This window comes from Roseburia sp. OM02-15 (genome assembly GCF_003481835.1).
Lineage (GTDB): Bacteria > Bacillota > Clostridia > Lachnospirales > Lachnospiraceae > Eubacterium_I > Eubacterium_I ramulus_A.
Genome location: NZ_QULX01000002.1, coordinates 230686 through 288356, shown reverse-complemented (window position 1 = coordinate 288356; position 57671 = coordinate 230686). Strand labels below are relative to the sequence as shown.

Annotated in this window: 54 protein-coding genes (2 of these 54 only partly in view); 8 read left to right on the top strand and 46 right to left on the bottom strand. The window is 43.0% G+C overall.

Annotated elements, in window-relative coordinates; translation table 11 throughout:
* The 9 genes in view from DXB15_RS03445 to mtaB are tightly spaced (at most 39 nt apart) and all read right to left on the bottom strand, a layout consistent with a single transcriptional unit that may run on beyond the window.
* Positions 1-617: the 5' portion of a lactonase family protein gene (locus tag DXB15_RS03445; protein WP_109215651.1), read on the bottom strand. 442 nt of this gene lie to the left of the window's left edge; only the first 617 of its 1059 coding nucleotides appear in the window; its start codon is at positions 615-617; its stop codon lies beyond the left edge, outside the window.
* 2 nt (positions 618-619) lie between these two features.
* On the bottom strand, positions 620-1900 hold the full coding sequence (locus tag DXB15_RS03440; RefSeq protein ID WP_109215652.1) for a peptidase U32 family protein: 1281 nt from the start codon (positions 1898-1900) through the stop codon (positions 620-622).
* A gap of 10 nt (positions 1901-1910) precedes the next feature.
* Positions 1911-2570 (bottom strand): O-methyltransferase, encoded by a 660-nt coding sequence (locus tag DXB15_RS03435; RefSeq protein WP_109215653.1) that lies wholly within the window; start codon positions 2568-2570, stop codon positions 1911-1913.
* 21 nt (positions 2571-2591) lie between these two features.
* Positions 2592-2933 (bottom strand): YlbF family regulator, encoded by a 342-nt coding sequence (locus DXB15_RS03430; RefSeq protein WP_118702023.1) that lies wholly within the window; start codon positions 2931-2933, stop codon positions 2592-2594.
* 6 nt (positions 2934-2939) lie between these two features.
* Positions 2940-4604 (bottom strand): ribonuclease J, encoded by a 1665-nt coding sequence (locus DXB15_RS03425; RefSeq protein WP_256385901.1) that lies wholly within the window; start codon positions 4602-4604, stop codon positions 2940-2942.
* A 39-nt stretch (positions 4605-4643) separates the two neighbouring features.
* A complete protein-coding gene (locus DXB15_RS03420; protein ID WP_109215655.1) occupies positions 4644-4901 on the bottom strand; it encodes a DUF1292 domain-containing protein in 258 nt (85 codons plus the stop codon).
* A 7-nt stretch (positions 4902-4908) separates the two neighbouring features.
* The gene (gene ruvX, locus DXB15_RS03415) at positions 4909-5346 is read right to left on the bottom strand and encodes a Holliday junction resolvase RuvX (protein ID WP_109215656.1); all 438 of its coding nucleotides are present in this window, start codon (positions 5344-5346) and stop codon (positions 4909-4911) included.
* Positions 5347-5355: 9 nt separating this feature from the next.
* Positions 5356-5619, bottom strand: coding sequence for an IreB family regulatory phosphoprotein (locus tag DXB15_RS03410; RefSeq protein ID WP_109215657.1), 264 nt, complete (start codon positions 5617-5619; stop codon positions 5356-5358).
* A gap of 39 nt (positions 5620-5658) precedes the next feature.
* On the bottom strand, positions 5659-6942 hold the full coding sequence (mtaB, locus tag DXB15_RS03405) for a tRNA (N(6)-L-threonylcarbamoyladenosine(37)-C(2))-methylthiotransferase MtaB (protein ID WP_118702022.1): 1284 nt from the start codon (positions 6940-6942) through the stop codon (positions 5659-5661).
* 152 nt (positions 6943-7094) lie between these two features.
* Here mtaB and DXB15_RS03400 point away from each other — a divergent pair, with 152 nt between their 5' ends.
* A complete protein-coding gene (locus tag DXB15_RS03400) occupies positions 7095-7328 on the top strand; it encodes an HPr family phosphocarrier protein (protein WP_109215659.1) in 234 nt (77 codons plus the stop codon).
* Positions 7329-7543: 215 nt separating this feature from the next.
* Here the strand turns inward: DXB15_RS03400 and thiI are convergent, their stop codons facing one another.
* From thiI to lepA, 11 genes are all read right to left on the bottom strand, one after another.
* Positions 7544-8731: a tRNA uracil 4-sulfurtransferase ThiI gene (thiI, locus tag DXB15_RS03395; RefSeq protein ID WP_109215661.1), complete on the bottom strand. Its 1188-nt coding sequence runs from the start codon at positions 8729-8731 to the stop codon at positions 7544-7546.
* A 347-nt stretch (positions 8732-9078) separates the two neighbouring features.
* Complete coding sequence (locus DXB15_RS03385; protein WP_118702046.1) at positions 9079-10233, bottom strand: cysteine desulfurase family protein; 1155 nt, start codon at positions 10231-10233, stop codon at positions 9079-9081.
* Between the two features lie 2 nt (positions 10234-10235).
* Complete coding sequence (locus tag DXB15_RS03380) at positions 10236-10985, bottom strand: RsmE family RNA methyltransferase (RefSeq protein WP_118702020.1); 750 nt, start codon at positions 10983-10985, stop codon at positions 10236-10238.
* A 2-nt stretch (positions 10986-10987) separates the two neighbouring features.
* Positions 10988-11938: a 50S ribosomal protein L11 methyltransferase gene (prmA, locus tag DXB15_RS03375; protein ID WP_109215890.1), complete on the bottom strand. Its 951-nt coding sequence runs from the start codon at positions 11936-11938 to the stop codon at positions 10988-10990.
* 321 nt (positions 11939-12259) lie between these two features.
* The gene (locus DXB15_RS03370) at positions 12260-13969 is read right to left on the bottom strand and encodes an ABC-ATPase domain-containing protein (RefSeq protein WP_118702019.1); all 1710 of its coding nucleotides are present in this window, start codon (positions 13967-13969) and stop codon (positions 12260-12262) included.
* A gap of 120 nt (positions 13970-14089) precedes the next feature.
* Positions 14090-15262 carry a molecular chaperone DnaJ gene (gene dnaJ, locus DXB15_RS03365; RefSeq protein WP_109215892.1) on the bottom strand — a complete coding sequence of 391 codons (1173 nt, stop codon included), beginning with the start codon at positions 15260-15262 and terminating at the stop codon, positions 14090-14092.
* Positions 15263-15433: 171 nt separating this feature from the next.
* Positions 15434-17311, bottom strand: coding sequence for a molecular chaperone DnaK (dnaK, locus tag DXB15_RS03360; protein WP_109215893.1), 1878 nt, complete (start codon positions 17309-17311; stop codon positions 15434-15436).
* Between the two features lie 75 nt (positions 17312-17386).
* Positions 17387-17998 (bottom strand): nucleotide exchange factor GrpE, encoded by a 612-nt coding sequence (gene grpE / locus DXB15_RS03355; protein WP_118702018.1) that lies wholly within the window; start codon positions 17996-17998, stop codon positions 17387-17389.
* Positions 17999-18036: 38 nt separating this feature from the next.
* Positions 18037-19080 carry a heat-inducible transcriptional repressor HrcA gene (hrcA, locus tag DXB15_RS03350; RefSeq protein WP_330427456.1) on the bottom strand — a complete coding sequence of 348 codons (1044 nt, stop codon included), beginning with the start codon at positions 19078-19080 and terminating at the stop codon, positions 18037-18039.
* 288 nt (positions 19081-19368) lie between these two features.
* Entirely contained in the window at positions 19369-20652 is a 1284-nt protein-coding gene (hemW, locus tag DXB15_RS03345) for a radical SAM family heme chaperone HemW (protein ID WP_118702017.1), read from the bottom strand.
* 83 nt (positions 20653-20735) lie between these two features.
* A complete protein-coding gene (gene lepA / locus DXB15_RS03340; RefSeq protein ID WP_109215897.1) occupies positions 20736-22550 on the bottom strand; it encodes a translation elongation factor 4 in 1815 nt (604 codons plus the stop codon).
* Positions 22551-22782: 232 nt separating this feature from the next.
* Between lepA and DXB15_RS03335 the strand changes: the two genes are divergently transcribed.
* Genes DXB15_RS03335 through DXB15_RS03325 form a run of 3 tightly spaced genes read left to right on the top strand, consistent with a single transcriptional unit; the run spans position 22783 to position 25389 of the window.
* Positions 22783-23937 carry an NAD(P)-dependent malic enzyme gene (locus DXB15_RS03335; protein ID WP_109215898.1) on the top strand — a complete coding sequence of 385 codons (1155 nt, stop codon included), beginning with the start codon at positions 22783-22785 and terminating at the stop codon, positions 23935-23937.
* 4 nt (positions 23938-23941) lie between these two features.
* Complete coding sequence (locus DXB15_RS03330; protein WP_118702016.1) at positions 23942-24856, top strand: TIGR01212 family radical SAM protein; 915 nt, start codon at positions 23942-23944, stop codon at positions 24854-24856.
* A 17-nt stretch (positions 24857-24873) separates the two neighbouring features.
* On the top strand, positions 24874-25389 hold the full coding sequence (locus DXB15_RS03325; protein ID WP_118702015.1) for a DUF4364 family protein: 516 nt from the start codon (positions 24874-24876) through the stop codon (positions 25387-25389).
* A gap of 129 nt (positions 25390-25518) precedes the next feature.
* On the opposite strand, the gene DXB15_RS03320 is transcribed toward DXB15_RS03325, so the two are convergent.
* From DXB15_RS03320 to nifJ, 11 genes are all read right to left on the bottom strand, one after another.
* Positions 25519-26085 carry a flavin reductase family protein gene (locus DXB15_RS03320; protein WP_118702014.1) on the bottom strand — a complete coding sequence of 189 codons (567 nt, stop codon included), beginning with the start codon at positions 26083-26085 and terminating at the stop codon, positions 25519-25521.
* 85 nt (positions 26086-26170) lie between these two features.
* Positions 26171-27826 carry a putative manganese-dependent inorganic diphosphatase gene (locus DXB15_RS03315; RefSeq protein WP_109215902.1) on the bottom strand — a complete coding sequence of 552 codons (1656 nt, stop codon included), beginning with the start codon at positions 27824-27826 and terminating at the stop codon, positions 26171-26173.
* A 119-nt stretch (positions 27827-27945) separates the two neighbouring features.
* The gene (locus DXB15_RS03310; protein ID WP_109215903.1) at positions 27946-29064 is read right to left on the bottom strand and encodes a PucR family transcriptional regulator; all 1119 of its coding nucleotides are present in this window, start codon (positions 29062-29064) and stop codon (positions 27946-27948) included.
* 117 nt (positions 29065-29181) lie between these two features.
* Positions 29182-30294, bottom strand: coding sequence for an ABC transporter ATP-binding protein (locus DXB15_RS03305; RefSeq protein ID WP_109215904.1), 1113 nt, complete (start codon positions 30292-30294; stop codon positions 29182-29184).
* A gap of 221 nt (positions 30295-30515) precedes the next feature.
* Positions 30516-30950 carry a dUTP diphosphatase gene (locus DXB15_RS03300; protein WP_118702013.1) on the bottom strand — a complete coding sequence of 145 codons (435 nt, stop codon included), beginning with the start codon at positions 30948-30950 and terminating at the stop codon, positions 30516-30518.
* Positions 30951-31185: 235 nt separating this feature from the next.
* Complete coding sequence (locus DXB15_RS03295; RefSeq protein WP_118702012.1) at positions 31186-32085, bottom strand: hypothetical protein; 900 nt, start codon at positions 32083-32085, stop codon at positions 31186-31188.
* 47 nt (positions 32086-32132) lie between these two features.
* Positions 32133-33140, bottom strand: a complete 1008-nt coding sequence (locus tag DXB15_RS03290; RefSeq protein WP_118702011.1) for an NAD(P)H-dependent glycerol-3-phosphate dehydrogenase — start codon at positions 33138-33140, stop codon at positions 32133-32135.
* Between the two features lie 43 nt (positions 33141-33183).
* The gene (gene plsY, locus DXB15_RS03285; RefSeq protein WP_118702010.1) at positions 33184-33834 is read right to left on the bottom strand and encodes a glycerol-3-phosphate 1-O-acyltransferase PlsY; all 651 of its coding nucleotides are present in this window, start codon (positions 33832-33834) and stop codon (positions 33184-33186) included.
* The gene (der, locus tag DXB15_RS03280) at positions 33835-35160 is read right to left on the bottom strand and encodes a ribosome biogenesis GTPase Der (RefSeq protein ID WP_118702009.1); all 1326 of its coding nucleotides are present in this window, start codon (positions 35158-35160) and stop codon (positions 33835-33837) included.
* A 128-nt stretch (positions 35161-35288) separates the two neighbouring features.
* Complete coding sequence (locus tag DXB15_RS03275) at positions 35289-36773, bottom strand: DUF512 domain-containing protein (RefSeq protein WP_118702008.1); 1485 nt, start codon at positions 36771-36773, stop codon at positions 35289-35291.
* A 217-nt stretch (positions 36774-36990) separates the two neighbouring features.
* Positions 36991-40527 carry a pyruvate:ferredoxin (flavodoxin) oxidoreductase gene (gene nifJ / locus DXB15_RS03270; RefSeq protein WP_109215910.1) on the bottom strand — a complete coding sequence of 1179 codons (3537 nt, stop codon included), beginning with the start codon at positions 40525-40527 and terminating at the stop codon, positions 36991-36993.
* A 437-nt stretch (positions 40528-40964) separates the two neighbouring features.
* On the opposite strand from nifJ, the gene DXB15_RS03265 reads away from it, so the two are divergent.
* A complete protein-coding gene (locus DXB15_RS03265; RefSeq protein ID WP_109215911.1) occupies positions 40965-42605 on the top strand; it encodes an ABC-F family ATP-binding cassette domain-containing protein in 1641 nt (546 codons plus the stop codon).
* A 295-nt stretch (positions 42606-42900) separates the two neighbouring features.
* Here the strand turns inward: DXB15_RS03265 and DXB15_RS03260 are convergent, their stop codons facing one another.
* The 14 genes from DXB15_RS03260 to ylxM form a co-directional block, all read right to left on the bottom strand.
* Positions 42901-44307 (bottom strand): MATE family efflux transporter, encoded by a 1407-nt coding sequence (locus DXB15_RS03260; protein ID WP_243115591.1) that lies wholly within the window; start codon positions 44305-44307, stop codon positions 42901-42903.
* 149 nt (positions 44308-44456) lie between these two features.
* On the bottom strand, positions 44457-45125 hold the full coding sequence (locus tag DXB15_RS03255; RefSeq protein ID WP_118702007.1) for a sugar O-acetyltransferase: 669 nt from the start codon (positions 45123-45125) through the stop codon (positions 44457-44459).
* A gap of 137 nt (positions 45126-45262) precedes the next feature.
* Entirely contained in the window at positions 45263-46099 is an 837-nt protein-coding gene (gene pgeF, locus DXB15_RS03250; protein WP_118702044.1) for a peptidoglycan editing factor PgeF, read from the bottom strand.
* Positions 46100-46283: 184 nt separating this feature from the next.
* Positions 46284-46646 (bottom strand): YraN family protein, encoded by a 363-nt coding sequence (locus DXB15_RS03245; protein ID WP_109215913.1) that lies wholly within the window; start codon positions 46644-46646, stop codon positions 46284-46286.
* A 174-nt stretch (positions 46647-46820) separates the two neighbouring features.
* Complete coding sequence (locus tag DXB15_RS03240; protein WP_118702006.1) at positions 46821-47582, bottom strand: ribonuclease HII; 762 nt, start codon at positions 47580-47582, stop codon at positions 46821-46823.
* Between the two features lies 1 nt (position 47583).
* Entirely contained in the window at positions 47584-48435 is an 852-nt protein-coding gene (ylqF, locus tag DXB15_RS03235) for a ribosome biogenesis GTPase YlqF (protein ID WP_109217033.1), read from the bottom strand.
* Positions 48436-48467: 32 nt separating this feature from the next.
* Entirely contained in the window at positions 48468-49052 is a 585-nt protein-coding gene (gene lepB / locus DXB15_RS03230; protein WP_118702005.1) for a signal peptidase I, read from the bottom strand.
* A 388-nt stretch (positions 49053-49440) separates the two neighbouring features.
* Positions 49441-49794, bottom strand: coding sequence for a 50S ribosomal protein L19 (gene rplS / locus DXB15_RS03225; RefSeq protein ID WP_109217035.1), 354 nt, complete (start codon positions 49792-49794; stop codon positions 49441-49443).
* Between the two features lie 280 nt (positions 49795-50074).
* Positions 50075-50809: a tRNA (guanosine(37)-N1)-methyltransferase TrmD gene (gene trmD, locus DXB15_RS03220; RefSeq protein WP_118702004.1), complete on the bottom strand. Its 735-nt coding sequence runs from the start codon at positions 50807-50809 to the stop codon at positions 50075-50077.
* Positions 50810-50812: 3 nt separating this feature from the next.
* The gene (gene rimM, locus DXB15_RS03215; RefSeq protein ID WP_118702003.1) at positions 50813-51322 is read right to left on the bottom strand and encodes a ribosome maturation factor RimM; all 510 of its coding nucleotides are present in this window, start codon (positions 51320-51322) and stop codon (positions 50813-50815) included.
* A 54-nt stretch (positions 51323-51376) separates the two neighbouring features.
* Positions 51377-51607 (bottom strand): KH domain-containing protein, encoded by a 231-nt coding sequence (locus DXB15_RS03210; protein WP_109216125.1) that lies wholly within the window; start codon positions 51605-51607, stop codon positions 51377-51379.
* 21 nt (positions 51608-51628) lie between these two features.
* The gene (gene rpsP / locus DXB15_RS03205; protein WP_109216124.1) at positions 51629-51874 is read right to left on the bottom strand and encodes a 30S ribosomal protein S16; all 246 of its coding nucleotides are present in this window, start codon (positions 51872-51874) and stop codon (positions 51629-51631) included.
* A 50-nt stretch (positions 51875-51924) separates the two neighbouring features.
* Positions 51925-53280: a signal recognition particle protein gene (gene ffh, locus DXB15_RS03200; protein ID WP_109216123.1), complete on the bottom strand. Its 1356-nt coding sequence runs from the start codon at positions 53278-53280 to the stop codon at positions 51925-51927.
* A 2-nt stretch (positions 53281-53282) separates the two neighbouring features.
* Positions 53283-53627 carry a YlxM family DNA-binding protein gene (ylxM, locus tag DXB15_RS03195; RefSeq protein ID WP_118702002.1) on the bottom strand — a complete coding sequence of 115 codons (345 nt, stop codon included), beginning with the start codon at positions 53625-53627 and terminating at the stop codon, positions 53283-53285.
* Between the two features lie 441 nt (positions 53628-54068).
* On the opposite strand from ylxM, the gene DXB15_RS03185 reads away from it, so the two are divergent.
* The 3 genes from DXB15_RS03185 to DXB15_RS03175 all read left to right on the top strand — a co-directional run bounded on the left by DXB15_RS03185 (position 54069) and on the right by DXB15_RS03175 (position 56693).
* Entirely contained in the window at positions 54069-54914 is an 846-nt protein-coding gene (locus DXB15_RS03185) for a transporter substrate-binding domain-containing protein (protein WP_118702001.1), read from the top strand.
* A 291-nt stretch (positions 54915-55205) separates the two neighbouring features.
* Positions 55206-55889, top strand: coding sequence for an amino acid ABC transporter permease (locus DXB15_RS03180; RefSeq protein WP_109216119.1), 684 nt, complete (start codon positions 55206-55208; stop codon positions 55887-55889).
* Between the two features lie 15 nt (positions 55890-55904).
* Entirely contained in the window at positions 55905-56693 is a 789-nt protein-coding gene (locus DXB15_RS03175; protein WP_109216118.1) for an amino acid ABC transporter ATP-binding protein, read from the top strand.
* A 334-nt stretch (positions 56694-57027) separates the two neighbouring features.
* Here DXB15_RS03175 and ilvA read toward each other — a convergent pair whose 3' ends face one another.
* On the bottom strand, positions 57028-57671 hold the 3' portion of the coding sequence (ilvA, locus tag DXB15_RS03170) for a threonine ammonia-lyase (protein ID WP_109216129.1). 568 nt of this gene lie beyond the right edge of the window; the window shows 644 of its 1212 coding nt (coding positions 569-1212); its start codon lies beyond the right edge, outside the window — the gene reads right to left on this strand; the stop codon is at positions 57028-57030.

The following is a 57671-nucleotide window of genomic DNA, read 5'->3' as shown; positions in this document are numbered from 1 at the left end:
GCATATTTATGCTGACGGTCATAACGAAGCATCTTTGGACCACTGTCCAGTTCACAACGAAGAATATCTTCCAGCTCCAATTTATTGTGTTCTCTGTCGATCCGGTAAATTTTTACCTGATCCAGACCACTGTCTACTGCGCAGACACACTGCTGATCCGGTGTCACCTTTACACAGGTAACATGTGGCATAGAGCTGCGGTCTGTAATATTTACACCAATGCCTTTATGGAAAATTCCATCTGCGATCTCACCGATAGAACCATCCTCATTCAGGTTCATCATGGTAATACGTCCGTCATGGTAGCCTGCCACAAACAGGTAACGATCCTGCTCATCCACTTCCAGATAGCATCCTCTCATGCCACCTGTCCACACAGAATTGATCGGTTCCAGATCTCCATCTTCCAGAATACGGAAGGACTGTACACCTTCATCTGCAATAGAATAAAGAAACTTTCCGCTGGTAGAAACAATTAAATCAGATGGATTATTAATCGGAACCACCTTGCGTTCTGTCATTTTTCCTTTCTCGGCATCCACATCAAAAATATGGATTCCCACACTGCTTCCGTGTGTGTAAGTGCCGACATATGCCACATAACGATCTTTTGCCATGACTATTCCTCCTCTTTCCTACGCAATATGTCATAAAGTTCTGCTGCATGGTTGTCCTGCTCCGAAACCTCTGCCCCGGAAAGAGCACCATTTTCTGCCGCTGCAAGTTCGATATATAAAACCTGCTTCGGATGCGGCGCAGATTGCATCTCCTGCCCTTCTTCGTCCACGATTCTGCGAACGACTACCGGAATGTTTCTTCCATCCGGCTTCATGATTTCAATCTGTTCCCCTACAGAAAATTTATTGCGCTGTTCGATACGGTATAATCCGTCTGCAGTGCATTCCCCTATAATGCCCAGATAGGTATACTCTTTTACATAAGTATTGTTGTCATAAATCTGAGCACTTTCATCCGGTTTTCCGAAGAAAAATCCGGTTGTAAACTGACGATACGTGCAATTGGAAATCTGATCCAGATACCAGTCCATGTTTTTCCGGTATAATTCCGGAGACTCCAGATAATCATCAATTGCCTTACGATACGTACGGGCTACGGTAGCCACGTACAATGCGGTCTTCATACGACCTTCAATTTTAAAACTGTCAATTCCACTGTCGATCAACTCCGGAATGTGCTCGATCATGCACAGGTCCTTGGAGTTAAAAATATAGGTGCCACGTTCATTCTCGTAAACCGGCATATATTCTCCCGGTCTGGTCTCTTCCACGATGGCATATTTCCATCGGCATGGGTGAGTGCAAGCCCCACGATTTGCATCACGGCCGGTAAAATAATTGGACAGCAGACATCGTCCGGAATAGGAAATACACATAGCACCATGGATAAATGTCTCCATTTCCAAATCTGCCGGTGCTTTCTCCCTGATTTCCTTTAACTCTGCCATAGACAGTTCTCTGGCAGTTACCACACGGCGTGCGCCAAGCTGATGCCAGAACTGATATGTTCCATAGTTTGTATTGTTTGCCTGGGTACTGATATGGATATCAATCTCCGGACATACTTCTCTGGCGATCATAAAGACACCCGGATCTGAAATGATCAGTGCATCCGGTTTGATTTCTTTTAATTCTTCAAAATAAGCTCTCACTCCGCTCAGATCGCCATTATGAGCCAGAATATTTGCTGTAATATATACTTTTACATCATGAGCATGTGCAAACGCGATTCCTTCCCGAATCTCCTCCATGGAAAAGTTTTTCGCTTTGGCTCTCAGTCCAAAGGCTTCTCCACCGATATATACTGCATCCGCACCAAACACAACCGCTGTTTTTAATACTTCCAGACTGCTTGCCGGAATTAATAATTCTGGATGTTTCATGTAATGCTCCTTACTCTTTTTCCTGTTGTTCTTTCTTTACACTGACGGTCACGCCATCCCCCACCGGCAGTACTGCCGTAGTCAGGTTCTCGTTGTGGGTCAGTTCATACAGATACTCCCGCATTCTCTTGTGGATCGTGCGGTTTCTTCTGGTCACTGCATAATGGGACTCTATGATATCTCCGTCCTGCAGTACATTATCTGACACAAGAATACCACCCTCTGCCAGTAAACGCAAGACATCGTCAAAGAAATGGATGTACTGCCCCTTGGCCGCATCCATAAAAATAAAATCATATGGTTCCTGCAATGTCTTTAACACTTCTGCGGCATCCCCCTCCAGCAGTGTGATCATCTGATCCCGTCCTGCTTTCGTAAAATTCTCTTTTGCAATGGGAATGCGCTTTTCATAATTTTCTATCGTAGTGATCTCACAGTCCACCGGATTATATTCTGCCATCAGTAATGCAGAAAATCCGACCGCCGTTCCTACTTCCAGTATCCGGACCGGGCGCTTCATCGCCAGTAGTAATTTTAACAGGCTCTGCATTTCCCGGCGGATAATCGGTACATAATCTGCTTTCGCTTTTTTTTCCAATTCTTCCAGAAACGGTGTATTTCCCGTGTTGAGAGAATTGATATATGTCACAAATCTTTCATCAACGATCATAGTCTAACCTGTACCAGTTTCTTATTCTTCATACAGAATTGCTTCAAAATCCAGACATCCAAGCAGTTCCTTATTGATCTGCTGAATGATACGGCAGACTGCAACTTCCGCTGCCAGATATTCCCCTAAAAGAGGATCTTTGTATACATCTGCATATTCCTGTTCCAGACGGTCTGCTTCGGTAAACAGATCGATCTGATCTTTGCTATTCTGTAAAAAATAATTTTTTCTTCGAAATTCATGAAGTCTGTGCTCTTTTTCCGGATAGTGATGCACTTCCTCCCGGATCTTCTGATACCGGCAGAAAGCGTCACTGTTCTGCAGCGCAAGCTTCAGTTCCTCGATGCTTGTATTTAAATCCATTTTCTCTTACACTTCCATGATAATCGGAATGATCATCGGGCGGCGTTTTGTCTTTTTCCATACAAACTCGCCCAGTGAATCTTTGATCTCTGTCTTGATCTTGCCCCAGTCTGTGATACCGCGGTCGGTCAGATCCGTCACATGCTCATTCAAAAGATGCTGTGCCTCATCCATCAGGCTCTCAGATCCACGCACATAAACAAATCCACGGGATACGATATCCGGTCCTGCCAAAAGCTGTCCGGAACCGCCCTGCAGTGTCAGGACAACGATGATGATACCGTCTTCTGCCAGATGCTGACGATCACGCATAACGATATTTCCGACATCTCCGACACCCAGTCCGTCGACAAATACGGAACCTGCCGGTACTTTTCCAACTACTTCTGCGCCGTCTTCATCAATTTCCAGTACATCACCGGATGAAATCATCAGAATGTGCTCTTTATCCATACCAAGTTCTGCTGCCACACCTGCCTGCGCTTTACGGTGTTTGAACTCGCCATGTACCGGAATTGCATATTTCGGATGAAGCAGGGAGTAGATCAGTTTGATCTCTTCCTGGCAGGCATGTCCGGATACGTGGGTATCCTGAAAAATAACCTCTGCGCTCTGACGATACAGATCGTTAATGATCTTGGAAACCGCTTTCTCATTTCCCGGAATCGGGTTGGAGCTGAATACGATCAGATCGTTTGGCTGAATCTTCACTTTGCGGTGAATGCCGTTTGCCATACGGGACAGAGCTGCCAGTGGTTCGCCCTGACTTCCTGTGGTGATCAGAACCGTTTTCTCATCCGGATAATTTTTCAGCTGGTCTACTTCGATCAGTGTATTGTCCGGAATGTTCAGGTAACCAAGTTCGGATGCAATGGAAATGATATTGACCATGCTTCGGCCTTCTACCACTACCTTACGTCCAAATTTATATGCGGTATTGATGATCTGCTGCACACGATCCACATTGGATGCAAAGGTTGCAACAATGATTCTCTGATGTGTATGATCACTGAAAATACTCTCGAATGTTTTTCCGACCTTTCGCTCTGTCATGGTAAATCCAGGGCGTTCTGCATTGGTACTGTCGCACATCAGCGCAAGTACGCCTTTTTTACCGATCTCACCAAAACGCTGCAGATCAATGGCATCTCCGTAAACCGGTGTATAATCTACTTTAAAGTCACCGGTGTGTACCACGGTTCCTGCCGGAGAATAGATGGCCAGTGCTGCCGCATCCTGAATGCTGTGATTTGTCTTGATAAACTCCACACGGAAACATCCAAGATTGATGTGCTGTCCGTATTTGACCACTTTACGTTTTACTTTATTAAGCATATTGTGTTCACCAAGTTTGTGGTCGATAATGCCGATGGTCAGCTTTGTCGCATAAATCGGCACATTGATCTCACGCAGCACATAAGGAAGTGCTCCGATATGATCCTCATGACCGTGCGTGATAAAAAATCCCTTTACACGATCGATATTGTCTTTTAAATATGTGATATCCGGTATACATAAATCAATACCGTACATATCATCTTCCGGGAATGCCAGACCGCAATCCACCACAATAATACTGTCTTCGTATTCGAAAGCAGTAATATTCATTCCAATGGCTTCCAGTCCGCCAAGGGGAATGATCTTTAATTTAGATTTTTTTGTATTTGCCAAAAAATCGCACCTCCTATTTTATTTCCGTTCTCATTTTTCTTACATTTCAATATCCACGTCGTCCAGCATCTCTGCAAAAACTTTGGAGATAGCATTTAATTCCACATCATCCTCCACCATTGCATAGATAACATCTTCGTCCTCTGTCTGTACTTCCTTCAAAATATATGCAACAGAATCCTCCTCTTCTTCCTCAGCTGCAAGCAGATAAGTCGTTCCGTTGATACATGTCTGTTCTAAAAGGTACAATTCAAGTTCTTCCTGATTCTCCGGATCTGTAAAAATAATTTTGTCCATCGCACTTCTACCCTTCCGTGTGCTGTCTGCTCTGATAATCCAGATATCCCTGTAATATAAAGATGGCAGCCAGTTCATCCACATATTCTTTTCTGTTCTCTCTGCGGATTCCGACCTGCATCATAGTACGGTCTGCTTCTACGGTGGTCAGTCGTTCATCCCAGAGCACTACCTCAAGTCCGGTACGCTTCTCCAGCATTTCCTTAAACTCAAGTGTCTTCTCACATCGTTCGCCTTCTGTGTTGTTCATATTTTTCGGAAAACCAAGTACAATCTTTCCTACTTCATATTCCTCTTTCAGTTCATTGATCCGTGCCAGTGTCTGGCGCAGCTTTCCTGGTGCCTTCCGCCGCACGATCTCAATTCCCTGGGCAGTCAAAAACAAGGGGTCACTGATTGCAACCCCAACCGTCTTTGAACCGAAATCAAGTCCCATTATTCTCATACGTTTATCCTAATCCCATCCATGTTTTGCAACGTAATCTTTCAGAACTTCTTCTACCAGCTCATCACGTTCCACTTTCATGATCAGACTGCGGGCATTTTTATAACTTGTAATATATGTCGGATCTCCGGACATAATATATCCCACGATCTGATTGATCGGATTGTATCCTTTCTCTGCCATCGCTTTGTATACGATTTCCAGAACATCACCGATTTTTAATTCCGGTGCTTTTTCTACTTTAAAATATTGTGTACTGCTTAAGTCCTGCATAACTTGTACCTCTGTCGTTAAAATATATCAATATTTATTCTAATATAAATAAGGGAAAAATTCAACCGTCATTATCCGGTTCGCCAGGTTTTCCTCCGTTGGTACCCATACTTTGACATATTCCGGTGTCAGTCCTTCAAAATAGCGCACGCCGTCCACCTCTACCGGTTCCTCAAATAATACGGACACTTCTTTTCCTTTATAATAATTAATAAATTCTTTTTTCTGCTTTTCTGCCAGCTCCATCAGGATTCCACTGCGCTCTGCTTTGACAGATTCCTGAATCTGATCCGGCATGGATGCAGCAACGGTTCCGTTTCGTTTGGAATATTTAAACACATGCACCTCATAAAAATCTACTTTTTTCACAAATGCGCAGGTCTCCTCAAACTCTTCCGGTGTCTCCCCCGGGAATCCCACGATAATATCCGTCGTGATCGCCGGATGTTCATAATACTGACGCAGCAGATCGCATTTTTCCAGATATTCTTCCGGTGTGTATCTGCGGTTCATTCGTTTCAAAACAGTGCCGCTTCCGCTCTGCAGGGACAGATGGAAATGCGGACATACCTTCGGCAGTTTTACCAGAGCCTGTACAAAACTTTCTGTGATAATCCCCGGCTCCAGAGATCCCAGTCGGATACGTTCAATACCGTCAATCTCATGCAGTGTCTGAATCAGTTCCAGCAGGCTGCTGTCGCAGTCAATGCCATAAGAACTCAGATGAATTCCTGTCAGCACCAGCTCCTGAAAACCGTTTTCTGCCAGTCTGCGGGCTTCCACAGCGACATCCTCCAGTTTCCGGCTTCTAACTCTGCCTCGCGCATACGGAATGATGCAGTAACTGCAAAACTGATTACAGCCATCCTGCACTTTCAAAAATGCACGAGTATGCTCTGACGGATGAATGACCGTCAGTTCTTCGTATTCCTGTTTTGTATGATTAATATCCAGCACGCCTTCCTGCTCAACACCATGATCTGCCTCATAGGCTGCCAGCATTGCAAGAAGATCCTGCTTTTTATTGTTTCCGATAATAATATCAATGGCCGCATCTGCTTTCGCCTGCTCCGTGGATGTCTGCACATAACACCCCGCTGCCACAACGATTGCATCCGGATTCATTTTCTTTGCTTTATGGATCATCTGTCTGGATTTACGGTCCGCAATATTCGTCACAGAACAGGTATTGATAATATACACATCCGCTCTGTCATGGAACGGCACGATCTCATATCCTGCCTGCTCCAACATCTGCTGCATTGCCTCTGTCTCATATGAATTTACTTTACATCCAAGGCTGTGTAATGCCGCTTTTTTCATTGTTTCAACTCCTATATCGTGTTGCGTATGCCCAAAATCAATTTTGGTAAGTCATTTCAAATATTCCGGGCGTACATTATTGACTTTTTTATAATTTGAAGTTACTATTGAAGAATAAGATAAAATATTTATTTTTCAGGAGGGCTGGTAAAATGAAAACAGTACAGATTTCTTTAAATTCCATCGATAAGGTAAAAAGCTTCGTCAATGCAATTACTCAGTTCAATTTTGATTTTGATCTGATTTCCGGAAGATACGTCATCGACGCAAAATCCATCATGGGTATCTTCAGTCTGGATCTGTCCAAACCGATCGACCTTGCAATTCATGCAGGCGACACAGATATGGCTGAGATCATGGAAGCATTAAAACCTTATCTTGTATAATCTGATACAGATAATGATGAAAATACTTATTTCAAAACCAGATACCGGGAAAAGTCAAGATGATTTTTTCCCGGTTTTTTATTTGCCAGAAAATTACGCTGAACTTTCTGGCAAGCAAAAAACACTTTCTGAAAACAATGCAAGTTTTTATATAACTCTAAACCTCAATATACGAATCATTCTTTTTCTATACTTATTCAATAGACTGATTTTTTCTATTCCTCGCAAACAGTGATTGTCTCTGTTGTCTCGATAGCTGTCTGCATCAGTTCATCAATTTTCTCATTCAGATGCTGTTCGGAACGCTCAATGATCTTCAGGTTCGGTTTTGTCACTGGATGTTTTGCAACGAAGATCGTACAGCAGTCCTCAAACGGCTGAATGGATGTCTCATAAGTATCAATTTTTTCAGAAATTGCAATAATATCATTTTTATCAAAACCGATCAGCGGACGATATACCGGCATATTGCATACTGCATTGGTTGCTGCCAGTGACTGCATGGTCTGGCTTGCTACCTGTCCGATACTCTCTCCGGTGATCAGTCCAAGGCATCCGGACTCATTTGCAAAATGCTCTGCAATCTTCATCATATAACGACGCATGATGATGGTCAGCTGGTCATGCGGGCATTTGTCATAAATATAAAGCTGAATGTCAGTAAAGTTTACGATATTTAATTTGATTGGACCGCTATAACGGGATACGATTCTTGCCAGATCGATAACTTTCTGTTTTGCACGCTCACTTGTATAAGGCGGTGCATGAAAATAAGTAGCCTCAATGGTAACACCACGCTTTGCAATCATATAACCTGCTACCGGACTGTCGATACCACCGGACAGAAGCAGCATTGCTTTTCCGGCTGTTCCAACCGGCATACCGCCCGGTCCCGGAATGATCATGGAATAAATATTTACCTGAGAACGAATTTCCACGTTCAGCATGATATCCGGGTGATGTACGTCAACTTTCATCTCCGGATAAGTGTCCAGAATGATCTCACCAAGATCTGCATTGATCTCCTGGGAGTTTTTCGGGAAGTTTTTCCGTGCTCTTCTGGAAACTACTTTGAAAGTCTTATTTTTATCCGGATATACGTCATCCAGATATTTCAATACGTCTTTTGCCAGCTGGTCAAAACCGTTCTCATCTACTCTGACTAACGGGCAGATGCCTACGATACCGAAAACTCTTGTCAGGGCCAGAACTGCCTCATCGTAATCGTAATCGCCTTCTGCATCTACATAAATTCTTCCCTGCTCTCTGGAAACGGAAAAAGTTCCGTCCACCGGCTGCAGAGCATGTCCGATCTGTTTCATTAACGCTTCTTCAAACACGTAACGGTTTTTTCCTTTGATACCGATCTCGCCGTATTTGATCAAAAATGACTGAAACAACATAAGTTCGTTTCTCCTCTCTCATTGGTTCTAACTTGTAATTATTCTGCAGTTATTTTCAAATCTAAACTCAAGTATACTTTCAGTATTCGTGCTTTCAAGTCGAACGCACGTGAGACTTGGTGCGTGATTCTGGTCAGCGCAAGCTGACATCTTCTTTTCAGAATCACTGCACATCCTCGCGGAGCATTTATCTCAGTCGGAGATTGAACTCCCACTGAGAAATACTTGTTACTACTCACCACTTGCAGAAGTGGGAGTCTCAACTCAGACTGAGATGAAATATGCATTATGCAATAACATATTCTCCTATACATTTGATCCGTTGCAGAAAATCTCGTTGTTATATTTTAGTGTCTTCTATATCTACGCAGCATTGGAAGTAACTCTTCCAGAACGCTGTAAGTATAATCTAACTCTTCTTTTGTCGTCTCCGGGCAGAAACTGAATCGCAGCGTGGATTCCTGATGCGCATGATCCAGTCCGATATTCAGCAATGTGCTGGACAGGGACGGATGATTGGAAGAACATGCGCTTCCCGCAGACACATAAATATTGCGGTCCTCCAGTGAATGAAGCAACACTTCGGAACGCACACCTACAAAACTTGCGCTGACGATCTGTGGCGCACTGTCACGGTCTGTCTTTCCGTTGATGGTCACATCCTCAAGCTGCTGCAGCTTCTCTGTAAAATATGCTTTCAGTTCATACAGATGTTCTGCATTCTCCTCCAGATGGTCATAAGCCTCTGTCGCTGCCACACCAAGTCCTGCAATTCCCGGCACATTAATGGTTCCGGAACGCATGCCTTTCTGCTGATCTCCGCCAAAGGAAATCGGACGAATCTTTGTCTTATCTTTGATATACAAAAATCCAATGCCCTTCGGTCCGTGAATTTTATGTCCGCTGACAGAAAGCAGATCGATATGCATCCGTTTCGGAATGATCTGAAACTTTCCGTAAGCCTGAATCGCATCCACATGAAATACCGTAGCCGGATTGTGATCTTTGATGATTTTTCCAGCTTCTTCGATTGGCTCTAAGGCACCGATTTCATTGTTTACCATCATCATGGAAACAAGGATCGTATCTTCCCGCAGCTCCTGCTGCAACCGTTCCAGTGAAATCTGACCGTTTGCGTCTACCGGCAGATAAGTGATCTCAAATCCCTCTTCTTCCAGAAAACGCATGGTATTTTTCACGGATGCATGCTCTACGCTGGTGGTAATGATATGTTTGCCTGCACGCTGGTTTGCCAGTGCTGTCCCGATGATTGCCAGGTTATTGGACTCTGTTCCACCGGAAGTGAATACAATCTCCTTTTCCTGACAACGCAGGGTTTTTGCGATAGCTGTGGTTGCCTCTTTGACATATTTTTCCGCTTCCACACCTTTCATATGCATAGAGGACGGATTTCCGAAGTCCACCGTCAGCGCTTCCACCATTTTATTTTTTGCCGCCTCCGAACATCTCGTGGTGGCTGAATTATCCAGATATGCTTCCATTGTCAGCATTCTCCCTCCGTTTTTTCTTCCAGTTCCAGCATCAGCATGGACATGGTGCAGATTGCTGCCGTATCCGTGCGCAAAATTCGTTTTCCAAGGGAAAGCACCTCAGCATCCTGCCGCAAAAGTTCAATCTCTTCCTCAGAAAAACCGCCTTCCGGACCGATAAACACACTGATAGACTGTCCCGGCTTTACCTTTTTTAACGCTTCTCTGGTTGCTTCCATACCGCGTTCATTTTCATAAGGAACCAAAATCATATCCTGCTGCTTTGCATACACTACCGCTTCTTTGAAACTCATTACGGTATGCACTTCCGGAATTTTGCTACGTTTGGACTGTTTTGCCGCACTCTCACTGATAGCCTGCCAACGTTTTACTTTATTGCCGGCCTTTTTTGCATCCAGTTTTACAACACAATATTTCATTGCCACCGGAATGATCTCGTGCACGCCAAGTTCCACCGATTTCTGAATGATATACTCCATACGATCGCCCTTTGGCAGTCCCTGAAACAGATAAATCTGTGACGGGAGCTCCGTATCCGGCGCTTCCTCATCCAGAATGTCTGCCTGCACGAAATCATCAGTCAGTTCCGCAATCTCACAGAACATATCCCGTGAGCTGCTACTGACCCGGATTTTTTCACCCGGACGCATACGCAGTACGTTTTTGATATGATTGACATCACTTCCAGTGATGGTCACGTATTCTTTACCAATCTGGCAATCATCCACAAAAAACTGATACATGCTTATTTCCTCGCTGTAATGCTGACCCATTCACCCTGATGTGTCACTTCCAGAACCGTCATGCCAGCTTTTTCAATCGCTTCTTTTACTTCATTCTCTTTAAAGTCAATGATTCCGGAAGTAATGAATACACCATCTTTTTTCAGACGTGCCGGAATGACCGGTGCCATCGGAATAATAACGTCTGCCAGAATATTTGCAACAACAACGTCATATTTCTCTGTTCCGACTTTTTCCTGAAGTTCTGTATCATCAATCAAGTTTCCTACGTAAAAATCACCCTGTTCTCTGCTCAGGTGGTTTACCTCAAAATTCTCATAAGTAGAGGTAATGCAATCCTCATCAATATCTGTACCGGTCAGATGTCCTGCACCAAGTTTCAGGCTGACGATAGAAAGGATTCCGCTTCCGCATCCTACGTCCAGCACTTCATCGCCTGCTTTCATATATTTACGAAGCTGGTGGATACAAAGCTGTGTGGTCTCATGTTTACCGGTTCCAAAGGAAATGCCAGGATCGATCTCAATCAGAATCTTGTCCTGATCGGCCTGATCCAGTTCTTCCCAGGTCGGTTTGATCAGAATATCATCAATCGTAAAGGAATGGAAAAACTCTTTCCAGTTATTCATCCAGTCGATATCCTCTGTCTCGCTGCTTGTGATCTTGCCGCTTCCGATATTTACATAGCTGCGCATTTCTTCCAGTGCTTCTGCCACTTCTTTTAACTTCTCGCTGTGATCCTCTCCGGATTCCAGATAAAAGCTGACATAACCGATGCCCTGATCTGGTGGAAGTTCCGGCAGAATATCAATAAACATTTTAGAAGTATCAGATTCAGACAACGGTACATTATCCTCGATTTCAATGCCTTCGATACCAAGATCTGCCAGCGTACTGCTGATGTAATCTTCCGCTTCTGTGGTGGTTTCAATTGTATATTTATCCCATTTCATCGTACATATTCCTCCATATTTTATTATTTCATATTAAGTGCACATGAGATTTCGCACATCACTCTGCTCAGCATAAGTTCCTATATTTTCACAAAATGCTATGCGCTCTCATAGTTCCGAACATACCGATTAGTCCTGAAATCCCGGGATTTTCATTTCAAATCTCGTAGAAACAGGACTCATCAATGCATAGATATTTTTATATTACCCTATAACCCTATCATTCGACAAGAGTTTTTTTGTCTGACCGAAAATTTTGATAGAAAATTTAATAATTCCACTTTTTCTTTGCAAAAATATGTTTCAGTGCATTTTTCTACTTTATCCTCTGCGGAAGCGATCCAACATCATAAAAATTTCTTCTTTTCGCGGATATGCATAGCCGCAGGAAAGGGCTCCATCCACAAAATCTGTCATTCCTTTTTTCTCCAGCAGACTGCAGATTTCCGCAACCAACACCTGCATTTCCATAGAAACCGCACCTTTTTTCACGATATATTTCAGTATCGCTGCCAGAGCCGCCATCTGCTCGGAATCAATCAACTGCTCCACATACCGCAGATCCACCATATTATGCTCAATGGAAAATCCATCTGTTCCCATTACTTTTGTCTTGATCCGTTCTTCCCGGTCTCCTCTGCCATGTCGTTTTGCCTTTCGCTCCATTTCAAACATACGCTTTTCAGACGGAAGTACAAATGGTTCTGTATTGCACTTAAAATCCACCGACGGATATTCCGGCAGTAATTCCTGTACTTTGGCCTTCACGTCTTTCGGTCGATAGGCGTCCATCTGAATAATGGTATCTGCCACATGGAAAAAGGCACCGCTGCTGCCCGCAACCAGAATTGTGGAAATTCCTGCTTTTTCATACAGATCCCGCACTCTGGCGATAAATGGCGTGATCGGCTCCTGCTCTCCACTGACGACACGCCGCATAAAGGCATCCCGCACAAGAAAGTTCGTTGCGGAAGTGTCCTCATCAATCAGAAAACAACTTGTACCCGCTTCGATTCCTTCCATAACACCTGCCGCCTGTGATGTACTTCCGCTGGCATCCTCCGTGGAAAAACAGTGCGTATCCTTTCCATTTGGAAGATCATGAATAAACAGGGACAGATCCAGATTGGAGACTGCACGACCATCCTCTGCACGCAACTTCAACGCATTGGCTCTGGTAATAACATATTCTCTGCCATCACCTTTCACATGATTGTATACCCCTTGTTCTAAAGCCTGCAGCAACGTGGATTTTCCATGATAACCACCGCCGATGATCAGCGTCACGCCTTCCGGAATTCCCATACCAAAAATGCTGCCGCCAAATGGCAAATCAATGGCAAGTTCCATACTCTTTGGAGACTCAAATGCCACCGCATCTTTTAACGGCTGGCTGGACACACCGCTCTTTCGTGGCAGAATACTTCCATTTGCACAAAATGCCACCAGTTTTCGTTCTTCTAACACTTCACGAATCTTCTGCTGATTTTCCGCCAGTTCAAAACCTTCCTGAACCAGCCTCTTATCCCACGCCTGATAATACAGACACTTTTTCACGATTTGCGGCAGAAAATCCAGTAAGATTTTCTCCAGTTCCTGCGCATTGATCGTACGTCCATTTGCCGGAAAACCAACTTCAAACCTCACAATCAGCAATTTTTCTGTAAATTCTACCGCTGTCCGGCGCATAACTTCCGGTCCCGGTCTGCTAGTAGAGATCAATCCGCTTTTTCCAGAACCTTTTGCCTTAAAACTGTACTGATCCAATGCTCTGGAAAACTTGCGTAAGATCAGATCCTCTAACGCTGTTTTTGTATGTCTTCCTTCAAAATATTTCTCTGGAAATCCCGCTTTTGCCAACGGAAGTTCCACATGCAGGGAGGACGGTGCCGCAAAAGGATCGCCCTGTACATGATCGATAGACAGCACAAAGTCACCGAAGGTATAGCTTCCCCTCAGTGACTTGTATGCCGGATAACTTTTTCGATGAATTGATTCTAATTTATTTTTTAAATCTGTTTTATTATACATCCGTAATCCTATATTATTTTCAATCTGTTTTTCAGTTCTGTCATCATCTGTTTTTCTATCATCCAGATTCCCTCTGAATTTCTTATTTCAGATAATTACAGTAACAATTATTTATGAGAACTAATCTTCTTTTTTATTAAAGAAACCTCTCTTTTTGTGATGTTTCTCCTGCTTTACACCTTCTTCAGACGCTGTATTCAGGGAATCACCTGCTAATGCATCGTAAGCTCTCAGTGCATCTTTTGCCTCTGCGCTTAAGGATGTCGGTACCTGTACCACCAGGGTAACGTACTGATCACCACAAATATTTTTGTTACGAAGAGATGGAACACCTTTTCCTTTCAGACGGATTCTTGTGTTTGTCTGTGTACCCGGTTTTACAGTATAAAGCACATCGCCGTGTACGGTGCTGATTCTCATCTCGCCGCCTAATACTGCCTGCGCAAAAGAAATTGGTGCTGTAGAATAAATATTCATATCCTGACGCTGGAAGATCGGATGTGAGGATACGATAACCTCTACCAGCAGATCGCCACGCGGTCCGCCATTGACACCCGGCTCACCTTTGTCACGGATACGAACACTCTGTCCATTATCGATTCCGGCCGGAATGGAAACCTTGATTTTCTTTCTGCTGGAAGTATAACCGGTTCCACGGCAGGAAGTACATTTATCTTTGATGATCTTACCGGATCCATTACATTCCGGACAGGTCTGAACGTTCTGAACCATGCCGAACAGAGACTGCTGGGAAAATACAACTTTACCTTTTCCGCCACATTTTGTACATGTCTCCGGAGAAGTACCCGGTTTTGCTCCTGTTCCACCACAAGTCGTACATTCATCTTTCAGTACCATATCAATTTCTTTCTCACAGCCAAACACTGCTTCCTCAAACGTGATACGGACACTGGTTCTTAAGTTTGCACCTTTCATCGGTCCATTGGATGCGCCTCTTCTGGAACCGCCGCCAAAGAAATCGCCGAAAATATCGCCAAACATATCGCCAAAATCCATGCCTGAAAAATCAAATCCACCAGCTCCGGCGCCGCCTGCTCCACCGTCAAATGCAGCGTGACCAAACTGATCATACTGTCTTCTCTTCTCTGAATCACTTAATACCGCATAAGCCTCAGAAGCCTCTTTAAATTTTGCTTCTGCTTCTTTGTCTCCCGGGTTTGCATCCGGATGATATTTTTTGGCTAACTGGCGGTATGCCTTTTTAATTGTGGCATCATCTGCGCTACGGTCTACACCAAGCACCTCATAATAATCCCTTTTCTGTTCTGCCATATCTGAACTCCATCCCTTATGTTTTACTCTATTTTTGTATCTTCTGGTCTCACGAAGGGCAATTTCCCTTCGAAGATTAATCCAACAATGCACCAGAAGGCATTCCGCCCTCTGGTGCGTTATTTATCAATTTGCATTTACTGCGATGAACCGCATGTGTTTAACTTCTGATTAAACCTCTTTGTAATCAGCGTCTACGACATCATCATCTGCTCCGCCTGCTGCCTGCTGACCAGCACCTGCGTTCATGTCCGGACCTGCGCCTGCTGCACCCTGTGCTGCCTGTGCCTGCTCGTACATTTTAGCAAATACCTGCTGAGCACTTGTCATTAATTTTTCTTTTGCAGCTTTCATCTCATCTAACTCTGCATCTGTCATCTTGTCAGCTTCCGGATGCGCCTCAAGGAGTGCTTTTAATGCATCCAGGTCTGCCTGAACAGTTGCTTTCTCAGAATCAGATACGCCTGCTCCAACTTCCTCAAGAGCTTTCTCTGTCTGGAATACGAAGGAATCAGCATCGTTTCTTGTATCGATTGCTTCTTTTCTCTTCTTATCCTGAGCTTCGAACTCTGCTGCTTCTTTTACAGCTTTATCGATCTCGTCATCAGACATGTTAGATCCTGCTGTGATTGTGATATGCTGCTCTTTGCCTGTTCCAAGGTCTTTTGCAGATACATTTACAATACCGTTTGCATCGATATCGAAAGTAACCTCGATCTGCGGAACACCACGACGTGCTGGCGGGATTCCATCCAGACGGAACTGACCAAGGGATTTATTATCTCTAGCGAACTGACGCTCACCCTGTACTACGTTGATATCTACAGCTGTCTGGTTATCTGCTGCTGTAGAGAAGATCTGGCTCTTTCTTGTCGGGATTGTCGTATTTCTCTCGATCAGTCTTGTAGCTACACCACCCATTGTCTCGATGGATAAGGAAAGTGGAGTTACATCCAGCAGTAATACTTCACCGGCACCTGCATCGCCTGCAAGTTTACCACCCTGGATAGAAGCACCGATTGCTACGCACTCATCCGGGTTCAGGGATTTGCTTGGCTCTTTACCTGTTAACTGTTTTACTTTATCCTGTACAGCCGGGATACGTGTAGAACCACCTACTAACAGTACCTGACCAAGTTCAGAAGCTGTTAAGCCAGCATCTTTTAATGCGTTCTGTACCGGAACTGCTGTTCTATCAACCAGATCACGTGTTAACTCATCAAATTTAGCTCTTGTAAGGTTCATATCGAAATGTTTCGGTCCCTCAGCTGTAGCCGTGATGAACGGAAGGTTGATGTTTGTTGTTGTTGCGGAAGAAAGCTCTTTTTTCGCTTTCTCAGCTGCTTCTTTTAATCTCTGAAGAGCCATTTTATCTGTAGAAAGGTCTACACCTTCCTGTTTTTTGAACTCAGCGATCATGTAGTCTGTGATCTTCTGGTCGAAGTCATCACCACCAAGTCTGTTATCACCGGATGTAGATAATACTTCGATAACGCCATCACCGATCTCAATGATAGATACATCGAATGTACCACCACCAAGGTCATAAACCATGATCTTCTGCTCGCTCTCATTGTCCAGACCATATGCTAAAGCTGCTGCTGTCGGCTCGTTGATGATACGTTTTACATCAAGACCTGCGATCTTACCAGCATCTTTTGTTGCCTGACGCTGAGCATCATTGAAGTATGCCGGAACTGTGATAACAGCCTCAGATACTTTCTCGCCTAAGTAGTTCTCAGCATCTGCTTTTAATTTCTGAAGGATCATTGCGGAAATCTCCTGCGGAGAATATTTCTTTCCGTCAATCTCTTTCTTATAATCTGTACCCATCTCTCTCTTGATAGAGGAGATTGTTTTTTCTGCATTTGTAACAGCCTGACGTTTTGCCGGTTCACCAACCAGTCTCTCACCTGTTTTTGTAAAAGCTACTACTGATGGTGTTGTTCTTGCTCCTTCTGTATTTGCTACAACTACCGGTTTACCACCTTCCATAACTGCTACACAGCTATTTGTTGTTCCTAAGTCGATACCAATAATCTTGCTCATAATCGTGTCCTCCTATATATTGTTTCCTGAATTAACTTATTTTTATATTTAACGAATAATCGTTAATGGCTATTTTTAATTAGCTACTTTTACCATACTATGGCGAACCACAGAATCACGGTATGTGTAACCTTTCTGGAATTCCTCAGCGATGATGTTCTCGCCAAACTCCTCATCCTCGATATGCATTACTGCGTTATGCAGATTCGGATCAAATTCCTGACCAACCGCTTCGATTGGTTTTACTCCTGCTTCTTCCAACATGGTCATCATCTGTTTGTAGATTTTTTCCATACCTTCTACGAAAGGAGATCCTTTTTCTTCCTCAGTGACAGCTGCCAGACCACGTTCGAAGTTATCAACAACCGGAAGTATTTTTTCTACGATACTTTTTGCACCGGTCTCAAACATCTGGGTCTTTTCTTTTTCTGTTCTCTTACGGAAGTTATCGAACTCAGCCATCTGTCTTCTGACTCTGTCTGTAAGCTCTTCGATTTTCTCATCTTTTTTATCTTTCTTCTCTTTCTTTTTGAAAAATGACCCTTTTTCTTTCTCAGTTTCCGGTTCTTCTGCTACAGCCTCTTCGGCTTCTTCTACGGTTTCTTCCTCTGCTGTATCATTTATTTCTTCATTTTCTAAGATTTCTTCTTCCATCTCTTCCGGACTGATGTTTTTATTCTCTGCCATCGAAATCCCACCTTTCCGCTTTCATCATCTCTCAATGACTACTCATCTGTCTTTTTAAATATGTCATCCAGCTGAACCTTTAAGGTCCGCAGGTTGTCAACTACTTTTTCGTAATCCATGCGTTTCGGTCCGACGATTCCGACGGTTCCGCGGATTCCTTTTCCAAGATCGTAAGTGGCGGTAACCACGCTGCAATCTTTCATTCCCTGCATCGGGCTTTCGTTTCCGATGTACACCTGAATGCCGGTTCCCGGATTTCCGTTTTCTTTGTCGACAGTAAACAGATCTTTGAACTCCTGCTTTTCTTCAAAAGCACTAATCAGCTCGCTTGCCCGCTCGGAATCACTCAACTCCGGATATTTGAAGATATTGGTTGCTCCGCTGGTGTAAATCTCAAGGTCTTCGTCTTCCTGAATCGCCTGAGCAACTGCATCCAGCACATCGCTTACCATGGCACTGTGGATACCCGCCTGCTCTTTCAATCTGGAAATCGTTCCAAGGTTGATATCCTCAAGTGCAAGACCATTTAAACTTCCGTTCAGCAAAATGTTTAACTTCAACATGGTTTCCTGATCCGGTGTCTCCTCTGTGCGGATGATCTTGTTCTTTACGATGTTACCATCCAGCATGATGGTTGCCAGAACCTGTTCCTCATCCACGGTGGAGAGTTGAATGAATTTCACTTTTCCGTGATGGGTCTGCGGTGCGGATACCACTGTCGCGTAATTGGTATTTGCTGCCAGCATCTTCGCGATCTGTTTTAATACAAATTCCATACGCTCCGTTTTCTCGATCACAAATTCCTTCATATCGGAAATCTCATGATCTTTTTCCTCCATCAGGTGATCTACATAAAATCGATACCCTTTGTCCGATGGAATACGTCCTGCTGAAGTATGCGGCTGAACAATGTATCCAAGTTCCTCCAGATCTGACATCTCGTTACGAATCGTTGCAGAACTGAGATTCAGATCAGACGCTTTCGCGATCGTTCTGGAACCAACCGGCTCACCTGTTTCCAGATAAGTCTGAATGATTGCATGTAAAATTTTCGTTTTTCTTTCGTCCAATCCTTCGCTCATGTGTTTCATGCTCCTGTAATTGATGCTTTTTTCTTTGTTAGCACTCAACCGTTTGGAGTGCTAATATCTTCATTACCTAATGTAGCACTATCGTTTTTCTTTGTCAACATCTATTTTTATTTTTTTCATATTTTTTCAAATCATCCTTTTGAACAGCATCTATCACATGCAAAAAGGATTCATCTGCCACAATCGTTTGTAACAAATCAATCCTTTTTCTTCTATACTTATTCTTCTGTCTTGTTCAATGCCATTCTGTATTACATATCACATTATATATAATAAGAATTACAACAAAAATTCCGCCAGTACATAATTGCTGACATCTATACCATGTTCCGTCAAACGCACATAGCCTGCCATTTCTTCAATCAGCTGTTCACCCTTTAATTTTCGAAGTACCTCACCATAGACACTGTCCAGTGTTACCTGAAATGTTGTTTCAAACTGCTGCCGGGAGATTCCTGCCATCAGACGCAGCCCCAGAAACATGAATTCTTCCATCTCGGATTTTTTGTCCAATGTTTCTATATGGATATGATGCTCTCTGCAACACGCTTGCTGTAATACGGTTTTTTTCTTCGGCAACACAGTTTCGTTCCCGGATAATCGGCAATCCAACTCATTTTGTTCATCCATTCCCTTCTGATTCAAACAAGTCTGATCTGCTGAAATGTATTCCTGTTCCAAATATTCCTTCAGATTCGACGTGTTCTGAAACCTTTGATGTTCCACTAATGAAGATGCGCCAAGTCCCAGTCCAAGATAATCTTTTCTGGTCCAGTAACCGCAGTTATGCCGACATTCATATCCCGGCTTCGCATAATTAGATATCTCATACCGCTCATACCCTTTCGTATGCAAAAAAGCCTCCGTCAGTTCATACATCTGACGTTCCACATCTTCCTCTGGAAGCAGTCTCGGATGCCCGCCTTCCTCCCGAATTTGCTCATCTTCCGCAAAACGTTCATAAAACGGTGTACCTTCCTCAATAATCAGACTGTATGCAGAAATATGCTCCGGGCGCAAAGCTGTCACTTTTTGCAGCGTATTCTGCCAGCTTTTCAGTGTCTGTCCCGGCAGCGCCGACATCAGATCCACATTGATATTTTCAAACCCGGCTTTTCGTGCCAGATCATAACTTTCCAGAAACTGCGCAAAATTGTGGATTCTCCCCAAAAGCTGCAATTCTCTGTCATCCGCGGACTGTAATCCCATACTAAGCCGGTTAAATCCCGCCTGCACCAGTTTTTCCGCCTTTCCTGCTGTCAATGTTCCCGGATTACATTCCACAGTAATCTCAGCATCTGCCACTAAATGAAAATACTTCTTTACCGTCTCTAATATGGCAGCAAGCTGATACCCTTCCAGAATCGTTGGTGTACCGCCGCCAAAAAAGATGCTGCTCACCTGATATTCCTTAAATTGTGGACCATAATATGCAATTTCTTCCTGTAACTTCTTTATATAAGAAATCCGCACCGGCGGATCAGCCGGTGCAGATAAAAAATCACAGTATGCACATTTTCGTTCACAAAAAGGAATATGAAAATATAATTCTAATTCTTTCATATGTTCCCTCTAATAAATTCGCTATTTTACATCATTCTCGCAGCCATTTACGAATATGCATATAAATTAACGTAACCTGTTTCTTATTTATCATCCAGTTTCAGAACACTCATAAACGCTTTCTGCGGAATCTCTACATTTCCGACCTGACGCATACGTTTTTTACCTTCCTTCTGTTTCTCCAGAAGTTTTCTCTTTCGGGAAATATCGCCGCCGTAACATTTTGCCAGTACGTCTTTGCGCATAGCACGAACAGTCTCACGGGCGATAACTTTTCCACCGACTGCTGCCTGAATCGGGATTTCAAACAGATGACGCGGGATCTCCTCTTTTAACTTCTCACACATTTTTCGACCACGCTCATACGCACTGCCAGAGAATACGATAAAGGAAAGCGCATCCACTTCTTCTTTATTAATAAGGATATCCAGTTTTACCAGATCAGAACGGGTGTAGCCTTTCATCTCATAGTCAAAAGAAGCATATCCTCTGGAACGGGATTTCAACGCATCAAAGAAATCATAAATGATCTCATTCAACGGCAGATCGTATTTGATCAGCGCACGCGTTTCTTCCATATATTCCATACTAATATAAATACCACGGCGCTCCTGACACAGATCCATGATGGCGCCAATATACTCACTGGTTACCATGATTTCTGCACTTACCATCGGTTCTTCCATATAGTCAATCTCAGACGGATCCGGCATGTTAGATGGGTTTGTCAAATCCATCACTGTTCCATCTGTCTTGTGTACTTTGTAAATAACGCCCGGTGCTGTCGTTACCAGATCCAGGTTGTATTCACGCTCCAAACGTTCCTGAATAATTTCCAAATGTAATAATCCTAGGAATCCACAACGGAAACCAAATCCCAGTGCCGCAGATGTCTCTGGTTCAAACTGAAGCGCTGCATCGTTTAACTGCAGTTTTTCCAGCGCATCACGCAGATCCGGATATTTAGCGCCATCGGACGGATACAGACCACAGTAAACCATCGGATTTACTTTCTTGTAACCCGGAAGCGGCTCTGCACACGGATTGGAACGATTTGTGATCGTATCACCCACGCGGGTATCCTGTACATTCTTAATACTAGCCGTAATGTAACCTACCATACCGGCAGATAATTCCTCACATGGAATAAACTGACCGGCACCAAAATAACCAACTTCCACAACGTCTGCCGTTGCTCCTGTCGCCATCATTTTGATCGGTGTACCGACGCGGACGGTTCCCTCTTTGATACGGCAGAAGACAATAACACCTTTGTACGCATCATATAAAGAGTCAAAAATCAGCGCCTGTAACGGAGCCTTCGGATCTCCGGTCGGAGCCGGAATCTTCTCCACGATCTGTTCCAGAACCTGATCTACATTCAGACCTGTTTTTGCAGAAATCTGCGGTGCATCGTGTGCTTCCAGTCCAATGACATCCTCAATCTCCTCAATGACACGCTCCGGATCCGCACTTGGCAGATCGATTTTATTAATAACCGGCATAACATCCAGATCATGATCCAGCGCCAAATATACATTTGCCAGTGTCTGTGCCTCGATACCCTGCGCCGCATCCACAACAAGAATTGCGCCGTCACAGGCTGCCAGACTTCGGGAAACCTCATAGTTGAAATCCACATGACCTGGGGTGTCGATCAGGTTGAAGATATACTCCTCCCCATCTTTTGCCTTATAAATAATACGAACGGTCTGCGCTTTGATGGTAATACCACGCTCACGCTCCAGATCCATATTGTCCAACACCTGAGACTGCATCTCACGACTGGTCAGCAAACCTGTCATCTCGATGATTCGGTCTGCCAGGGTAGATTTACCATGATCAATATGTGCAATAATACAAAAATTTCTGATTTTACTCTGATCTATCACTAAAATTCCTCCATATGTTTGTTATCTGTTTTATGCAATTTATTTTACAATTCATTTACGGATGCGCCTAACATCCCAATATTAATTATGATTTTAACATCGAACCCGGGAAATAGCAAGTTTTACGTAAGTTCCCCTAAAATAAATCACATTTTTCATTTCCTTATCTTCGATTCCTTGATTTGTCTTTTTTTTGATGGTATGATAGGCAGGAAACGAATGCAAAGGAGCAAAGAAAATGGATATTAATGAAAAAGCTTTAGAATTACATAAACAGTGGAACGGAAAACTTACCACTGAAGCAAAATCTGCGGTAAAAACCCGCGAAGATTTATCCCTTGCCTATACACCAGGTGTTGCAGAGCCTTGTAAAGTTATCGCAAAAGATCCTGCTGCTGCTTACACCTACACAATGAAAGCAAATACCGTTGCCGTTGTTTCTGACGGAAGTGCCGTTCTCGGTCTTGGAAATATCGGTGCCCTTGCCGCTATGCCGGTTATGGAAGGAAAATGTGTACTGTTCAAAGAATTCGCAGATGTAAATGCAGTTCCGATCGTTCTGGATACACAGGATACCGATGAGATCATCCGTACCGTTGCAAACATTGCACCGACTTTCGGCGGCATCAATCTGGAAGATATCTCTGCACCAAGATGTTTTGAGATCGAAGAAAAATTAAAATCCATGCTGGATATCCCGGTTTTCCACGATGATCAGCACGGTACTGCCATCGTTGTCCTTGCAGGTATCATCAATGGTCTGCGCGTGACAGGAAAGAAAAAAGAAGACTGCCGCGTTGTTGTAAACGGTGCCGGTTCTGCCGGAGTTGCCATCACAAAATTACTGCTCACCTATGGTTTCAAACACGTAACCATGTGTGACAAACTTGGTATCATTGGCAAAGATTATCCGGATCTGAACTGGATGCAGCAGAAAATGACAGAAGTAACAAACTTAGAAAACCAGACCGGTACGTTAGCAGATGCTCTGCGCGGTGCTGATATTTTTGTCGGTGTTTCTGCTCCGAATATCGTATCTGCCGAAATGGTTGCTTCTATGAACAAAGACGCTATCCTCTTTGCTATGGCAAACCCGGTTCCGGAAATCATGCCAGATGTTGCAAAAGCTGCCGGAGCAAAAGTCGTTGGAACAGGAAGAAGCGATTTTCCAAATCAGGTAAATAACGTAATCGCATTCCCGGGTATCTTCAAAGGTGCTCTGGAAGGACATGCACGTCAGATCACAGAGGAAATGAAACTCGCTGCTGCCAAAGCCATCGCCGGACTTGTCAGCGACGAAGAATTAAACGAAGATTTTATTATGCCGGAGCCGTTTGATCCGCGTGTTGCAGATGTTGTCAGCCAGGCAGTAAAATCTCACATCGAAGCATAAGATTATGAATGCAAACCGCTATTATTCGCTGGATACTTATTTAAAAGAAACTTTCGGTGAAAAAGTATATCGTATTTCTTTAAATGGCGGCATGACCTGTCCGAATCGTGACGGGACAAAAGGGACCCGCGGCTGTATCTTCTGCAGCCGCGGTGGTTCCGGTGATTTTGCAGAAAGCAGTCTGCTGTCTGTGACGGAACAGATCGAAGCTGGTCGTAAAAAGCTCGCTGCCAAAACAAAATGCCGCAAATTTATTGCTTATTTTCAGGCATATACGAATACCTATGCGCCGGTTTCTTATCTCCGTCCACTATTTATGGAAGCAATTCTGCATCCTGACATCGTCGTTCTCTCTGTTGCCACCCGTCCGGATTGTATCACACCGGAAATCCTTACTCTTTTATCGGAATTGAATGAGATAAAACCTGTATGGATCGAATTTGGGCTTCAGACTATTCACGATGAAACTGCTGCTTTTATCCGCAGGGAATTTTCTCTTTCCTGCTATGAACAGGCAGTTGCAGAGCTGAAACATCGGAATATTGCTGTGGTCACGCATGTCATTCTCGGTCTGCCCGGTGAAACAACCGAACAGATATTAGAAACCGTCGACTATGTGGCACATTCCGGGATTTCCGGTGTCAAACTGCAGTTATTGCATGTGTTATCGGACACAGATCTGGCTGATTATTATGCAGCGCATCCATTTCCGCTTTTTTCGATGGAAGAATATTGTGATTTCATTGTAACCTGCCTGGAACATCTCCCACCATCTATGGTCGTCCACAGAATTACCGGCGATGGTCCGCGCAAACTTCTGGTGGCACCATTATGGAGCACAGATAAGAAACGGGTACTGAACACCATTCATAAAAGACTCAGAGAACGCGATACTTATCAGGGCGCTGATTTTACGTAGAAAGAAGGAAGCAAGCTATGGCAGATTTACATACCATGTATCGTGTGATGATTCTGTATATGTTAAATCAGGTGGAATATCCACTGACCAACACACAGATCACGAACTTTATTCTGGAAAAAGAATATACGAATTATTTTACGGTTCAGGAGATTCTGTCTGACCTGATTTCTTCTCAGTTGATCACTGCAGAATCTACTCATAACAATACCCGTTACCGGATTACACCGTATGGACAGGAGTCGCTTGGATTTTTCCATGTAAAAATATCGGATGCCATCAAAGAAGATATCCGCACTTATTTTGTGGAGCATGATTTTGATCTGAAGCAGGAAACTTCTGTCTATGCCGATTATTATAAGGTTCCCGGGGAAGGATATGCCGTGCGCTGCCGTATCCGGAATCTGGAGACAGATATCGTGGATCTGACCTTGCATGTTTCTGGCAGACAGCAGGCAGAAGCGGTCTGTCAGAACTGGAAAAAGAATCATTTCCCGATTTATGAAACATTAATGGACATTTTGCTCAAATAAAAAGAACGTATCACATTTCAACCTCTTGTCTGCATGACATTATATTGAAAATGATACGTTCTTTTTATATATGCTTTTTACTATTACGCTTAAATCCTGTTTACAGATTCTTTGAATACGCAGTTATCCTTATTTGTGCTTTTTCACACTATAGCCAAAGGAACCGATTTTTTTCCCAAGTTCAAAGTATTCTCCATGAGAATATGCAGTCAGTCCAATGTCATTGAGATGGAATTTTCCCTTCTCATCCATATATTTTGGATTGACAGAAACTGCAGTCACCTCTGCCAGAAACATATCATGGGAACCAAGCTCAATGATCTGTTTTACTTTGCATTCAATGCTGACCGGACTCTCTGCAATTCCCGGTGCCGCGATGGTTTTGGACTCACATGGAGTCAGATGCATCTCTTTGAATTTGTCTACCTCTCTGCCGGATTTGACACCACAATAATCGGTAGCAAACGTCAGATCGTTAGTTGTCAGATTGATCACAAACTCGCCGGTTTCTTTGATAATATCATAAGAATAACGCTCTTTTCGCACGGAAATAGACACCATTGCCGGATCAGAGCAGATGGTTCCTGCCCATGCCACGGTAATAATGTTCGGTCTCTCCTCCGGACGCTTGCAGCTGATCATAACTGCCGGTACCGGATACAGCATATTTCCCGGTTTCCAAAATTCTCTTTCCATATTACTCTCCTGTTTTTTTCAAACGTTCTATCCATATCCTTTCCGGATCTTCTGAAAAGTTCCGAAAAATCTCTTTCAAAATGCTTTACTGATCCTGCATTGCAGACATGAACATCGGAATTAACTGTTTCTTTCTGGATACAACGCCTCTCAGCACATGGTATGCGCCTTCTTTATGAACCGGAAATGCTTTCTCCACCAGTTCATCCGCATGCTCTCCCTCACAGATCAGATAGGTTGTCTCCTCAATGATATTGGTCAGCATCACGAATACCATCTCGATTTTTCTTTCTGTCATTGCTTCACGCAGATACGGAAGCAATTTGTCTCTGACCTGATCCAGTTCATCCTGTGTCATGGCACTGATCTGACCTACACCAAAATCTACACCATTCTGACTGAATGTCTTGAAATCCTGATAGAAGATTTCTTCCGGTGTCTTGCTTCCGAAATCACTTCCTGCCTGGAACATCGCTTTTGCATGCTCCTCAGTATTGATTCCGGCAATTCCTGCAAGTTCCTCTGCCACAGCCTTATCTAACGGTGTACAGGTAGGAGAACGGTACATCAGTGTATCAGACAAAATTGCAGAACACAGCAGTCCTGCGATGGTTTTGTTGATCTCCACATTCTGCTCACGATACATCTGATAAATGATCGTTGCAGTACATCCAAGCGGCTGATTACGGAAAAATACCGGTGACATAGTCTCCAGACTTCCGATTCTGTGGTGATCAATGATCTCCAGAATATCAGCACCGCCGATTCCGTCAACTGCCTGTGTTTTCTCATTATGATCCACCAGGATCAGCTGTTTTTTCTTCATGTTCAACAGGTTTCGTCTGGAAATCATTCCGACATATTTTCCATCAGTATCCAAAACCGGGAAGTCACGATGTTTCTCTTTTGACATGATTTCCCGCACATCATCAATGTATTCTTCCAGTTCAAAGGTAACAAGCTGGTCTCTGCGCATAAAGAATTTGATCGGCATACTCTGGTTCACCAGACGTGCCGCTGTATAAGTATCATAATCTGTGGTAATGACCACACAATTTCTCTCTGCTGCCATCTTAATAATGGATTTTGGCACCTGTGGGCTTCCAGCAATGATCAGACAGCTTGCATTACATTCCAGCGCACAAACCTGCGCATCATAACGGTTACCCATGATAACCAGATCGTCATCATCCAGGAACTGCTCCATCGTCTCCGGATTTGCAGAACCAACCACAACTTTTCCCTTCGTAAAATAAGCGTGTTCGTTTCCGCAAAGCAACTGACCTTCCAGTGTATCAACGATATTCTGATACTGCGTTTTCGCTCTGGACAAAATACTGTTATCATAGACATCCATATAGGAAGTTGCAATATCGCCGGTAATGATCAGACCTTCCAGATTGTTTTCTCCATCTGTAACCGGCAAAGTTACAACATTTTGTTCTTTCATCATTTCCCATGCACGTTTCAGGGAAATTTTTCCGCTGACACCCGGTGTTTTGCGGATCTCAATATCTTTTACCTGTGCACCTACATCTGTGATGAGTCCAGGAGATTTTACCCCAAAAGTCTTCAGCACATATTTGGTTTCTTCATTTAATTCTCCCGCACGTTTTGCCTCATAACGCCCTTCGTCTGACTGATTCTTTAAATTCGCATATGCAATCGCCGCACAGATAGAATCTGTATCCGGATTCTTATGACCGACGACCCATACTTTCTTCTTTTTCTCTATAGCCATATTATCGGTTGCTCTCCTATACCCTTTATTTTGGGAACAGTCCTCTTCCATTCCCAGCTTCATTAAGTCAATTAGTAAACGTGTAACTACCCAGTGCATTTCTGTCACTGGGTATTTTTTCATTCTATCACTTCATTTTTATTTTGGCAACTACCTAATATGCTATTTCTGTGAGTTCTTACCATCATTGCAATTTTAAACAACATGGCATCTTCAAACGTACGAATATCAAGCCCAATCTTCTTCTCGATCCGCTCCAGACGGTACACCAACGTATTGCGGTGAATATATAGCTGGCGGGCAGTCTCTGAAATATTCAGATTATTGTCAAACAGCTGACGGATCGTCGCCATTGCTTCCTCATCCAGTTCCATATCCGCATGATCTCCCAACACTTCTTTCAGAAACAGGTCACACATCTCTACGGAAAGTTGTGAGATCAGACGTCCCAGTCCAAGTCTCCTGTAATAAAACACCCGTTCATCATCAGAAAACACCATTCCGACCTTAAGTGCCATAGATGCCTGGCGATATTTTTCATGAAACAATACAAAATCTTCTGCGGCATCGGTATATCCAACCCATGCATTACACATAGCTTCCATTTGTAAGTTGTCGATGATCCGTCTGGCAAACTGATCGTTTTCCACATCAATTCCACGGACATTTTTGATAAGCACCATTTTCTTATCATCCACGTCGATCAGATAATCCACCCCATATACCACAAACATGTTTTTCAGCATTTCCAGAATAATCTCATTTTGTTCATCTGCAAACTGGATCACGAAAATCATGTAAGTTCCGTTCTTCATTCGGATCTGATGCCTTTTTTCCTGAATCTGCTGTTCGGAAAATTCACCATTTAGCAGCTGTCTCAGGAAATTAATTTCATTCGTCGGCTCCTGTGCTGCCAGATAAAGATTCCGGATCTGGCAGCATGCCATCTGTCCGATGACATACGAAGCATCACCGGCTCCATTATTGCTTGCAAGCAAAATGTTTTCTGTCTGATCATTGATCTCAATTTTTAAAAAGATCCAATTCTGGATCGTCTGACTGTCTGCCATAGATTTTGCAAACAAAACAACCAGCTCCTGAACCTTTTCCTCCAGATCAGGTACCGTAGACGCCAGCATTTTCCCCTTTTTATTGAACAACACAAAATCCATACGGGAGATCTGTTTCATTTCCTTTAACGCCTGTGCCAGTTTTTTTCCGGGCAAACGTTGTTCCAATGTCTATCCCTCCTTAAAATGAAAACTGGGTATGAAACTCATACCCAGTTTTCTATTGCAAAAGTGCACCATCTGTACACTTTTCATCCTTATGCATAATTCTGCATGTTACACTTCTTAGTGAGAAATAACCTGCTCTGTCTCTTTATCAAAGATATGACCTTTGTTGATATCAAATGCAACTGTCACATCATCACCGTAACGGCAAGGTGTACTGGAATCAACTTTTGCTGTCATTGTAACACCATTTGCTGTGTAGTAAAGTAATACTTCAGAACCAAGCAGCTCGTATCCGGTACATTTTGCTTTGATTGTGTAATCAGCATGTTTCTGCAGATACTCTGGCTCATCATCCATATCATCCGGACGAATACCAAATACAACTGTTTTTCCGTCATATCCGCCATCTTTTAATGCTTTTGCTTTGTTTGCTGGCATTACATAGGTAGCATCACCACTTGTCAGTGTTACTTTATCGCCTTCTACCTTGCATACGCAATCTAAGAAGTTCATCTGCGGAGATCCGATGAATCCTGCAACGAACAGGTTGTCCGGCTCATTGTACAGTTTCTGTGGAGAATCTACCTGCATGATCACGCCATCTTTCATAACAACGATTCTGGTACCAAGTGTCATAGCCTCAGTCTGATCATGTGTTACATAGATGATTGTTGCGCCAAGTCTCTGATGTAAGGAAGAAATCTCGGAACGCATCTGTACTCTTAATTTTGCATCCAGGTTGGAAAGCGGCTCATCCATCAGGAATACTTTCGGCTCACGCACGATAGCACGTCCCATGGCAACACGCTGTCTCTGTCCACCGGAAAGAGCTTTCGGTTTACGATCCAGTAATTTCTCAAGGTCCAGGATTCTTGCTGCGTTACGAACTTTTTTATCAATCTCATCTTTTGGCACTTTTCTTAATTTTAAAGCAAATGCCATGTTGTTATATACTGTCATATGAGGATATAAAGCATAGTTCTGGAATACCATGGCGATATCTCTGTCCTTCGGCTCAACATCGTTCATTCTCTTTCCATCAATATCGAACTCACCTTCTGAAATTTCCTCCAGACCAGCGATCATACGAAGTGTTGTAGATTTACCACATCCGGATGGTCCAACGAAGATGATGAACTCTTTATCTGCCACATCCAAATTGAAGTCTTTTACTGCCTCAAAACCGTTTGGATATCTCTTATAGACATGTTTTAATGATAATTCTGCCATTTTTTAATTACCCTCCATAAAATAATTCTCCACAAAACGCCTTGTTTTGCTATGCACTTATACTAACAAATTCTGTACGCTTTGTCATCGGGTATTGTCACAAATTTCACATGAAAACCTTGGTATTTCTGCCAGTTTTTTGTTCACCTCTCACAATTTTTCAGTATATTGACTATATGTCGTTTCCACATTTCGTCATTTTAACGAAACCATTCGGTAACTTACTGTTTTCCGGTACTTCCAAAACCGCCACGGTTTGCATTTCCCAGAGATGCCACCTCTTCAAAAACGATCTGTGGCTGATTTTCCACAATACGGAACTGGCAGATTCTATCATTTACATTGACCACGGTATCTCTAGTTGCATACACCGGCATGCGCCACATATCATCATCACCACAATAAGAACCATCAATGATTCCGCAGCTGTTCACCTGCAGCAGACCATAATTTTTAAATGTTGAGCTGCGCGGTACCACATGTGCCTCATATCCTTTCGGAAGCTGCATGGCAACACCTAACGGGATCAGTTTAAATTCTCCTGCTTTCAGTTCTACGGTCTCGCTAGCACGCAGATCGATCCAGTCTGATTTACCGTCAATATACTCCAGTCGATCAATTTTGTCCGTAAAATATTTAATACGAATATTTTCCATGTTTCTTTCCTCCACATTTTTCTTTCTGTTTTTCACTTGTAGTTATTTGTTCAAGTCGAACGCACGTGAGACTTGGTGCGTGATTCTGGTCAGCGAAAGCTGACATATTCTTCTCAGAATCACTGCACATCCCCGCGGAGCGTTTATCTCATTCTTTATGTATAGTTAAAGAAAAACCCGGCATCCCATAAAGACACCGGGTATGAGTCTTCTTATTTTCTACGGTAGCATCAGTTTACATGCTTTCATCATCATCTGGATACAGATAAAAATCAAAACCTTCTGCATTTCCGTTGAGCATGCAGCTTCCATACAGCTGCTCCACATCTTTCGGAACTGCAATCAGAATATCCACATAATTGGAATCACCGGATTCAGTCTCCGGATAGCTGATTTCAAACACTTTATCTACCTTATAGTAAGTCTCCTGTTCTCTATCCTCATCTTCTGACCATACAGACACATCTTCCTCCGAAATATTTGACAAATTATATGTATCTGAAAGATTATTTTTGATAACCAGAGAAACGATATAGTATACATATCCCTCCGGTGCTGTAAGCTGTTCCAGCTCTGCACGTTCTGTCGTGGATACGTTGACATAATAATCATCCCAGTTTATGTCAGACATATTCGGTCCAACATAATCTGACCAGGCATACTCTACATAAATGCGATTCTGGTATTCTGGTTCAATCTGTTCTTCTTCCTGTGCCCAGTTATCATAATCGGTGTCCCATCCGTCCGTAATCTGATCACGAATTTCATTACGAACGATAGAAAAGATCGATGAACCAGCGGCAATCACAATTGCAACAACAATAATAATAACGATCGCAGCTACTAGTGTCTTCCTTTTTTTCTTTTCTCCCGTCCATTTGCTGTTATTTTCGTTCTGATAGCTATATGAGGATTTTTGATTCGATGTACGATTAGTATTTCGCCCAGCATCTTCCGTACCTGCACGATACCAGTCATGTTGACGCGGATCTTTGTATGTATCATAACGTTCATGCAAATCCTGTTCCATGTCTTCCCGACTGTCCGGCCGGTTATACCGGGCACATTTCGGGCAGATCCCACTGTATTTTTCATAATCATACATTTTACCACATTTGCTACATTTTATCAGCATACGTTTCTCCCCCCAATCCTTTTTCTCACATCGTCCTGTTCCTTATATTACCACTGAATATCCTCATGCTCTGCTTTCTTATCACGCAGCATCAGTTCCATCACGGCATCTTTTGCCGGCTGATCCTCAAAAAGCACTGAATTTACCTGTTCAATGATCGGCATGTCAATGTCATATTTTTTTGCCAGCGCAATGGCTGCTTTTGCAGAATAAACGCCCTCTACAACCATTTTTACCTCATCCATGGCTTCCTGCATGGTATAGCCACGTCCGATCAGCATACCTGCTTTACGGTTACGGCTGTGACGGCTGGCACAGGTTACGATCAGATCGCCGATGCCGGACAGACCGTTTAATGTCTCTGAATTTGCCCCCATAGCCACACCCAGACGGCTGATTTCCTTGATGCCACGGGTGATCAGAGCTGCTTTTGTGTTATCGCCATATCCAAGTCCGTCTGCCATACCGGCTGCCAGTGCAATGACATTTTTCAGGGATGCCCCAAGCTCGATACCAAGCATATCCGGGCTTGTGTATACACGAAACACCTCATTCATAAAGAAGGTCTGTACCTGCTCTGCTGTTTTCTTTGTATGTGCACCTGCCACAACGGTTGTCGGCAGTCCACGTCCAACTTCTTCTGCATGGCTTGGACCTGACATAACTGCCACATCCGCCTGCGGGATCTCCTGTTCCACAATCTCAGACTGGATCATCAGTGTGCTTTCCTCGATACCTTTGGATACGATAACGATCAGCTGTCCCTCTGTGATAAACTCTGCCAGATTATGTGCTGTACTTCTCGTAAATGGTGACGGTACTGCAAGTACGACCATTTCTTTTCCTGCTGCAGCTGTTTTCAGATCTGTTGTAAAAGAAATCGTTTCCGGAATTTTCACCCCCGGAAGTTTATCTTTGTGTTCATGCTCCTTTGTCAGCATCTCCACTTCATCTTCCAGAATAGACCATACCGTTACGTTATGTCCATTATGTGCCAGAACGACTGCCAGTGCTGTTCCCCAGCTTCCGGCACCGATTACACCTATTTCTGCCATTTTTCTGCCTCCATATCTATACTCTCACATTATTATGTAAGGATTAATTTTCCTTTTTTGCCGGGCGAAATTTGTTCTCCGTTCCGTTTGCCAGACGTTTGATATTTGCACGGTGTTGCCAGAATGCCAGTGCCGTCAAAATCCCCGCAAGCACATAAGTCTCCGGCAAAAACTGTGTTGCTATCTTTAATAATCCCAACTGTCCAAACACGATAGTCTGTACAAAAAATCCACTCAGGATTCCCAGGGAACCCAAAGACATAAATCCCGTCGGAACTACGGATGTAAAAAACAGAATCGCACAGATTGGAACCATTCTCCAATCAAAAGCAAATACGATTCCAACACTGCTTGCAATTCCTTTTCCACCTTTAAATTTCATATAAAACGGGAAGTTATGTCCCAGAACTGCGCCAAAACCCGCATACAATTCCAGTAACTTCACCGCATCCGGGTAACGGGTTCTCGCCACGCCCCAGATGATTGCCATCGCAGCCACTGCTTTTAAACAGTCACCAAAAAACACAACAACGCCGGCCTTCCATCCAAGGACACGCAGGGAATTCGTCATACCAGAATTTCCGCTTCCCTTGGAACGGATATCCACATTATGTGCTTTTCCGTATAACACGCCAGTTGGAAACAGTCCAAACAGGTAGCCCAGAAGAATACTTACGATTCGAAATACTACCATTTACCTGTCTTCCTTTCTCTCACGGATAATAAACTTCAATGCCGTGCCCTTAAATCCAAAGGTGTCACGGATTCTGTTTTCCAGATATCGCGTATAAGAAAAATGCATCAACTCCTTATCGTTTACAAAAATAACAAATGTAGGTGGTTTTACCGCAACCTGAGTAATATAGTAAAGTCTCAGACGTTTACCTTTATCTGAAGGTGGCTGCTGCATTGCTACTGCTTCGGTCATGATCTCATTTAAGACACCGGTAGCTACACGCATTGCATTATTCTCCAGAACCATGTCGATCATTTCATACATCTTGCTCAGACGCTGACCTGTTTTTGCAGAAATAAACATAATCTCCGCATAGGACATAAAACTTAAGATCTCACGGATCTTATTTGTATGTTTGTAAATGGTCTTATCATCTTTCTCAATAGCATCCCATTTATTTACAGCGATGATAATACCTTTTCCACGCTCATGAGCGATTCCGGCGATTTTTGCATCCTGCTCAGTAACACCTTCTGTAGCATCAATCACAAGGATGACAACGTCAGCACGCTCTACTGCCGTCACCGCACGGATAATACTGTAACGCTCGATCTCTTCTTTGATCTTGTTTTTACGGCGCAGACCTGCAGTATCGATAAAAATATACTCTTTTCCGTTATATTTTACCACTGTATCAATGGCATCACGGGTAGTTCCTGCAATGTCAGATACGATCACACGGGATTCGCCTGCCAGTTTGTTTACCAGAGAAGATTTTCCAACGTTTGGTTTTCCGATAATGGCAACTTTCGGTCTGGTATCCTCTTCCTCTTCTTTAGATGTATCTGGGAAATATTTTACCACTTCCTCCAGCATATCGCCCAATCCAAGACGGGATGCTGCGGAAATCGGCATCGGATCACCAATTCCAAGATTATAAAATTCATATACATCCGCCATATATTTCTGGAAGCTGTCTACTTTATTAACAACCAGAATAACCGGCTTGTGGGAACGGCGCAGCATATCTGCAACTTTTGCATCCGCATCCACCAAGCCCTGATGTACATCTGTCATAAATATAATAACGTCCGCAGTGGCAATGGCGATTTCTGCCTGCTCACGCATCTGTGCCAGAATGACATCTTTACTGTCCGGCTCAATACCGCCGGTATCCACCATAGTAAAAGAATGATTTAACCATTCTACATCTGCATAAATACGGTCTCTTGTGACACCCGGTGTATCCTTAACAATGGAAATACGTTCTCCTGCCAGAGCATTGAACAACGTAGATTTTCCTACATTCGGACGTCCTACAACCGCAACAACCGGTTTACTCATATTTTTATCCCTCATCTCTTTATTTCAGAATCCGCTCACACTTCTTATCTTACACAGTTCTTCATTTTATCCTGCTTTTAAATCAATGTGAGCCATTTATCAAGTTACTTTTTCCGCTTTGCGAAATATTAAACATTACCAAGCATGCCATCATACAGACACTGCCCGTCTGATTTTACAATATGAATCGGCACTTGTAAAGCATTTTCCAATTCTGTCAGCGTCACATCATCCAGAAATACTTCCTCTCCCATGCGCAATACGTTGCTGGAAAGCAGAAGCATATCTCCCAGTTCCTGCCCGGTCAGCTGGGCTTTCAGATCCGTTCCGGTCAGTAATCCGGAAACGGTGATCATCTCTCCAAAAAAGTCATTTCGGATCTGGTATACGATCACCTTGATGTCCGGATGCTGTTTCATAAATTTAGCTGCCAGTCTGTGCATCAGTCCTGCTGCGGACTTTCCGGTAGCAATAGAAACTACACGACGATAAGTCTTATTCTCCGTTTCCGGCTCATCCAGACTTTTATTTTCAACAGTTTCAGAACGATCTATTTCTCTCAGATCCACTTCTGCCTCATTCAGATTTTCATTTTGGGTTTTAATGGATTCAAAACCATCTATTGCTTCCGAATCCATGTCCTGATCAAATCCATCTCTATCATCTTCCAGTTCATCCGCCAGGCACTGATCAAATTCGCTTTCCAACAACGGGATCATGCCGACACCGTTTTCCAACTGAATATATCCGTCATAGTTTTCTTCCGGTGGAAAGGGTTCTTCTGCCAGCAGATACCACTCATCTGAAGCCTGCACAAAATGCGTACCGTGCTTTTCATAACAGATTTTCTGCCATTTATGAATAATCTCCAACACTTCTTTTGCATCTTCTTTTTCAAAAGGCTTCAGCGGATACAAACCATCTCTGAATTTCGTCAACCCTACCGGAACAACTGACAAACTCTGCATATATGGAAGATAATCTGACAGTTCCTTAATGCTTCGTTCCAGTTCTGCACCGTCGTTTACACCCTTACAAAGTACGATCTGACCATTCATCTCAATCTCACCCTCATAAAAGCGACGGATTTTATCCAACGCTTCTCCGGCAAAGCGGTTATGCAGCATCTCACAGCGTAATTCCGGATTCATCGTATGCACAGATACATTGATTGGTGCCAGCTTATAACGAATGATTCGATCTGCGTCTTCATCCTTCATATTCGTCAGAGTTACATAGTTTCCCTGCAGGAAAGACAGTCGCGAATCATCATCTTTAAAATACAGCGTCTCCCTCATGTTCGGTGGCATCTGATCAATAAAACAAAAAATACATTTATTGTAACAGGATTTATAATCATCCATCAGACCGTTTTCAAAAACAATCCCCGGATCCTCGTAATAATCTTTCTCTATCTCCAGTTCCCATTCTTCTCCGTTTGGTTTACGGATCAGCAAAGTCAACAGTACATCGTTAATCAGAAAATGATAATCAAAAACATCCTGAATCGGCTTTCCATTTACTTCCAGCAGAACATCGCCTGCTTCGATTCCCATCTCTTCCGCGATACTTCCCGGTTCGATGCCGTCGATTTTGTGTTCTTTTAATTTCATCTATTTCATCCTTTCGTTCTGTACCATTGTACCCAATTTGTGAAATAACATCAACCTTTTTTATTTTTCTATATTGTATCAGCTTATGATTTTGCTATCTTTTTATTTTTCCTTCTTTTTATAAATGTTCCACAGGAATAAGAACATAAAAGAAGTGTGCCACCGAAGTGACACACCTCTTAATTATAATTCGTAATATTTACAAATTCAAAATATCTTACTCTTCTGTACCGTAAAGTTTTACAAGTTTGTTCAGGTAAGCGTATCTTGCTTTTGCATTTTCCTCAGATTTCTCGAAGAGACGATCTGCTTTCTCCGGATCCTGTCTTACAAGAGCATTGTAACGAACCTCACCGTTCAGGAATGCTTTGTAATCTCCGCTTGGAGCTTTGCTGTCAAGAGTGAATGCATTCTTGCCTTCAGCAGCCAGAGCCGGATTGTAACGGAAGTTGTTCCAGTAACCTACTGCTACTGCGTTCTTCTCCTCTGTCTGAGCTTTGCTCATACCAATCTTGATACCATGGTTGATACATGGAGCATAAGCGATAATCAGAGATGGTCCCGGATATGCCTCAGCCTCAGCGATTGCCTTTACGCACTGATTCATATCAGCACCCATAGCGATCTGTGCTACGTATACATAACCATAGCTCATTGCGATGGAAGCAAGGTCTTTCTTCTTAACATCTTTACCACCAGCTGCGAACTGAGCGATCGCACCGATGTTTGTAGATTTAGAAGACTGTCCACCTGTATTGGAATATACCTCAGTATCGAATACCATTACGTTGATATCTTTACCACTAGCAAGGATATGGTCTACGCCACCGAATCCGATATCGTAAGCCCATCCGTCACCACCGAATACCCACTGGGATTTCTTTCCAAGGAAGTCTTTCTGAGCAAGGATTTCCTGAGCTTTGTCACATCCGCATGCCTCTAAAGCTTTGATGAGCTTGTCTGTAGCAGGTCCGTTTGTAACGCCGCATCCGTAAGTATCTAACCATTCCTGACCGGCAGCTTTTACATCTTCGTTTGTACCGTTAGCAACAACATCTTCTACTTTCTCTTTTAATGCACCTCTTAATGCATTGTTAGCAAGAAGCATACCATAACCAAACTCTGCAGCATCCTCGAACAGGGAGTTTGACCAAGCCGGTCCTTTTCCTTCCGGAGTTACTGTATATGGTGTGGACGGTGAAGAGTTACCCCAGATAGAGGAGCATCCTGTTGCGTTTGCAATATACATTCTGTCACCGAATAACTGAGTGATCAGTTTTGCGTATGGTGTCTCACCACATCCGGCACAAGCGCCTGAGAACTCAAGCAGCGGCTGTTTGAACTGAGATCCTTTTACGGAGTTCTCTTTGAATTTAGCAATAACTTCTGCTTTGTCCGGAACAGATACACCGTAATCGAAGTAAGCCTGCTCTGACTCATTAGCCTCGAAGTTCTGCATTGTGATTGCCTGAATCTTATCCGGGCAAACATTTACACAGGAACCACATCCGGTACAATCGTATGCGGAAATTGTGATAGCGAATTTGTATCCTGGCATTCCTGTCATATCTTTGTACTGCATTCCTTCCGGAGCAGCAGCTGCCTCAGCCTCTGTCATAGCAACCGGACGGATTGCTGCGTGCGGGCAGACATAAGAACACTGGTTACACTGGATACATTTATTTACATCCCATACCGGAACATCTACTGCTACACCACGTTTCTCATAAGCGGATGTACCAGACGGTGTGGAACCATCTACATAATCTTTGAATGCAGATACCGGTAATGTGTTACCCATCTGAGCATTGATTTTCTTCTGGATGTTGTTTACGAAATCAACTGCATCCTGACGTGCGCCTGTTGCCGGAGCACCTGTAAGGCTCTCTTCTCCAGCTGTTTTCCAGCTTTCCGGAACTTCGATCTTAACAACGTTCTTAGCACCAGCATCAATTGCATCGTAGTTCATCTGTACGATCTTGTCACCTTTTTTACCATAAGTAGCTTTTGCAGCTGCTTTCATCAATTCATTTGCTTTGTCAGCCGGAATGATGTTGGAAAGTGCGAAGAATGCAGACTGAAGAACTGTATTGATACGTCCGCCAAGTCCGATTTCTTTACCGATCTTGATACCATCAATTGTGTAGAACTTGATGTCGTTCTCAGCAATGTAACGTTTTACCTGACCCGGAAGATGCTCTTCCAGACCTGCCATATCCCATGAGCAGTTCAGAAGGAATGTTCCACCCGGAACCAGATCCTGAACCATGTTGTATTTATGGATATATGCAGGACAGTGACATGCTACAAAGTTTGCTTTGTTGATCAGATATGTGGAACGGATCGGATCTTTACCAAAACGTAAGTGGGAAATTGTTACACCACCTGATTTTTTGGAGTCATAATCAAAGTAAGCCTGAGCATACATATCAGTATTGTCACCGATGATCTTGATGGAGTTTTTGTTAGCACCTACAGTACCATCTGCGCCAAGTCCCCAGAACTTGCAGTTGATTGTTGTAGCCGGAGTTGTAACCGGATGCTCTGTAACTTCCAGAGAAAGGTGTGTAACATCATCCTCGATACCGATTGTGAATTTCTCTTTTTCTGTATTGTTGTAAACAGCGATGATCTGTCCAGGTGTTGTATCTTTGGAACCAAGTCCGTAACGTCCTGTGAAGATCGGTGTCTGGTCGAATTTTGTATTCTTTAATGCTGCAACTACATCAAGGTAAAGCGGCTCGCCCATAGCACCCGGCTCTTTTGTTCTGTCAAGAACGATGATCTGTTTTACAGAATCCGGGATAGCGTTGATCAGAGCTTCTGCGGAGAACGGTCTGTACAGACGAACTTTTACAAGACCTACTTTCTCGCCTTTTGCCATCAGATAATCGATTGTCTCATCGATTGTCTCACAGACAGAACCCATAGCGATGATAACTTTCTCAGCATCCTCTGCACCATAGTAGTTGAATAATTTATAGTTTGTACCAAGTTTCTCATTAACTTTGTCCATGTATTCCTGAACAATTGCAGGCATATCATCATAAGTCTGGTTACATGCCTCTCTTGCCTGGAAGAAGATATCCGGATTCTGTGCGGAACCCATCTGACATGGATGATTTGGATTTAATGCGCTCTGACGATAAGCGTTGATTGCATCAAGATCTACCATATCTTTCAGATCTTCATAATCCCATGTCTCGATTTTCTGGATCTCATGAGATGTACGGAAACCATCGAAGAAGTTAATGAATGGAAGTCTTCCTTTGATTGCTGAGCAATGAGCAACCGGTGTCAGATCCATTACTTCCTGAACGCTGGATTCGCAAAGCATTGCACAACCAGTCTGACGACAGGCATAAACATCGGAGTGATCACCGAAGATACATAATGCATGACTTGCAAGTGTACGTGCGGATACGTTGAATACGCCCGGTAATCTCTCACCAGCGATTTTATAAAGGTTTGGAATCATCAGAAGAAGACCCTGAGATGCTGTATAAGTTGTTGTCAGAGCACCAGCTGCCAGAGAGCCGTGTACAGTACCAGCTGCACCTGCCTCGGACTGCATCTCTGTTACTTTTACAGTCTGACCGAAGATATTTTTTCTTCCCTGTGTTGCCCACTCATCTGTTGCTTCTGCCATTACAGATGACGGAGTGATCGGATAGATAGCTGCAACATCTGTGTATGCATATGATGCATGAGCTGCTGCATGGTTACCATCCATGGTTTTCATAGAACGTTTCATTTCCATTCCTCCTAAATTCTTTTGATTTAGTTTTGTTAATTGATTAACAATGCTTTACCCTTATCTTACAATAATCTCACAAAAAAGCAACGCTATTATACCACAAAATTGTACATATTCCAATACAATTTTGTTTTTTTTTGCATTCAGTTTTGTGACAACGTTACAAGTCTTCCGTAACCACCCCGGAAAACATCCAACGTGATAACCATATTGTAACCTACTTTTCTGTCGAAAACAAGAACCACGTGCGTACAATATTGCATACAATCTTATCAATCAACTTATTCATGTCTACCTTGAATCCCTTTCACGTAAAAATTCTCCTTCCCTGCATGTTTTCCTTGCTTTTATATGTAATCTTGTGTACAATACCAGAGGTAAATTATTAGATAACAAAAACACATATATAATAAAGAAGTCAAGGAGAACAATTTATGATCAGTGCAAATAATGTAACTTTACGAATTGGCAAAAAAGCGTTGTTCGAAGATGTAAATATCAAATTTACAGAAGGCAACTGCTACGGTCTGATTGGTGCCAACGGTGCCGGAAAATCAACCTTTTTGAAGATTTTAAGCGGACAGCTTGAGCCGACAAACGGTGATATCTCCATCACAGCCGGTCAGCGACTTTCTTTCCTGCAGCAGGATCACTTCAAATACGATGCATATACCGTACTTGATACTGTTATTATGGGAAACAAACGTCTGTATGAGATCATGAAAGAAAAAGATGCCATCTACATGAAAGAAGATTTTACCGATGAAGACGGTATCCGCGCCAGCGAACTTGAGGCAGAATTTGCTGATATGGACGGATGGAATGCAGAATCCGACGCTGCTACCATGTTAAACGGTCTTGGAATTGACACCGAATTCCACTATGCTACTATGGGAGATTTGCCGGGTCCTATGAAGGTAAAAGTCCTGCTTGCACAGGCATTATTCGGAAATCCGGATATCCTGCTGCTGGATGAGCCGACCAACAACCTGGATCTTGACGCGATCGCATGGTTGGAAGAATTCCTCATTAATTTTGAAAATACCGTCATTGTAGTATCCCATGACCGTTATTTTTTAAACAAAGTTTGTACTCATATCGCTGATATTGACTACGCAAAAATCCAGCTTTACGCCGGAAACTATGATTTCTGGTATGAATCCAGCCAGTTAATGGTAAAACAGATGAAAGAAGCAAACAAAAAGAAAGAAGAGAAAATCAAAGAATTACAGGAGTTTATCTCCCGTTTCTCCGCAAACGCTTCCAAATCCAAACAGGCTACTTCCAGAAAGAAAGCTCTGGAGAAAATTCAGCTGGATGAGATCAAACCTTCCAGCCGTAAATATCCGTACATTGACTTCCGTCCGTCCCGTGAGATCGGTAACGAAGTACTTCTGGTAGAAGGCTTAAGTAAAACAATTGACGGTGTAAAAGTTCTGGATAACGTATCCTTTATTGTAAACCGCGAAGATAAAATCGCTTTCGTTGGAAGCAACGAACTTGCAAAAACTACTTTATTTAAAATCATCACCGGTGAAATGGAGCCGGATGAAGGAACTTTCAAATGGGGTGTTACAACAAGCCAGTCTTACTTCCCGAAGGATAACACCAAAATCTTTGATACTGATCTGATCATCGTAGACTGGTTAACACAGTTCTCCGAAATCAAAGATGCTACTTACGTTCGTGGATTCCTTGGACGTATGCTCTTTCCGGGTGAAGATGGTGTCAAAAAAATGCGTGTACTTTCCGGTGGTGAAAAAGTTCGTGTACTCTTCTCCCGTATGATGATCGAAGCGTCCAATGTACTGATCCTGGATGAGCCGACTGACCATTTGGATATGGAGTCTATCACTGCACTGAATAATGGTCTGATTAAATTCCCGGGTGTACTGCTTTTTGCTTCTCGTGATCATCAGATTGTACAGACAACAGCGAACCGTATTATTGAGTTTATGCCGAATGGTTCTATCATTGATAAAATCACTACTTATGATGAATATCTGGAAAGTGATGAGATGGCTAGAAAACGTTCTGTGTATACAATGGCTTCTTCTGATGAAGACGATAACTAGAATTCTTGTTTAGGGTGGCTTAAAATTTACTATCTAAGTTTTAATAGGAACTCCAGCAATTTTGTTTTGGTCGCTAACAATCGCTCCCCAAGAAAAAATTGCTGGAGTTCTTAATTTACTCTGTGAAATTAGTAAATTTTTACGCCCCCCTGCACTTCGTACCACATGCAAATTTTAAAAATAAGGGACTCTGGATATTTTTTCTCGACCAGCGATTGTTAGCGGGCGAGACAAAATATCCAGAGTCCCTTTTCATAACCTGACACCAAACCACACCATTACCCGAACGCCCTCTTTATGACGTAACGATATTGCGCAGCCATACTCCTTTTTTCACAAGTATGAATCCGATCATACACTTAATAAAATCTGCCGCCTGCACAATGGCATAGATTCCAAGTACCGGCAACGCAGTAAACCGGCTGAGCACAAATGCCAGCGACACGCTTACCACCCATATAAATACACTGTCAAAGAAGAACGTTATAATCGTTCTTCCACCGGATCGCAACGTAAAATAAGCCGCATGTAAAAATGCATTCTGTGGCATAAACACTGCCGTCAGCATAATAAAATATTTTGCCAGTTCTTTTGCTTCCGCATTGGTATTGTACAGATTTGGAAATGCCGGTGCCAGTGCAAGCATCGCCAGCGCCACGATTGTACAACAAAATACCGAAAACGCGATCATCTTATTATCTGTATCCCGCGCTTCTTTCATCTTACCAGCGCCAAGCAGCTGTCCGACTACGATAGCCACCGAATCTCCCAACGCAATAAATACAATATTAAATACGTTATTAACGGTATTTGAGATATTCAATCCGGCTACGACATTTAATCCACGCACGGAATAACACTGGGTCAGCATCGCCATGCCAGCCGCCCACAGCGTTTCATTTAAAAGCAGTGGTGTTCCCTGAATCAAAATACGTTTGACCATAGTTCCCGGAATCCGCATCGTGCGATACAAGCCACTTGCAAATACATGTTTTGCCTGATGTCTGTGTGTCCACCCGATTACGATCAGCGCCTCCACATAACGGGAAATCACAGTTGCAAGTGCTGCCCCTCTTACACCCAGCTTCGGGAAAAATAACATTCCGTAAATCAACATGAAGTTAAAAAACAGATTCACCAGTACCGCCACAACGCCCGCCTTCATCGGAAGTAATGTTTCTCCACATTCACGCAGCGTGCTTGCATACACTTGCACCATCATAAATGCCGGCAATCCCCACACAATGATTTCCAGATATTCTTTTCCATAACGCAGCGTATCTGCAATCTGTGCTGCGGTGCCATCCCCTTTCAAGTACATATGAATCAATGTATCGCCTTTTGTCAGCAACAAAATAATCGTCGCTGTCGTTATGATAATTACCATCCACAATTTGTAGCGCATGGTATTGCGGACGCCCTCCTGATCTCCTTTTCCAAAATACTGTGCCGTAAATATTCCGGCGCCGGAAACACCACCGAAAATGCACAAATTGTATACAAAAATCAACTGATTTACAATTGCAGCCCCGGACATTGGCTCTGTGCCGATCCGCCCGATCATAATGTTATCCAGCAAGCTCACAAAGTTCGTGATTCCATTCTGGATCATAATCGGAATTGCAATTGACAGCACCATCAGATAAAATGCTTTGTTCCCGACAAATTTTCTCCAAAAATGTTTCTTTTCTGTCATCTCCATTTACCTAATCCCCTTTTTCGTAATCTCCGTTTTCAAATAGTAACCTGATGTAAACAACAGCCACCGATGTAAACCCGATGACTATCTATCATTTGTATAACTCATTTTCTTCCATGCATGCCTATAGTAGAATACAATCTGCTATTGCACTATTTTTTTATTTCCGACGTAATTTTATCTGAAGTGTATGGAAAATCCATTTTCAGATCACGGAAATAGTATTCCCGGTCTCTCTCACCAATCTCTCTGGCTACGCGACATGGATTTCCAACTGCAATCACATTTGCCGGAATATCTTTTGTCACCACACTGCCTGCACCAATAACAGCATTATCACCAATGGTAACACCCGGAAGAACGACTGCATTGCTGCCAATCCAAACATTTCTGCCAATATGAATCGGCAGTGAATAATGTGCCGCCATTTCACGGTACTCCGGATCTGCCGGATGTCCTGTGGTACAAAGTGTTACATTCGGACCGATCATTGTCCTATCCCCAATATAAATATCACCATCATCCACTACGCTCAGATTGAAATTTGCATAAAATGCGCCTTCCAGATAGAGATGGCAGCCATAAGACATATGAACACCATCCTCAATAAATACGCCATCTCCGCACTTTCCAAGCAGTCCTTTTAACAACTCCAGTCGTTTTTCCCGCTCATTCGGACGGGTATGGTTGTAATCAAACATTACCTCTTTGCAGTGTCTGCGCAATGCGTCCAGCTCCTGTTCCTGCGCAATATCTATCGGATCTTTGTGTCCATGCTCATAAAAAAGCATCCCATTTGCAATTCTCTCTTTTAAATGCATCTTTCTAATTCCTTTCTCCTCTAAAAATCAAATAAACAACCTTGTTTTTCTATAAAAAAACAAACCATGTTTACCTTCGTTTTTCACTACACATTATCTACATTTTCGTAACAACTATTAATACTATTTTTGTCACGCTAAGCATTCAGGCACAAAAATGCCCCCAGATTTCCACGTTTTCCATGACTCGCGCGATGTGAAAATAGCAGCTCCGGATTACAACAGGTACATACATCCGTTACTGCCAGATGTTCCGGTTTCACGCCTGCTTCCAACAGCACAATCTCATTTGCTTCCCAAAGGTCTAACTGATATTTTCCATTGCCTTTGTTGAGCAGGATTTCTGATTCATGACCGGAAAATGCCTCCTCAAACTGAACCGCCACATCCTCACTGACCTCATAACAATCCTGACAGATAGAAGGTCCAATGGCACAATATACGTCTGCTGCCTTGGTGCCATATTCTCTACGCATTGCTTCCAATGTGCATTTTCCCATTCGTGCAACGGTTCCTCTCCATCCGGAATGACTCAGACCAATTGCATGATGAACAGGATCTACAAAATATAACGGCACACAATCTGCATAAAAAGTTGCCAGCGTAATTTCCGGCACATTTGTAATTAATCCATCAACATCCGTATAGTCTTTCGGACGAATAATTCCTGTTCCTGCATCTGCTTCTGTCACCACGCGGACGTTTGTTGTATGCGTCTGATCGGAGCAGACAATTTTCTCATAGGGAACGCCCATCGCCTCCGCAATCCGGCGATAATTTTCTTCTACCGATTCTTTCACGTCCCCGCGGGTAAAACTAAGGTTCAACTTTGAAAACATTCCCTCACTCACACCACCATAACGTGTCGTGAAACAATGGCGTACGATTCCCGTCTCATCCAGCAACGGATAATGAAATAACGGCAGTTCTCCACCATTTTTCAGTTGATGAACGATCAGCTCTGGCGTCTGCATGCCACCTGTTTTTCTCTTTATAAATAAATCTTTCTTTTCCACAAATGAATCCTTTCCTTCACATGCTCCCAGATTCCTCAATCTGATATCATCTGAGAATCCATTTCAATAAATGTGAAGTCTGATATATTTTTTCAATTTCGTCAAAAATATTCTATACCACTCGATTGATCCGCACACCCAATCAGCGAAACGAACCGCAATAATCAAAGGCATTCTCCATCAGATAAATGCTGTCCTGAGATACTTCTGCCACATCAAACCGACAGGGATGCTCCATTGAATATCCATATCGTTTCAGATAAAAAACTGCCGCATTGGAAATCCGCTGCCGTTTGCGCCAGTCCACAGCCTCACGCGGCGCGCCATATTGTTCATTACTGCGATATTTTACTTCCACAAAAATCAGATATCCATCCTTTTTCGCGATCAGATCGATTTCACCGAATTTACAGCGAAAGTTCTTCTCCACAATGTAAAATCCACGCTGTTGCATCCAGTCTGCCACTCGCTGTTCCTGTGTCGTACCAAGTTCATGTGTATTCATGTCTGCCTCTTTTCACTCTCTCCAGCTTCAGGCAATTACAATCAACCAGAAAATTTCTGATTCTTTATAAATGCAAATAACAAACAATTGTACTCTTATTGACATATATCTGCTATTGATCACCACTTATAAAAGAAGAAATCCTCTCATATGAGATAAATTTTTGAATAAAATTTAAATAAAGTTATGTATAAAACTCTGTCTGTGAATCGGCGAAGCACCATATTTCTTCAATGCCGCAATATGAGCCGCAGATCCATAGCCTTTATTTGATGCAAAGCCATACTCCGGCATCACTTTATCGTATTCCACCATCAACCGGTCTCTGGTCACTTTTGCAATAATACTTGCTGCACCGATGGAGATACTTTTTGCATCACCTTTGATAATCGGAACCTGATAAATATCTACCTCAGGGATTGTCACCGCATCGTTCAAAAGCAAATCCGGCTGTGGATCTAATTTACTGATTGCCTCTCGCATTGCTTCATAGGTCGCCTGCAAAATATTAATCTCATCAATGCGCGCCGGAGATGCCATACCAATACCGGTAACCACTGCCTGTTCCATGATCACATCGTAGAGCTCTTCTCTCTTTTTCTCACTGAGTTTCTTGGAATCATTGATATACAAAATATTACAATCCTTTGGCAGAATCACTGCACCGGCTACCACCGGACCTGCCAGCGGTCCACGTCCAACCTCATCAATGCCGCAGATAAATGCATAATCTGCATATTTGCGCTCATAGATTTTCAGCGCATCAATACGCAACAATTCTTTTTCATATTTTTCCAGGCGTTTCTGTGCCTGATTTACAACTGTTTTTACACCAGCACGCTCATCTGTACTGTATTTCTGAATAAACTGCTGTAATTCTGTCTCCGTTGTTGCCTTTAATTCTTCTTTAATCTCACCGATTTTTCTGACTTCCATCTTAGTTCGCCTCCGGCAGTTCCAGTGTAATGCGTCCCAGACGTCCGGATCTGAAATCATCGATGACAAGTGCTGCTGCTTTGCTGTAATCAATCTCATTTCCACGCTGTACGCAGCCACGTTTCTGTGCGATCGCTTCCAAAATTTCCACCGGACGCTCCACATTTTCTTCTACCTCATAACGGGCAGTCAGTGTACCTGCATAATTTTCTTTCAAGTAAGAAATCAGTTCCAGAGAAAGTTCATCAATATTCAAAATTTCATCTTTAATAGAACCGATCAGTGCCAGACGGAGTCCAACCATCTGATCATCAAATTTCGGCCACAAAATACCCGGTGTATCCAGCAACTCCACATCTTTGTTCAGACGGATCCACTGTTTTCCTTTTGTCACACCTGGTTTATTTCCGGTCTTTGCACATGCTTTTCCGGCAAAGGTATTGATAAATGTAGATTTTCCCACGTTCGGGATTCCCACAACCATGGCACGAACCGGGCGGTTTTTGATTCCTCTGCGGCGGTCGCGCTCAATTTTTTCCTTACATGCTTCAAGAATGACGTTCTGGATTTCCTTCATGCTGTTTCTGCGTCGTGCATCCAGTTTTACCACATAAAATCCCTTTGCTTTAAAATAAGAAGCCCATGCCTCATTTTTTCTCTCATCGGACAGATCTGACTTGTTTAATAAAATCAGACGTGCTTTATTTTTTCCAAGATCATCAATATCCGGATTCCTGCTGCTGAGCGGAATTCTTGCATCCACCAGTTCGATCACCAGATCGATCAGCTTGATATCTTCCTGCATCTGGCGTTTTGCCTTCGTCATATGTCCCGGGTACCACTGAAAATTCATATTTTTTCTCCTTTTGCATCCACTAAAAACTACTAATTAATTTTTCCCATTTTATTAAAAGGTCTTGCCACAAACCAGGCTTTTCCTTGAATATATTCCTTTTTTATGTTTCCGATATTGGCATAACGACTGTCCTCACTGCTGTTACGGTTATCACCAAGAACGAAATATTCATCTTCTCCAACCGTGATTTCATCCTCTGCCAGACCTGCATTTTTGATGGTTTCGGTGTCTTCCACATCATACAGTTCGCCATTGACATACAGCAGGCCATTTTTGATCTGTACTTTATCGCCGGGAATTCCGATCACTCTTTTAATATAGTAGTGACTCTTCTCATTTCCGTTTGGCAGAAAGACAATCACATCTCCTGCTTTCGGTTCTTTTATATTGTATACAAAGCGGTTAACTAGCACAACACTGCCATCGCTTAATGTCGATTCCATAGAATTTCCCACTACACTGACTCTCATACCGGCACAGTATACCAGCACAAAGGCAAGCAGCAGAACAATAAAAATCTCTACAATCCACAACAGAATTCCTTTTGCCGTCGATATTTTCATTTTTCTGCGTCTTCTTCGGAAATTCAATCCTCCTGTTCGAAACACTGTCATAATTAGATTATCTCCTTTCAGACCAATTTCAAGTCAAACATGTGCGAAACTCGCTATATGTTTCTACTCAATGTAAGTTCCTATCATCGTATATCTTTCTAAGAAGCATTACAATCTGCACATGCATTTTTATTGTAACAGAAAACATCTCTTTCAAACACCCTATAAATAGGAAAATACTGCAATAAAATCAAGGAAGTGTGCTATCACTCAAATAAAAAACTTTTCAATAGCACATTTCTTTATTATAAAAATCAAAAAATGTGCTTTTATATTCTCTCGCCATTGAACCTGTACCAGCACACCATTTATCCTGTAATCGAAAAAATCCCCTGAAGATGCAAGGCATCATTCAGAGGATTATCATCATTCAGCATTCTAAAGCAGATTATTTTACTAACTCTTTAACTTTAGCTTTCTTACCTACACGGTCTCTTAAATAGTAAAGTTTTGCACGTCTTACTTTACCGTAACGAACAACTTCAACTTTCTCTACGTTCGGGGAGTGTAATGGCCAAGTTTTCTCTACGCCAACACCGTTGGAGAATTTACGAACTGTAAATGTCTCACGGTTGCTTCCGCCCTGTTTCTTTAATACAGTACCCTCGAAAACCTGAATTCTTTCGCGGTTACCCTCTTTGATTTTTGCAGATACACGAACTGTATCTCCTACGGAAAACTCCGGTACTTCAGCTTTCAGCTGCTCAGCTTCGATGCTTTTGATAATTTCATTTGCGTTCATTCTTGTGACCTCCTGTTATTTGGATGTTCTTAATACGTTACGTAACAGAGGACCATCTCTTCTTTAATTCACAACGTATGATAGTTTACCATACTTATTTATAAAAAGCAACACAAATTGCTGCATTTCTATTGTATTTTTCGCAATCCATGCATCAACTTTTTTGCAGGAACTGCTTTTATTCAAGTCGAACGCACGTGAGACTTGGTGCGTGATTCTGGTCAGCGCAAGCTGACATCTTCTTTTTTCTTTCAATCCTTACCTATTCAGCAAAAATTGTCTATTTTTCTTTTAATTCTTTTAAAATCTGCTTCACATCCGCTCTGGAAAGTTCTGCATTCTCCAAAAGCTCCGGTCGGTTGCGCAGTGTACGCAATACCGACTGCTCATGTCTCCATGCTTCCACCTTTTTATGATCGCCGGAAAGCAGCACCTTCGGCACTTCTTTTCCATTCCATTTTGCCGGACGGCTGTATTGCGGATACTCCAGCAGACCGCCTTCTAACGACTCCGTAGAACCGGATTCTTCATTGGTCAGTACACCCGGAACCATACGTGAAATCGCATCTACCATAACCATGGCAGGCAGTTCTCCTCCAGTCAGCACATAATCGCCAATGGACACGTAATCTGTCACGATTTCTTCCAGCACACGCTCATCCACGCCTTCATAATGTCCGCATAAAAAGATCAGATCCTCTTCTTTGGCATATTCCTTTGCCATGCCCTGCTCAAACACCCGTCCCTGCGGAGTCAGATAAATACAGCGCGGCTGATAGCCTACCTGATCCACAATGCTTTTCCAGGCATCGTAAATCGGCTGCGCCTGCATCACCATGCCAGCACCGCCGCCATACGGATAATCATCCACCTTTTTATGACGATCCTTTGTGAAATCACGGATATTAATTGTATTTATTTCAATCAGATTCTGCTCAATGGCATTTCCGATAATACTCGTATTCAATCCCTGCATCACCATGTCAGGAAATAATGTCAAAATATGAAATCTCATCGATTAATCCCTCAGTCCAGGCATCAGATAAACGGTCATCACCATCTGTTCCATATCAATGTCACGGATACAGTCTTTGATAGCCGGAAGTAATAACTGCTGTGCACCTTCCTGTTCTACCACATAAACATCGTTTGCTCCGGTCTGAAGCACATCTGTCAGTGTACCAAGTTCCTCGCCCTCTGTGGAAAACACGCGCATACCGATCATATCCGCGATAAAATATTCATCTTTCTGCAGTTTCACCGCATTTTCCCGTGTCACATACAGACTTTTTCCGCGAAAACGCTCCACTTCATTGATGTTCTGAAACTCCTTGAACTTCAGAATTACCATCTGTTTAAAAAATTTCACCTGGCAGATATGAAGTGTCATCCGTTCTTTTCCGGTGTCTAAAATGACCTCTTTCAGTTTTTTAAAACGTTTTACATCATCCGTGGTAGGAAATACTTTGACCTCCCCGGCGATTCCATGTGTGCTTGAAATCACACCTACCTGTAAAAATTCTTCCATGTTCTCCCTTTCAAAAAAGGGACATAGCTTAACACCATGTCCCTTGTCGCCTTTTTACTGTACGATCTCTACGATAACTTTTTTTTCCTCGCGAGATGCGGCAGCTTTCACAACAGAACGGATTGCTTTCGCAATTCTGCCCTGCTTACCGATCACTTTTCCCATGTCGGCCTGTGCAACATGCAGTTCCAGAACGGTTGCCCGGTCTTTCTCTGTCTCTGTTACAGTAACTTCCTCAGGATTGTCGACTAGTGATTTTGCAATTACTTCTACTAATTCTTTCATCACGTTTCCCTCACTAATCTATTATTTCTCGATACCAGCTGTTTTTAAAATTTTCTCAACTGTCTGTGTAGGCTGTGCTCCGTTTGCTAACCATTTTTTAGCTGCTTCCTCGTCTACGCGGATCTCAGACGGCTCTTTAGTCGGATCATAATATCCGATCTCCTCGATGAATCTACCATCTCTCGGGCTTCTGGAATCTGCTACTACGATTCTATAGAAAGGAGCTTTTTTCTGTCCCATTCTTCTTAATCTGATTTTAACTGCCATGTGTTTCACCTCCTCAAATTTCTACTTCACTGCGCATACGCGCTATATGGTTAAAAAGGAAACTTGAAATTTCCAAATTTACCGCCACGTTTACCTTTGCCCATCATGTTAGGCATCTGTTTCATCATCTTGCGTGCCTGCTCAAACTGTTTTACCAGTCGGTTGACTTCGCTGATATCCACACCGGCACCAGCCGCAATACGACGTTTTCTGCTTGGATTGATCAGGTTTGGATCCCCACGCTCCGCCGGAGTCATGGAATAAATGATCGCTTCAATTCGCGCCATCTTCTTCTCATCCATCGCATCTTCAATCTGTTTCATCTGTGCGCCGCCAATGCCCGGCATCATGCTTAAGACATTTGCGAAACCACCCATTTTCTTCATCTGGCTCATGGAATCCAGATAATCGTTAAATGTGAACTCTGCTTTCCGGAAACGTTTTTCCATATCAGCAGCTTTCTCATCATCGATCTCCGCCTGCGCTTTCTCGATCAGAGTAAGCACATCTCCCATACCAAGGATTCGGGAAGCCATTCGATCCGGGTAAAACTGTTCCAAATCTGAAAGTTTCTCACCCATACCTGCGTACAGGATTGGTTTTCCGGTTACGGCACGAATGGAAAGTGCTGCACCGCCTCGGGTATCACCATCTAATTTTGTCAGGATCACACCGTCGATTCCGATTTTTTCATCAAAGGTGCTTGCCACATTGACTGCGTCCTGACCGGTCATGGCATCTACCACCAAAATGGTCTGTGCGACATCCACATTTTCTTTGAGCTCGATCAGCTCGTCCATCATATCTTCATCTACATGAAGTCGGCCGGCTGTATCAAGGATGATGATGTTGTTGCCGTTCTTTGCCGCATGCTCTACCGCTGCTTTTGCAATGTTGACCGGCTTGTGTCCGTCACCCATGGTAAATACTTCCACGCCCTGTTTTTCACCGTTGACCTGTAACTGCTGGATTGCAGCCGGACGATAAACGTCGCAGGCAACCAGAAGTGGTTTCTTTCCTTTGAGTTTGAACTTTCCTGCAAGTTTTGCAGTTGTCGTTGTTTTACCGGCACCCTGAAGACCAACCATCATAATGATCGTTGTCGCCTGTCCCGGACGAAGTTTGATCTCCGTTGTCTCTGAACCCATCAAGTTAACCATTTCCTCGTTAACGATCTTGATTACCATCTGTCCCGGATTCAGACCATTCATTACATCTGCACCAATCGCACGTTCCTGTACAGATTTCACAAACTGCTTTACTACTTTAAAGTTTACATCCGCTTCCAGCAAAGCCATCTTAACTTCCTTCAGTGCAGCCTTTACATCTGCTTCCGTCAGGCGACCTTTGCTTCGCAGGTTCTTAAATACGTTTTGCAGTTTTTCGGATAAGCTGTCAAATGCCATACTTATAATTCCTCCAAAATCCGTCCGGAGATCTGATTGATCTCCTCCATTATCTGTGCAATACAGTCCTCTTTATAATGAAGCGAAAGATCACGAATCTTGGAAACATCTTCTTTTGTCTTCCAGAACCGCTCTACCAGATGAAGCTTTTCTTCATAACCGGCAAGGATCTTATCACATCTTTTTACCAGATCATGTACCCCCTGACGACTGATTCCCAATTCCTCAGCAATCTCGCTTAAGGACATATCGTTCAGCACAACATCTTCATATACATGTTTCTGATGCTCCGTGAGCAATTCTCCATAAAAATCATACAAAAAGACCTGACGTCCAATTTTCTCCATGTCAATCACCTTTGCTAGATTACCACACTTGTTTTACCCTGTCAAGTATTTTTTCTTTACACTTATATAATTTTTTCAAATATTCCCTGTACATAAATTGTACTCAATTCCAACACATGTGTTTCTACCTCTACTAAGATTATCTTTTCAGCAAAAAAGGACAGACACTAATATATACTTGCCCGTATATTTAAATGCCTGCCCTGTATTATTTTCACATCATCTTCGGATAATGTAAAATCAAACACATTAAAGTTTTCTTCCATACGTTCCACATGTGTAGATTTCGGGATTTCTTATAATTATAGCTTTTCACACAAATATCGTCAATAAAATGAATGGTTTGTAAAACTTTTTCATTTTTCCCTTGACTTTAGCATGGTAAATTGATAACATGGTAGCATGTTCACACAAAGAATTACCAGAGGAGAGAGAAAAAAGATGAAAAAGAAATTATTAGCACTCGTTCTTGCTGCAGGTATGGTAGCTTCCATGGCTGCATGCGGAAATACAAACAGCAACGGATCTGCTTCCGCAGATAACAGCAAAGACACTTCTGCCGCAGCAGAAAGCACAGACAGCGATCTGGCTTATGTCAAAGACAAAGGTACTTTAGTTGTAGGTATCACAGACTTTGAGCCGATGGATTATCAGGATGAAAACGGAAACTGGATCGGATTTGACGCTGATCTCGCATCTGCTTTTGCTGAAAGCCTTGGCGTTGATGTTGAATTTGTAGAAATTGACTGGGATAACAAAATCCTTGAGTTAGATGGCAAAACAATCGACTGTGTATGGAACGGTATGACATTAACCGATGAAGTAACAAGCTCCATGTCCTGCACAAACGCTTACTGCAACAATGCGCAGGTAGTCGTTGTTCCTTCTGATGTTGCTGACCAGTATCAGGATACAGACAGTTTAAAAGACCTGACATTTGCAGTTGAGTCCGGAAGTGCCGGTGAAACACAGGCTCAGGAACTTGGCTTAAATTACACAGCTGTAACTGCTCAGTCTGACGCATTAATGGAAGTTGCCGCAGGTACTTCCGATGCTGCTATCATCGATTCCCTGATGGCTGCCGCAATGGTTGGTGAAGGTACCGGTTATGCAAACCTGACATACACCATCGGCTTAAACGATGAGGAATATGGTGTTGGTTTCAGAAAAGGTTCTGACCTGACAGAAGAATTAAACAACTTCTTCAAATCCAGCTATGCTGACGGTTCCATGGAGCAGATTGCTGAAAAATACGGTGTACAGGCTGCAGTTGTTGAGCAGAAATAATCCTGTTTAGCCCAGCGGATATTCGCAATTCGCTTATACTACTTGCTCATAACCAAATACCACTTCGTGGCTCTATTCGGTTAAATACTTGTTTTGTTGAGAAATATTTGTTTGTTGAGATTTGTAAAAATAAATAGTGTTTTTTAATTTAAGACAGAGAGCGGAGTTTCCGCTCTTTGTTGCGCATAAAAATATACAGTTCACAGGCTTCTTCATACAAGCCTGATCGTGATCCATATAATATATGATACGTGAGCTGTACCAAAATACTTAGAGAAAGCAGGAACTATCATGGATTTTTCACAGCAGCTGCCGATCGTCATTCATTCCTTAAACGTCGGCTTTTTACAGACATTAAAACTTTTTGCAATCACCCTAATCGGTGCATGTCCGCTTGGTCTTGCAATCTGTTTCGGTTCCATGTCCCGCATCAAACCGGTCAGTGCCTTTTTTAAACTTCTGATCTGGGTTGTCCGCGGTACCCCTCTGATGATCCAGTTACTGATCATCTACTTTTTCCCGGGACTCGTATTACATAACCCAATCTGGGGCGGCGGCGAAACCGGCCGTTTCCTCGCAGCATCCGTCTCCTTCATTTTGAACTACGCTTGCTACTTCTCCGAAATCTACCGCGGTGGTATTCAGAGCGTACCGGTAGGACAGGAAGAAGCCGGCCTGGTTCTGGGCATGACAAAATCCCAGATTTTCTTCCGGGTTAAATTATTACAGATGGTAAAAAGAATCATTCCGCCAATGTCAAACGAAATCCTGACACTGGTAAAAGATACTTCTCTTGCACGTATCATTGCACTGCAGGAAATCATCTGGGCAGGACAGGCATTTATGAAAGGATCTCAGGGTATTTCCGGACAGATCTGGCCACTGTTCTTCACCGCTATCTACTATCTCGTTTTCAACGGTATTCTGACAGTGGTACTTGGAAAATTAGAAAAGAAACTGGATTATTTCAGATAAAAGGAGAAACTGATCATGAAAATTTTAGAGACAGAACATATATGCAAATCCTTTGGGCAGACCGAAGTACTGAAAGATATCAGCTTTTCTCTGGAAGAAAGCCAGGTACTTTCTATTATTGGTTCTTCCGGAAGTGGAAAAACAACGCTCCTGCGCTGTCTGAACTTTTTAGAGCACCCGGACAAGGGAATTATCCGTGTCAAAGATAAAACCGTTTTTGATGCAGCAAATCCGGTTACCATGCAGGATGCGGAAATTCGTAAAAACCGTCTGCATTTCGGTCTCGTTTTTCAGTCCTTTAATCTCTTTCCTCAATATACTGCGCTGAAAAACGTTATGCTTGCAAAGGAGCTACTTGCAAAAGAACGCCCGGATTATAAAGCTCGTAAAAAAGAAATCCATGATGAAATCGAAACTCAGGCAGTCGGACTTTTAAAACAGATGGGACTTTCCGAACGAATCAATAACTACCCGCATCAGCTGTCTGGTGGACAATGTCAGCGTGTTGCGATTGCCCGTGCACTGGCGATGCAGCCGGATATTCTGTGCTTTGATGAGCCGACTTCTGCTCTTGACCCGGAGCTGACTGGCGAAGTATTGAAAGTTATCAAAGAACTGGCAGAAACCAAAACAACTATGGTAATTGTAACACATGAGATGGCATTTGCCCGGGATGTGGCAGATCAGGTTATTTTCATGGATGATGGGTATATACTTGAGCAAGGTGATCCTTATCAGGTATTTGAGCATCCGAAGGAAGAGAGAACACGGCAGTTTTTGTCCCGGTTCCACGAAAACGATTAAAATCTTGTTTAGGGTGGCTTAAAATTTACTATTTAGGTTTTTATAGGAACTCCTGGAATTTTGTCTCAGTCGCTAGCAATCGCTCCTTGAGAAAAAATTCCAGGAGTTCTTTATCTACACAGTGAATTTTGTAAATTTTTACGCCACCCTGCACTTCGTGCCACCGCAAAGCGGCCAGCCCGCCAAATTGTATGGTTTATAATTCACAAAACGTAAATGGCGCCAGTCAGACAATCTTTCCTTGGCAAGCGATTGTTAGCTGCAAAGGTAAGATTGATGACTGGCGCCTTCACTAACTCAATTTTTTAAACCACACAATTACCCGAACCGGAACTTATAAAACCGCCTGAATCACTTTCGGATCATAACCCGCTTCGCGCAGTGCCGCAATAATCTGTTTCTTATGTTCTGTACCAAATGCTTCCATCGTGATTCGAATCTCTACAGCCGCATTTCTGTTGGATGATACAAACTGGTTATGATCCAGTTTGATCACATTGGCCTGTACGCCTGCTACAACACCTGCAACTCTGCACAGTTCACCCGGTTTATCCGGAAGCTGAATGGATACGGTAAAGATACGATCACGCAGGATCAGACCTTTCTGTACAACGGAAGACATGGTGATAACATCCATATTTCCACCACTCAGGATAGATACAACCCGTTTATTTTTCACATTCAGATGTTTCAGTGCTGCTACTGTCAGCAGACCGGAATTTTCTACGATCATCTTATGATTCTCTACCATATCAAGGAATGCTACAATAAGCTCATCATCGTGAACAGTAATGATGTCATCCAGATTTTCCTGAATATATGGGAAAATTTTAGTTCCCGGAGTTTTTACAGCAGTACCATCTGCAATGGTATTTATCTGCGGTAATGTTACTACTTCTCCAGCTTCCAGAGATGCCTGCATGCAGTTTGCACCCGCCGGCTCTACACCAATGACTTTGATCTTCGGATTTAACAGTT

What these genes read in the sequence shown, in the direction of transcription:
- DXB15_RS03440 (WP_109215652.1), bottom strand. Translation starts at nt 1,900, where the DNA reads ATGAAACATCCAGAATTATTAATTCCGGCAAGCAGTCTGGAAGTATTA.
- DXB15_RS03435 (WP_109215653.1), bottom strand. Translation starts at nt 2,570, where the DNA reads ATGATCGTTGATGAAAGATTTGTGACATATATCAATTCTCTCAACACG.
- DXB15_RS03430 (WP_118702023.1), bottom strand. Translation starts at nt 2,933, where the DNA reads ATGGATTTAAATACAAGCATCGAGGAACTGAAGCTTGCGCTGCAGAAC.
- DXB15_RS03420 (WP_109215655.1), bottom strand. Translation starts at nt 4,901, where the DNA reads ATGGACAAAATTATTTTTACAGATCCGGAGAATCAGGAAGAACTTGAA.
- ruvX (WP_109215656.1), bottom strand. Translation starts at nt 5,346, where the DNA reads ATGAGAATAATGGGACTTGATTTCGGTTCAAAGACGGTTGGGGTTGCA.
- DXB15_RS03410 (WP_109215657.1), bottom strand. Translation starts at nt 5,619, where the DNA reads ATGCAGGACTTAAGCAGTACACAATATTTTAAAGTAGAAAAAGCACCG.
- mtaB (WP_118702022.1), bottom strand. Translation starts at nt 6,942, where the DNA reads ATGAAAAAAGCGGCATTACACAGCCTTGGATGTAAAGTAAATTCATAT.
- DXB15_RS03400 (WP_109215659.1), top strand. Translation starts at nt 7,095, where the DNA reads ATGAAAACAGTACAGATTTCTTTAAATTCCATCGATAAGGTAAAAAGC.
- thiI (WP_109215661.1), bottom strand. Translation starts at nt 8,731, where the DNA reads ATGTTGTTTCAGTCATTTTTGATCAAATACGGCGAGATCGGTATCAAA.
- DXB15_RS03385 (WP_118702046.1), bottom strand. Translation starts at nt 10,233, where the DNA reads ATGGAAGCATATCTGGATAATTCAGCCACCACGAGATGTTCGGAGGCG.
- DXB15_RS03380 (WP_118702020.1), bottom strand. Translation starts at nt 10,985, where the DNA reads ATGTATCAGTTTTTTGTGGATGATTGCCAGATTGGTAAAGAATACGTG.
- prmA (WP_109215890.1), bottom strand. Translation starts at nt 11,938, where the DNA reads ATGAAATGGGATAAATATACAATTGAAACCACCACAGAAGCGGAAGAT.
- DXB15_RS03370 (WP_118702019.1), bottom strand. Translation starts at nt 13,969, where the DNA reads ATGTATAATAAAACAGATTTAAAAAATAAATTAGAATCAATTCATCGA.
- dnaJ (WP_109215892.1), bottom strand. Translation starts at nt 15,262, where the DNA reads ATGGCAGAACAGAAAAGGGATTATTATGAGGTGCTTGGTGTAGACCGT.
- dnaK (WP_109215893.1), bottom strand. Translation starts at nt 17,311, where the DNA reads ATGAGCAAGATTATTGGTATCGACTTAGGAACAACAAATAGCTGTGTA.
- grpE (WP_118702018.1), bottom strand. Translation starts at nt 17,998, where the DNA reads ATGGCAGAGAATAAAAACATCAGTCCGGAAGAGATGGAAGAAGAAATC.
- hrcA (WP_330427456.1), bottom strand. Translation starts at nt 19,080, where the DNA reads ATGAGCGAAGGATTGGACGAAAGAAAAACGAAAATTTTACATGCAATC.
- hemW (WP_118702017.1), bottom strand. Translation starts at nt 20,652, where the DNA reads ATGAAAGAATTAGAATTATATTTTCATATTCCTTTTTGTGAACGAAAA.
- DXB15_RS03335 (WP_109215898.1), top strand. Translation starts at nt 22,783, where the DNA reads ATGGATATTAATGAAAAAGCTTTAGAATTACATAAACAGTGGAACGGA.
- DXB15_RS03330 (WP_118702016.1), top strand. Translation starts at nt 23,942, where the DNA reads ATGAATGCAAACCGCTATTATTCGCTGGATACTTATTTAAAAGAAACT.
- DXB15_RS03325 (WP_118702015.1), top strand. Translation starts at nt 24,874, where the DNA reads ATGGCAGATTTACATACCATGTATCGTGTGATGATTCTGTATATGTTA.
- DXB15_RS03320 (WP_118702014.1), bottom strand. Translation starts at nt 26,085, where the DNA reads ATGGAAAGAGAATTTTGGAAACCGGGAAATATGCTGTATCCGGTACCG.
- DXB15_RS03315 (WP_109215902.1), bottom strand. Translation starts at nt 27,826, where the DNA reads ATGGCTATAGAGAAAAAGAAGAAAGTATGGGTCGTCGGTCATAAGAAT.
- DXB15_RS03305 (WP_109215904.1), bottom strand. Translation starts at nt 30,294, where the DNA reads ATGGCAGAATTATCATTAAAACATGTCTATAAGAGATATCCAAACGGT.
- DXB15_RS03300 (WP_118702013.1), bottom strand. Translation starts at nt 30,950, where the DNA reads ATGGAAAATATTCGTATTAAATATTTTACGGACAAAATTGATCGACTG.
- DXB15_RS03295 (WP_118702012.1), bottom strand. Translation starts at nt 32,085, where the DNA reads ATGCTGATAAAATGTAGCAAATGTGGTAAAATGTATGATTATGAAAAA.
- DXB15_RS03290 (WP_118702011.1), bottom strand. Translation starts at nt 33,140, where the DNA reads ATGGCAGAAATAGGTGTAATCGGTGCCGGAAGCTGGGGAACAGCACTG.
- plsY (WP_118702010.1), bottom strand. Translation starts at nt 33,834, where the DNA reads ATGGTAGTATTTCGAATCGTAAGTATTCTTCTGGGCTACCTGTTTGGA.
- der (WP_118702009.1), bottom strand. Translation starts at nt 35,160, where the DNA reads ATGAGTAAACCGGTTGTTGCGGTTGTAGGACGTCCGAATGTAGGAAAA.
- DXB15_RS03275 (WP_118702008.1), bottom strand. Translation starts at nt 36,773, where the DNA reads ATGAAATTAAAAGAACACAAAATCGACGGCATCGAACCGGGAAGTATC.
- nifJ (WP_109215910.1), bottom strand. Translation starts at nt 40,527, where the DNA reads ATGAAACGTTCTATGAAAACCATGGATGGTAACCATGCAGCAGCTCAT.
- DXB15_RS03265 (WP_109215911.1), top strand. Translation starts at nt 40,965, where the DNA reads ATGATCAGTGCAAATAATGTAACTTTACGAATTGGCAAAAAAGCGTTG.
- DXB15_RS03260 (WP_243115591.1), bottom strand. Translation starts at nt 44,307, where the DNA reads ATGGAGATGACAGAAAAGAAACATTTTTGGAGAAAATTTGTCGGGAAC.
- DXB15_RS03255 (WP_118702007.1), bottom strand. Translation starts at nt 45,125, where the DNA reads ATGCATTTAAAAGAGAGAATTGCAAATGGGATGCTTTTTTATGAGCAT.
- pgeF (WP_118702044.1), bottom strand. Translation starts at nt 46,099, where the DNA reads ATGCAGACGCCAGAGCTGATCGTTCATCAACTGAAAAATGGTGGAGAA.
- DXB15_RS03245 (WP_109215913.1), bottom strand. Translation starts at nt 46,646, where the DNA reads ATGAATACACATGAACTTGGTACGACACAGGAACAGCGAGTGGCAGAC.
- DXB15_RS03240 (WP_118702006.1), bottom strand. Translation starts at nt 47,582, where the DNA reads ATGGAAGTCAGAAAAATCGGTGAGATTAAAGAAGAATTAAAGGCAACA.
- ylqF (WP_109217033.1), bottom strand. Translation starts at nt 48,435, where the DNA reads ATGAATTTTCAGTGGTACCCGGGACATATGACGAAGGCAAAACGCCAG.
- lepB (WP_118702005.1), bottom strand. Translation starts at nt 49,052, where the DNA reads ATGACAGTGTTTCGAACAGGAGGATTGAATTTCCGAAGAAGACGCAGA.
- rplS (WP_109217035.1), bottom strand. Translation starts at nt 49,794, where the DNA reads ATGAACGCAAATGAAATTATCAAAAGCATCGAAGCTGAGCAGCTGAAA.
- trmD (WP_118702004.1), bottom strand. Translation starts at nt 50,809, where the DNA reads ATGAGATTTCATATTTTGACATTATTTCCTGACATGGTGATGCAGGGA.
- rimM (WP_118702003.1), bottom strand. Translation starts at nt 51,322, where the DNA reads ATGGAAGAATTTTTACAGGTAGGTGTGATTTCAAGCACACATGGAATC.
- DXB15_RS03210 (WP_109216125.1), bottom strand. Translation starts at nt 51,607, where the DNA reads ATGAAAGAATTAGTAGAAGTAATTGCAAAATCACTAGTCGACAATCCT.
- rpsP (WP_109216124.1), bottom strand. Translation starts at nt 51,874, where the DNA reads ATGGCAGTTAAAATCAGATTAAGAAGAATGGGACAGAAAAAAGCTCCT.
- ffh (WP_109216123.1), bottom strand. Translation starts at nt 53,280, where the DNA reads ATGGCATTTGACAGCTTATCCGAAAAACTGCAAAACGTATTTAAGAAC.
- ylxM (WP_118702002.1), bottom strand. Translation starts at nt 53,627, where the DNA reads ATGGAGAAAATTGGACGTCAGGTCTTTTTGTATGATTTTTATGGAGAA.
- DXB15_RS03185 (WP_118702001.1), top strand. Translation starts at nt 54,069, where the DNA reads ATGAAAAAGAAATTATTAGCACTCGTTCTTGCTGCAGGTATGGTAGCT.
- DXB15_RS03180 (WP_109216119.1), top strand. Translation starts at nt 55,206, where the DNA reads ATGGATTTTTCACAGCAGCTGCCGATCGTCATTCATTCCTTAAACGTC.
- DXB15_RS03175 (WP_109216118.1), top strand. Translation starts at nt 55,905, where the DNA reads ATGAAAATTTTAGAGACAGAACATATATGCAAATCCTTTGGGCAGACC.